General features: G+C 68.3%; 48 protein-coding genes. 28 read left to right on the top strand and 20 right to left on the bottom strand.

Annotated features, from left to right (window positions below; translation table 11 throughout):
* Positions 1-61 precede the first annotated feature (61 nt).
* The 5 genes from AB7M35_RS21110 (at position 62) to AB7M35_RS21130 (ending at position 4,718) form a co-directional block, all read left to right on the top strand.
* Complete coding sequence (locus AB7M35_RS21110) at positions 62-1,000, top strand: ABC transporter permease (protein WP_453962466.1); 939 nt, start codon at positions 62-64, stop codon at positions 998-1,000.
* A complete protein-coding gene (locus AB7M35_RS21115) occupies positions 1,000-1,881 on the top strand; it encodes an ABC transporter permease (protein WP_453962467.1) in 882 nt (293 codons plus the stop codon). The genes AB7M35_RS21110 and AB7M35_RS21115 overlap by 1 nt, the downstream gene beginning before the upstream one ends.
* Positions 1,878-3,419, top strand: a complete 1,542-nt coding sequence (locus tag AB7M35_RS21120) for an ABC transporter substrate-binding protein (RefSeq protein ID WP_453962468.1) — start codon at positions 1,878-1,880, stop codon at positions 3,417-3,419. Before AB7M35_RS21115 ends, AB7M35_RS21120 begins: the two co-directional genes overlap by 4 nt.
* A gap of 64 nt (positions 3,420-3,483) precedes the next feature.
* On the top strand, positions 3,484-4,101 hold the full coding sequence (locus tag AB7M35_RS21125) for a hypothetical protein (RefSeq protein ID WP_453962469.1): 618 nt from the start codon (positions 3,484-3,486) through the stop codon (positions 4,099-4,101).
* The gene (locus AB7M35_RS21130; protein ID WP_453962470.1) at positions 4,098-4,718 is read left to right on the top strand and encodes a hypothetical protein; all 621 of its coding nucleotides are present in this window, start codon (positions 4,098-4,100) and stop codon (positions 4,716-4,718) included. Before AB7M35_RS21125 ends, AB7M35_RS21130 begins: the two co-directional genes overlap by 4 nt.
* Here the strand turns inward: AB7M35_RS21130 and AB7M35_RS21135 are convergent.
* Positions 4,715-5,503, bottom strand: a complete 789-nt coding sequence (locus tag AB7M35_RS21135) for an SDR family NAD(P)-dependent oxidoreductase (RefSeq protein ID WP_453962471.1) — start codon at positions 5,501-5,503, stop codon at positions 4,715-4,717. The two genes, AB7M35_RS21130 and AB7M35_RS21135, sit on opposite strands and share 4 nt — an antisense overlap.
* 320 nt (positions 5,504-5,823) lie before the next feature.
* Here AB7M35_RS21135 and AB7M35_RS21140 point away from each other — a divergent pair, with 320 nt between their 5' ends.
* Both AB7M35_RS21140 and AB7M35_RS21145 read left to right on the top strand, forming a co-directional pair.
* Positions 5,824-7,050 carry a multidrug effflux MFS transporter gene (locus tag AB7M35_RS21140; RefSeq protein WP_453962472.1) on the top strand — a complete coding sequence of 409 codons (1,227 nt, stop codon included), beginning with the start codon at positions 5,824-5,826 and terminating at the stop codon, positions 7,048-7,050.
* A 176-nt stretch (positions 7,051-7,226) separates the two neighbouring features.
* Positions 7,227-8,240 (top strand): hypothetical protein, encoded by a 1,014-nt coding sequence (locus tag AB7M35_RS21145; protein ID WP_453962473.1) that lies wholly within the window; start codon positions 7,227-7,229, stop codon positions 8,238-8,240.
* Positions 8,241-8,315: 75 nt separating this feature from the next.
* Here AB7M35_RS21145 and AB7M35_RS21150 read toward each other — a convergent pair whose 3' ends face one another.
* The 7 genes from AB7M35_RS21150 to AB7M35_RS21180 form a co-directional block, all read right to left on the bottom strand.
* Positions 8,316-9,119 (bottom strand): alpha/beta fold hydrolase, encoded by an 804-nt coding sequence (locus AB7M35_RS21150; RefSeq protein WP_453962474.1) that lies wholly within the window; start codon positions 9,117-9,119, stop codon positions 8,316-8,318.
* 10 nt (positions 9,120-9,129) lie between these two features.
* On the bottom strand, positions 9,130-10,020 hold the full coding sequence (locus tag AB7M35_RS21155) for an ABC transporter permease subunit (RefSeq protein ID WP_453962475.1): 891 nt from the start codon (positions 10,018-10,020) through the stop codon (positions 9,130-9,132).
* Positions 10,017-10,802, bottom strand: a complete 786-nt coding sequence (locus AB7M35_RS21160) for a taurine ABC transporter ATP-binding protein (RefSeq protein ID WP_453962476.1) — start codon at positions 10,800-10,802, stop codon at positions 10,017-10,019. The genes AB7M35_RS21155 and AB7M35_RS21160 overlap by 4 nt, the downstream gene beginning before the upstream one ends.
* Before the next feature lie 67 nt (positions 10,803-10,869).
* Complete coding sequence (tauA, locus tag AB7M35_RS21165; protein ID WP_453962477.1) at positions 10,870-11,868, bottom strand: taurine ABC transporter substrate-binding protein; 999 nt, start codon at positions 11,866-11,868, stop codon at positions 10,870-10,872.
* A 117-nt stretch (positions 11,869-11,985) separates the two neighbouring features.
* Positions 11,986-12,708 carry an aspartate/glutamate racemase family protein gene (locus tag AB7M35_RS21170; protein ID WP_453962478.1) on the bottom strand — a complete coding sequence of 241 codons (723 nt, stop codon included), beginning with the start codon at positions 12,706-12,708 and terminating at the stop codon, positions 11,986-11,988.
* Positions 12,708-13,913, bottom strand: a complete 1,206-nt coding sequence (locus AB7M35_RS21175; RefSeq protein WP_453962479.1) for a DegT/DnrJ/EryC1/StrS family aminotransferase — start codon at positions 13,911-13,913, stop codon at positions 12,708-12,710. The genes AB7M35_RS21170 and AB7M35_RS21175 overlap by 1 nt, the downstream gene beginning before the upstream one ends.
* Before the next feature lie 26 nt (positions 13,914-13,939).
* Positions 13,940-14,962 carry a D-cysteine desulfhydrase gene (locus tag AB7M35_RS21180; RefSeq protein WP_453962480.1) on the bottom strand — a complete coding sequence of 341 codons (1,023 nt, stop codon included), beginning with the start codon at positions 14,960-14,962 and terminating at the stop codon, positions 13,940-13,942.
* Between the two features lie 94 nt (positions 14,963-15,056).
* Between AB7M35_RS21180 and AB7M35_RS21185 the strand changes: the two genes are divergently transcribed.
* From AB7M35_RS21185 to AB7M35_RS21245, 13 genes are all read left to right on the top strand, one after another.
* Positions 15,057-16,004 (top strand): LysR family transcriptional regulator, encoded by a 948-nt coding sequence (locus AB7M35_RS21185; RefSeq protein WP_453962481.1) that lies wholly within the window; start codon positions 15,057-15,059, stop codon positions 16,002-16,004.
* A 157-nt stretch (positions 16,005-16,161) separates the two neighbouring features.
* Positions 16,162-17,169, top strand: a complete 1,008-nt coding sequence (locus tag AB7M35_RS21190) for a Gfo/Idh/MocA family protein (protein WP_453962482.1) — start codon at positions 16,162-16,164, stop codon at positions 17,167-17,169.
* Between the two features lie 76 nt (positions 17,170-17,245).
* On the top strand, positions 17,246-18,502 hold the full coding sequence (locus AB7M35_RS21195) for a M24 family metallopeptidase (protein WP_453962483.1): 1,257 nt from the start codon (positions 17,246-17,248) through the stop codon (positions 18,500-18,502).
* A 16-nt stretch (positions 18,503-18,518) separates the two neighbouring features.
* Positions 18,519-19,634 (top strand): CobW family GTP-binding protein, encoded by a 1,116-nt coding sequence (locus AB7M35_RS21200; RefSeq protein WP_453962484.1) that lies wholly within the window; start codon positions 18,519-18,521, stop codon positions 19,632-19,634.
* A 111-nt stretch (positions 19,635-19,745) separates the two neighbouring features.
* Entirely contained in the window at positions 19,746-21,464 is a 1,719-nt protein-coding gene (locus AB7M35_RS21205) for an extracellular solute-binding protein (protein ID WP_453962485.1), read from the top strand.
* 158 nt (positions 21,465-21,622) lie between these two features.
* Positions 21,623-22,378, top strand: coding sequence for an IclR family transcriptional regulator (locus AB7M35_RS21210; RefSeq protein WP_453962486.1), 756 nt, complete (start codon positions 21,623-21,625; stop codon positions 22,376-22,378).
* Positions 22,379-23,203 (top strand): IclR family transcriptional regulator, encoded by an 825-nt coding sequence (locus AB7M35_RS21215; RefSeq protein ID WP_453962487.1) that lies wholly within the window; start codon positions 22,379-22,381, stop codon positions 23,201-23,203.
* 263 nt (positions 23,204-23,466) lie between these two features.
* A complete protein-coding gene (locus AB7M35_RS21220; protein WP_453962488.1) occupies positions 23,467-24,219 on the top strand; it encodes an SDR family NAD(P)-dependent oxidoreductase in 753 nt (250 codons plus the stop codon).
* A 29-nt stretch (positions 24,220-24,248) separates the two neighbouring features.
* Entirely contained in the window at positions 24,249-25,949 is a 1,701-nt protein-coding gene (locus AB7M35_RS21225; protein ID WP_453962489.1) for an FAD-dependent oxidoreductase, read from the top strand.
* Positions 25,946-26,896 (top strand): DMT family transporter, encoded by a 951-nt coding sequence (locus AB7M35_RS21230; protein ID WP_453962490.1) that lies wholly within the window; start codon positions 25,946-25,948, stop codon positions 26,894-26,896. The genes AB7M35_RS21225 and AB7M35_RS21230 overlap by 4 nt, the downstream gene beginning before the upstream one ends.
* Positions 26,897-27,016: 120 nt before the next feature.
* Entirely contained in the window at positions 27,017-28,051 is a 1,035-nt protein-coding gene (locus tag AB7M35_RS21235; RefSeq protein WP_453962491.1) for a TRAP transporter substrate-binding protein, read from the top strand.
* Between the two features lie 88 nt (positions 28,052-28,139).
* Positions 28,140-28,712: a TRAP transporter small permease subunit gene (locus AB7M35_RS21240; protein WP_453962492.1), complete on the top strand. Its 573-nt coding sequence runs from the start codon at positions 28,140-28,142 to the stop codon at positions 28,710-28,712.
* The gene (locus tag AB7M35_RS21245; protein ID WP_453962493.1) at positions 28,709-30,049 is read left to right on the top strand and encodes a TRAP transporter large permease; all 1,341 of its coding nucleotides are present in this window, start codon (positions 28,709-28,711) and stop codon (positions 30,047-30,049) included. The genes AB7M35_RS21240 and AB7M35_RS21245 overlap by 4 nt, the downstream gene beginning before the upstream one ends.
* Before the next feature lie 7 nt (positions 30,050-30,056).
* On the opposite strand, the gene AB7M35_RS21250 is transcribed toward AB7M35_RS21245, so the two are convergent.
* Entirely contained in the window at positions 30,057-30,917 is an 861-nt protein-coding gene (locus tag AB7M35_RS21250; RefSeq protein WP_453962494.1) for a class I SAM-dependent methyltransferase, read from the bottom strand.
* Between the two features lie 120 nt (positions 30,918-31,037).
* On the opposite strand from AB7M35_RS21250, the gene AB7M35_RS21255 reads away from it, so the two are divergent.
* Entirely contained in the window at positions 31,038-31,466 is a 429-nt protein-coding gene (locus AB7M35_RS21255; RefSeq protein WP_453962495.1) for a helix-turn-helix domain-containing protein, read from the top strand.
* Positions 31,467-31,509: 43 nt separating this feature from the next.
* Here the strand turns inward: AB7M35_RS21255 and AB7M35_RS21260 are convergent, their stop codons facing one another.
* Positions 31,510-32,385 carry an aldo/keto reductase family oxidoreductase gene (locus AB7M35_RS21260; protein ID WP_453962496.1) on the bottom strand — a complete coding sequence of 292 codons (876 nt, stop codon included), beginning with the start codon at positions 32,383-32,385 and terminating at the stop codon, positions 31,510-31,512.
* Between the two features lie 98 nt (positions 32,386-32,483).
* On the opposite strand from AB7M35_RS21260, the gene AB7M35_RS21265 reads away from it, so the two are divergent.
* Positions 32,484-33,380: a LysR family transcriptional regulator gene (locus tag AB7M35_RS21265; RefSeq protein WP_453962497.1), complete on the top strand. Its 897-nt coding sequence runs from the start codon at positions 32,484-32,486 to the stop codon at positions 33,378-33,380.
* A 153-nt stretch (positions 33,381-33,533) separates the two neighbouring features.
* A complete protein-coding gene (locus tag AB7M35_RS21270; protein WP_453962498.1) occupies positions 33,534-34,193 on the top strand; it encodes an Eco29kI family restriction endonuclease in 660 nt (219 codons plus the stop codon).
* Here AB7M35_RS21270 and AB7M35_RS21275 read toward each other — a convergent pair.
* From AB7M35_RS21275 to AB7M35_RS21290, 4 genes are all read right to left on the bottom strand, one after another.
* Entirely contained in the window at positions 34,177-35,340 is a 1,164-nt protein-coding gene (locus tag AB7M35_RS21275) for a DNA cytosine methyltransferase (protein WP_453962499.1), read from the bottom strand. The two genes, AB7M35_RS21270 and AB7M35_RS21275, sit on opposite strands and share 17 nt — an antisense overlap.
* Positions 35,337-35,780, bottom strand: a complete 444-nt coding sequence (locus AB7M35_RS21280) for a very short patch repair endonuclease (RefSeq protein WP_453962500.1) — start codon at positions 35,778-35,780, stop codon at positions 35,337-35,339. Before AB7M35_RS21280 ends, AB7M35_RS21275 begins: the two co-directional genes overlap by 4 nt.
* Before the next feature lie 78 nt (positions 35,781-35,858).
* Complete coding sequence (locus tag AB7M35_RS21285) at positions 35,859-36,317, bottom strand: N-acetyltransferase family protein (protein ID WP_453962501.1); 459 nt, start codon at positions 36,315-36,317, stop codon at positions 35,859-35,861.
* A 217-nt stretch (positions 36,318-36,534) separates the two neighbouring features.
* Positions 36,535-36,996: an Lrp/AsnC family transcriptional regulator gene (locus AB7M35_RS21290; RefSeq protein ID WP_453962502.1), complete on the bottom strand. Its 462-nt coding sequence runs from the start codon at positions 36,994-36,996 to the stop codon at positions 36,535-36,537.
* A gap of 154 nt (positions 36,997-37,150) precedes the next feature.
* Here AB7M35_RS21290 and AB7M35_RS21295 point away from each other — a divergent pair, with 154 nt between their 5' ends.
* Both AB7M35_RS21295 and AB7M35_RS21300 read left to right on the top strand, forming a co-directional pair.
* Positions 37,151-38,170, top strand: a complete 1,020-nt coding sequence (locus AB7M35_RS21295) for a 1-aminocyclopropane-1-carboxylate deaminase (RefSeq protein ID WP_453962503.1) — start codon at positions 37,151-37,153, stop codon at positions 38,168-38,170.
* Between the two features lie 129 nt (positions 38,171-38,299).
* Positions 38,300-40,627, top strand: coding sequence for a transketolase-like TK C-terminal-containing protein (locus AB7M35_RS21300; protein ID WP_453962577.1), 2,328 nt, complete (start codon positions 38,300-38,302; stop codon positions 40,625-40,627).
* 213 nt (positions 40,628-40,840) lie between these two features.
* Here the strand turns inward: AB7M35_RS21300 and AB7M35_RS21305 are convergent, their stop codons facing one another.
* Positions 40,841-41,083, bottom strand: coding sequence for a putative hemolysin (locus tag AB7M35_RS21305; protein WP_453962504.1), 243 nt, complete (start codon positions 41,081-41,083; stop codon positions 40,841-40,843).
* A 562-nt stretch (positions 41,084-41,645) separates the two neighbouring features.
* On the opposite strand from AB7M35_RS21305, the gene AB7M35_RS21310 reads away from it, so the two are divergent.
* Complete coding sequence (locus AB7M35_RS21310) at positions 41,646-43,907, top strand: xanthine dehydrogenase family protein molybdopterin-binding subunit (protein ID WP_453962505.1); 2,262 nt, start codon at positions 41,646-41,648, stop codon at positions 43,905-43,907.
* Between the two features lie 93 nt (positions 43,908-44,000).
* On the opposite strand, the gene AB7M35_RS21315 is transcribed toward AB7M35_RS21310, so the two are convergent.
* Positions 44,001-46,370 (bottom strand): hypothetical protein, encoded by a 2,370-nt coding sequence (locus AB7M35_RS21315; protein WP_453962506.1) that lies wholly within the window; start codon positions 46,368-46,370, stop codon positions 44,001-44,003.
* A gap of 804 nt (positions 46,371-47,174) precedes the next feature.
* Between AB7M35_RS21315 and AB7M35_RS21320 the strand changes: the two genes are divergently transcribed.
* Together AB7M35_RS21320 and AB7M35_RS21325 are read left to right on the top strand one after the other, a co-directional pair.
* Positions 47,175-47,543 (top strand): hypothetical protein, encoded by a 369-nt coding sequence (locus tag AB7M35_RS21320; RefSeq protein ID WP_453962507.1) that lies wholly within the window; start codon positions 47,175-47,177, stop codon positions 47,541-47,543.
* Between the two features lie 279 nt (positions 47,544-47,822).
* Entirely contained in the window at positions 47,823-52,829 is a 5,007-nt protein-coding gene (locus AB7M35_RS21325) for an autotransporter domain-containing protein (RefSeq protein WP_453962508.1), read from the top strand.
* Positions 52,830-52,963: 134 nt separating this feature from the next.
* On the opposite strand, the gene AB7M35_RS21330 is transcribed toward AB7M35_RS21325, so the two are convergent.
* The 4 genes from AB7M35_RS21330 to AB7M35_RS21345 are packed head-to-tail and all read right to left on the bottom strand — an operon-like array spanning position 52,964 to position 56,705.
* Positions 52,964-53,857 (bottom strand): VOC family protein, encoded by an 894-nt coding sequence (locus AB7M35_RS21330; RefSeq protein ID WP_453962509.1) that lies wholly within the window; start codon positions 53,855-53,857, stop codon positions 52,964-52,966.
* Between the two features lie 20 nt (positions 53,858-53,877).
* The gene (locus AB7M35_RS21335; protein ID WP_453962510.1) at positions 53,878-55,185 is read right to left on the bottom strand and encodes a TRAP transporter large permease; all 1,308 of its coding nucleotides are present in this window, start codon (positions 55,183-55,185) and stop codon (positions 53,878-53,880) included.
* A complete protein-coding gene (locus AB7M35_RS21340; protein WP_453962511.1) occupies positions 55,182-55,673 on the bottom strand; it encodes a TRAP transporter small permease in 492 nt (163 codons plus the stop codon). The genes AB7M35_RS21335 and AB7M35_RS21340 overlap by 4 nt, the downstream gene beginning before the upstream one ends.
* Before the next feature lie 3 nt (positions 55,674-55,676).
* Positions 55,677-56,705: a TRAP transporter substrate-binding protein gene (locus tag AB7M35_RS21345; RefSeq protein WP_453962512.1), complete on the bottom strand. Its 1,029-nt coding sequence runs from the start codon at positions 56,703-56,705 to the stop codon at positions 55,677-55,679.
* Positions 56,706-56,721: the final 16 nt, after the last annotated feature.

Genomic DNA, 56,721 nt, shown 5'->3' on the forward strand with positions numbered 1-56,721 from the left:
TCATGACAATGGAAGTCAGGATTTATCATCGGCCGATGCGTCGTACGGGGTGGACGTCACTGTGGCTGGATCAATCGGCAGACGGCTGGGTTTCGCCATCGGGTTGCTGCTGGCGGTATCGGTCTTCGGGTTCGCGCTGCTGCGGCTGATGCCCGGCGACTTCGCCGAGGTGCTGCTGATGGCACAGATGGATGGGGAGATCCCGTCGGCCGAGGCGCTGGAGAGCTTCGAGGCCGAGCACCATTTCGACGACCCGCTGCCGCTGCAGTACGTGCGCTGGCTGGGCGGCGTGCTGACCGGCGATCTCGGCACGTCCCTGGTCACCGGCGAGCCGGTCGGCCGCGAGATCGTGCTGCGGCTCGGCAACTCGCTGAAGCTCGCGGTGGCGGCGCTCGTCCTGTCGCTGGCGATCGCGATCCCCATCGCCTTCCTCGCCGCGCGCCACCGGAACGGGACGTTCGACCGCGTCAGCGCCGTGGTGGCGGTGCTGGGCATGTCGATCCCGAACTTCTGGTACGCGCTGCTCCTGGCGCTGTTCTTCTCCCTCACCCTCGGCTGGCTGCCCTCTTCGGGCTACGGGACGTGGCAGCACGGTGTGCTGCCGACGATCGTCATCGGCACCTCGGTGTGCGGCGTGAGCGCGCGCTATGTGCGCAGCCTGCTGATCGACGAGGCGGGCCGGCCCTACATGCGGACCGCCGCGATGAAGGGGCTGGGGCCCGTCTCGGTGCTGGTGCGGCACGCGGGGCCGAACGTGCTGCCGGCCGTCCTCACGCTCGCCGGGCTTCAGTTCGCGCGGATCTTCGACGGCGTCATCATCGTCGAGACGCTGTTCGGCTGGCCGGGCATCGGACGGCTTCTGGTGGACTCCCTCCTCAACCGCGACTTCCCGCTGATTCAGGCCTGCTTCCTCGCCATCGCGGTCGCCTACATCGCCACGAACCTGATCGTCGACCTGGCGATCTCCGCCATCGATCCGCGCGTGCGGGAGGTCGTCTGATGGCGATGGCGTATGGCGACGGGATCGGCGTTGCGCGCCGCCGGCCAATCCTGCCGCGGCCGACGCTGCTGGCGACCGTGCTCGGCGTGATCGCGCTCGTCATCGTCGCCGCGCCGCTGCTGGCGCCGCACGACCCGGTCCGCACCGACATCCTGAACCGTCTGGCCGCGCCGGGCTGGGACTATCCGCTCGGCACCGACGCCATGGGCCGCTGCCTGCTGAGCCGGCTGCTCTACGGCGCGCGGCTGACGGTCTCGGCGGCCGCGCTGGTGGTCGCCGCCGCGGCGACGCTCGGGACGCTCGTCGGCCTCGCGGCGGGCCACGCCGGCGGCTGGCTCGACCGGATCGCCATGCGCTTCGTCGAGGGCGTCTCGATCCTGCCCGCGCTGGCGGTCAGCCTGGTGATCGCCGGCACGCTCGGACTGAGCCTCGCATCGGTGCTGATCGCGCTGACGGCCGTGCACTGGACCGAATACGCCCGCGTGGTGCGCAACATGACGGTGGTCGAGCGCGCCAAGCCCTACGTCATGGCCGCCCAGGCGATGGGCGCGCCGGGGCGCGTGATCATGTTCCGCCACCTCCTCCCGAACGTCGCGGGCCCGCTGCTGGTGCTCGGCGCCTACTCGCTGTCGTGGGTGATCCTCGCCTTCGCCGGGCTGAGCTTCCTCGGCCTCGGCGTCGAGCCCGGCACCGCCGAATGGGGGCGGATGGTCGCCGAGGCGCGCAGCCACATGCGGGCCTATCCGCGGCTGGTCCTCGCCCCCGGCCTCTCGATCATGGCGCTCGTCATCGTCGTCAATCTGCTGGGAGACGCGCTGGCCGACCGCTGGCGCGTCGACCAGGTCCTCGGCCGAAGCATCAAGAAAGGAAGACCCGAATGACCCCACTGAGACGCATGCTGGTTGCCGTCGCGGGACTGGCGACGCTGATCGCCACGCCGGCGACGGCCCAGGAGGACGTGGCCCGCGCCGACACGCTGATCGTCGGCACCATGTGGGAATCCCTGCCGCTCGCCATGGCGCCGCGCCGCAGCCGCTTCTTCAACGAGAGCGAGATCCTCGACACGCTGATCAAGCTCGACTTCGACATGACGCTGGTTCCGGGGCTCGCGACCTCCTGGGAGCGGGTGTCGCCCAAGGTCTGGCGCTTCCAGATCCGGGAGGGCGTCGTCTTCCACGACGGCACGGAGCTGACCGCCGACGCGGTGAGGAACTCGCTGCAGCAGGTGGTCGATCATCTCGCCTATGCGGGCGATCTCCTCAACATCGCGCGCATGGAGGCGACGGGGCCGCTGACGCTGGAGATCGAGACGACGGAGCCGTTCGCGGCGCTGCCGAACCAGCTCACCGACGCCATCACCGTCATTTACGCGCCGTCGTCGTTCGACGAGACCGGCAAGTTCGTGAAGCCGGTCGGCACCGGGCCGTGGAAGTTCGTCGACTACGTCAAGCAGGACCGCACCATCGTCGACCGGTTCGACGGCTACTGGGGCGAGAAGCCGGCGCTTGAGCGGATCGTCTACCGCTACATTCCCGACCACAACATGCGCACGCTGGCGCTGGAGGCCGGCGAGATCGACTTCGCCACCAACGTGCTGCCCTCCGACGTGGCGCGGCTCGAGGCGGATCCCGCCTTCACCGTCTACGCCGAGCCGACGGCGGGGCTCTATTACGGCGCCTTCAACACGGCCGGCGACACGCCGCTCGCCGATGTGCGCGTGCGGCGGGCGATCAACCATCTCGTCGACCGCGAGGCGCTGGTCATGGGCGCGCTCGACGGGGTCGGGAAGCCCGCCTGGAGCTTCTTCGCGCCGCAGTTCGACTGGGTGCCGGAGGGCGTGGTGCCCTACGCGGTGAACGAGGAGGAGGCGGCGGCGCTGCTGGAAGAGGCCGGCTATAGCAACGTTGACGGCCAGTGGCAGAAGGACGGCAAGCCGCTCAGCCTGCGCATCCTGTCCTATTCGAGCCGGGCGGAAATGTCCGCGATCACCGAGGCGCTGGCGGCGCTGCTCGCCAACCAGGGCATCGCCAGCGAGGTGCAGCTGTTCACCTGGGAGGGCATGCTCGACCTTGTGCGGCAGGGCGCCTACGACGTCTCCGTGGTGTTCTGGACGCCGGAGATGACCGGCCACCCGGACCTGCACCTGAAGTCGCAGTTCCACTCCAAGGCGGAGATGAACTACCAGGGCTGGGCGAACCCGCGCTTCGACGATCTCGTCGACACGGGCCGCACGCTCGACCGTGGCGAGGCGTGGGACGACACCTACCGGGAGGCGCTGCAGACCCTGCAGGACGACGCGCCGATCATCCCGCTGGTGCACAAGGTGTTCGTCGCAGCCTCGGCGAGCGACGTGCACGGCTACCGCATCCACCCCTCGGGCTTCTTCTTCGACTTCAAGAGCGTCTCGAAGGGCGATTGACCCATGCGGGGCGGGGGCAGGCGGCCCCCGCCCCGTCTCACGCGGACAAGAGGAGCCTTCGGCCATGGCCCGGTGCCTGTTCCTGAAGCCCATCAAGGGCGCCGGCGGCGACCTGCCGAGCGTCATGGGCTTCGTCGACGACGCCGACGAGATCGACCACTACGCGCTGCACGAGACCGAGCTGGCGCGCTACGCGGCGCTGCTCCTGCCGGCGCACCTGGACCAGCGCTACCTGGGCGAGATCGCCCCGGTGGTCGAGGCCTACCTCGACCAGGGCGGGACGCTCGTCTTCAACGGCCACGTGGCCTGGCCGATGCTGCCGGAATTCAACCCTTTCGTGCCGCTGCCGAAGATCGATCTGGACCATCTGCAGCTCCATCGCCTCACCGCGCATCCCGTGTTCGAGGGCGTCGAGATGGCGGACCTCACCTACCGCAGGGGCGTCGCCGGGTTCTACGCGCGCGGCCACAATCCGCCGCCCGACGGCGCGGTACCGGTGCTCGGGCTGGGGCCCGACCGCAGCCCGTGCGACTGGGTGTACGAGCGGCCGGGCGGCGGGCGCATCTTCATGCACGCCGGCAACGATCTGTGGATGTACGCGGGCGACGGCACCACGGCGGGGCGGATCGTGCCGCAGCTCTGCGCCTGGGCGGTCGGCCACGACAACGAGGTGCCCGCATGAACCGGATCGCGGCGCTGGACAGCGGCACCTACTACCACCACCGGACGCTCTACGAGGCGCGCTACCGCGACGCCTTCGACGAGATCATCTATGCCCGCCGGCTCGGCGAGGCCGATCTCTCCGCCGTCGACGTGCTGATCGTCTCCTGCCGGACCGATCCGTCGCTGCTGGTGCCGCACCGCGAGACGTTCCAGCGCTTTCTCGACGGCGGCGGGACGCTGGTGGCGATGGGCTCGACAGGGCCGCACCAGTGGCTCGACCGCGTGGTCTGGACCGACACGCCGACGAATTTCTGGTGGTGGAAGGAAGGCGGCAGCCTCGGCCTCGCGTGCGTGGCGCCCGACCATCCGCTGTTCGGGCACATCACGCTCGACGACGCGACCTGGCACCACCACGGCCACTTCGCGCCGCCGCCGGGCGCCCGCTCGCTCATCGACGTCCGGGGCGGCGGCTCGATCCTCTACGAGGACCGGGCGACGACGAACGGCACGCTGATCGTCACCGCGCTCGACCCGATGTACCACCACGGCAGCCACTTCATGCCGGCGACGACGCGCTTCCTCGACGGCTTCCTGCCCTTCCTGAAGGGGCGGGGCGGGCGCCGCCAGGCGGTCTAGATCCCCGGCGTGGCGCCGCCGTCGATGGCGAAGCCGACGCCCTGGACGTGGCGCGCGGCGGGGCTGCAGAGGAACGCCACCATCTCGGCGATGTCGTCGGTGGTGCCGAGGCGGCGGATGCCGGCCTTTGTCACGTTGCGCTGGCGGATCTCGTCCTCCGGCACGCCCTCGGCGGCCGCCTGCTGCTGGACGAGCTGCTCCAGCCGGTCGGTCTCCACCATGCCGGGATGCACGATGTTGACGTTCACGTCGTCGACGAGCCCCTGCTTTGAGAGCGACTTGCTGAAGTGGGCGAGCGCGGCGTTGACGGCGCCGCCGACCATGAAGGTCGGGCCCGGCGTGTAGGCCGCCGCGCCGCCGATGTTGATGACGGTGCCGTGCCGCGCCGCCAGCGCCGGCCAGAGCGCGCGGGTGAGCCGCACGGCGCCGAAGAACTTCAGGGCGAAGCCGTCGGTCCACTCGGCGTCCGGCTGGGCCGGGAAGGCGCCGGCCCGGGTGGCACCGGCGCAGTTGACCAGGATGTCGAGGTGGCCGAAGGCGGCGAGCGCCCGCGCGGCGGCGTCCGCGCAGCCGGCCTCGCTGGTGAGATCGGCCGGGATCGCGACCGCCCGGACGCCGTGCGTGGCCTCGATCTCGCGGGCGGCTTCCTCGAGGGCGTCGCCGGAACGGGCGACCAGCGCGACGTCGGCGCCGTCGGCGGCGAGCCGGCGGGCGATGGCAGCCCCGATTCCCTTGCTGGCGCCGGTCACGAGCGCGGTCTTTCCGGCAAGCCTCTGGTCCGACATGGCGTCTCCTCCAACGTCCTGTGCCTCGGGCCGCGGGACGCGACCGCCGGAAGGCTTACACCTCCGGGGCGGGAAGGAGAAAGTCCGCAACGAGCGCCTCGAACAACGCCGGCTTCTCCGGGCGGACGCTGTGGGCTGAACCGGGGGACGACGGCGTCGGCGCGGCGATGCGGGTGGTGGAGAAGCCCGCGCGGAGACTTCGTTCGCGAGAGAGTCGCAGCAAAAAACATTGACAAAAGGAAACTGAAGCGTTTCCAAATATATAGGAAACGAAACCGTTTCCAAAATAGCTTGCTAGCACTCTTCCATAGGAACAAGGCATGAACACCGGCTCAAAGCCCAACACTGTCGCGATTGCAATCGCGCTCGGTTCGCTCTGCGCGCTGGGCCCATTTGCCACCGACATGCATATTTCGGCCTTGCCGAGGATGGCAGACGATCTCTCGAGCTCGGCTGCGACCATCCAGATGACGATGATGACCTATTTCTGGGGCTTCACCGTCGGCCAGCTGTTTTATGGCCCGGCTTCCGACAAGCTCGGCCGGAAGCCCGTGATCTTCTTCGCGCTTACCGTCTTTCTGGTCGGCACGGTCGGTTGCGTCTTGTCGGGAACCGCCAACCAGATGCTCGCCTTCCGGTTTCTCCAGGGCTTTGGAGGCTCGATCGGGATGGTCATCGCGACCGCCGCCATTCGCGATCTCTTCAGCGGCGCCAGTGCTGCCAAGCTGATGTCGTCGGTGGTTCTGGTCCTCGGCCTTGCGCCCGTCATCGCGCCGTTGGCGGGCAGCCTGCTTCTCACCTTCTTTTCGTGGCGCGCGATCTTCATCGTGATGGGCCTGCTGGGGATCGCCGTGGCGGTAATCGTTGCGCTGCTGTTGCCGGAAACCCGCACGCTGTCGCAGCGCGCCGCAAGCCAACCGGCAAAGGCCGTTTATTGGTACGGCAAGTTGCTCTTCACACGTACCTTCATCCCCTATGCAGGCACGCTCGCGTTTGCGTTGGGTGGCTTCTTTGCCTATGTCGCCGGCTCTTCGTTCATGCTGATCAGCGTTTATGGCCTCAGCCCGGTCACCTACTCGATGATCTTTGCGTTCAATGCGATCGGCATCGGTATCAGCGCCCAGATCTCGTCGCGTCTGGGCGAAAGGATCGGGCTGAAGAATGTGGTGAAATGCGCCACCCTCATCTATGCGGGTGCGGCAGTCCTGCTGGTCCTCGCGGAACTGACCGGCGTCGGCACCGTCTATTCCGTCTGCATCCTGCTCTTCGTACTGGTGTCAGCCGGTGTGGGCGGCATCATGCCGTCGTGCAACGTTCTGGCCATGGAAAGCCACGGCCAGATTGCCGGCACGGCAGCTGCCCTTTGTGGTGCGCTGGGCTTCGGCGCCGGAGCACTCTCCAGCGCCGCTATCGGCATATGGGACGATGGCACTGCGCTGCCCCTGCTGGCGATCATCGCCAGCTGCGCCGTCGGCTCCGGCCTCGTTGCCCATCTGACCTTCGGTGACAGCCGGGCCGGTGCGGCGGCTGCAACTGCCGGCTCATGAGCCGGCAGCACCCCGGGGTTTCGGTCATCGCCGCCCGATCAGTCCCTCGGGCCCGGCAGGTCCACTGGCGCCGGTCGCGATACTCTCCGTATCAACGGCTGTACCCGGCTTCGGCTTGCCCCGCCTCGGGCCGCGCTCTAGACTTTTTGTCCGATCCCAGCGGCGCCACGGATTGTATGATCGACGAACTGACGGCCGTTTCTTCGGTGTTCGGCGTAACCATCATCGGAGCCGTCTCCTTTCTCTGGAAACTCTGGCGATCGCGCCGGGCGCTTGGCGAGTCGAACATTGCGCTCCAGAACAGGCTGGACGAAGCCCAGACGTCCGGACGCAGGCTTCAGAAGGTGGTGGACGCGCATGCGATGCAGTCGCGGCGCCTGAACGCCGCCCTTCCCAGCGATGTCGAAGGCAAGCACCAGCTTTTCCATGAGCTGCTGTCGCTCTCCGACGCTGCCCAGAAGGTCAAGCCGCACGGGGAGGACTACCCGGGGCCGACGCTTTCCAGGGAGTTCTGCCTGACGATGGCGAACTTCATCGCCAAGAACCACCTCATCGGCGACGAACGATATTCATGCGCGCTGCTCTCGGTGACGAGCGAGCTTCTGGATCGCGTCATGCAGTCGCTGCTGATCAAAATGGATCGCGAGGAGGGTCAGGATCGGATCGACTTCAGCGGCGACGACATTCTTCTGATCATCCGGGAAGTGAACGATCTCTTTGACGCATCCTGCGCGCGCAGGGTTCTGGAAGCGATCGACTGCTGTCTCTCGGCCAAGCTGATCGTCGCGCACACCACCGCCGAGAAGATCGGCAAGGATGCGTTTGACAGAGAAATCGCGGAATCGAACGCGGATCTGAACGAGGCGCTCAAGGTGGCGCGCAATGTCCATGCCGCGGATCCGTTGCCGTCGTGGGTGTATTTTCCGAACTACGCGATTTCCTCCGCCATCCTTCAGAAGGAGGCCTATGGCGACGGCACCTATCTGGCTTATCTGAAGGAGCGCGGCATCGATGACTTCGTCCGGCAATCCAGTGCGGTGAAGATGGCGCTCAAGCGATGGCTGCTGGAGGGCGACGAAGGCCGCCACGAAACGACGGGTCGGGACCCGACGTTCGTCAGGACCTGGTACGTGAACATCAAGCAGAGCGGACTTTCCGGGCAGTCTCTCTTCGCTCCGCACGAAGCCTGACGGCCTGAAGCCTGGACAAGGTGCGATGGACCGCCGCGCCGTGCGCCCGGCTCGGGCGCCGGTCCGGCGCATCTTCTATCCGCGGTCACGCGCCTGGGCGGGAGCCAGGAAATCGGCAACGAGCGCCTCGAAGAGCGCTGGCTTCTCCTGGTGGACGTTGTGGGCGCAGCCTGGAACGACGGCGAGGCTGGCGCCGGCGATGCCGCGCCACAGGGCTTCGGGCTGGGGCCAGGCGTAGGAGCGGTCGCAATCGCCCCACAGCACCAGCGTCGGCGCGGCGATGCGGGCAAGCCCGGGCCGGCCGTCCCAGCCCTCCATGGCATCGAGGCCGGCGAGCGCCGTCTGCGCGCCGACCAGTTCTCCCAGCGCGCGGCAGAGCGGGAAGGCGGCGGCGTTCTCGCCGTCGACGAACCAGGTGGCGGCGATCCGCCGGGCGGTGGCCGGCACGCCGTCGGCGCGGAGGCGCCGGCGCGATGTCTCGATGGGCTCGAAGCGGTCGGGCAGGACGCCGCGCGGCCCGGTGCCGTAGAGCACCAGCCGGTCGATCCGGTCCGGGACCAGGGCGGCGATCTCCTGGGCGATCATGCCGCCCATGGAATGGCCGAGGAGATGGAAGCGGCCGATGCCGAGGCGGTCGAGGCCGGCGATCACGTCGCGCGCGTGGCCGGCGATGGTGTCGGGGCTCGCCTCCGCCGCGCGGGCGCCGTAGCCGGCGAGGTCGGGCGCGACGACGTCGAAGCGGTCGGAGAACCGCTCGACCTCGCGCCGCCACATCCCGGAGCCGCCGAGATAGCCGTGCACCAGCACCAGCGGCGCGCCGCTGCCCCGGCGCAGGCCGGGGATGCCGGCCGGCGGGTCGTCGGTCGCGTCGGCGGCCATCGGTGGCGGCCTACATCTTGCCCTTCCAGGGCACGACCTTGCGCTCGATGAAGCGCATCAGGAGGTCGAAGGCGTAGGCGATCGCGGCGATCACCATGATGCCCATGATGACGGTGGAGGTCTGCAGGAACTGCGAGGCCGACAGCACCATGTAGCCGATGCCGGAGGTGGCGGCGACCATCTCGGCGGCCACCAGGGTGGTCCAGCCGAAGCCGATGCCGATGCGCATGGCGGTGAGGATTTCCGGCAGCGCCGAGGGCAGGATGATGTGGCGCATGACCTGCCAGCGCGACGCGCCGAAGGAATAGGCCGCGTGGATCTGCTCGATGGCGGCGGAGCGCACGCCGGCCTTGGCGCCGAGCGCCACCGGGGCGAACACGGACAGGAAGATCAGCAGAACCTTGGAGACCTCGCCGATGCCGAACCAGATGATCATCAGCGGCAGGTAGGCGAGCGGCGGGATCGGCCGGTAGAACTCGATCGGCGGATCGAAGATGCCGCGCATGGTCGGGCTCATGCCCATGGCGAGGCCGAGCGGCACGCCGACCGCGCAGGCGAGCAGGAAGGCGCCGAACACCCGGGCCGCCGAGATGGCGATGTGCTCCCACAGCGGCGTGCCGGTGAAGCCATTCTGCCAAACGGTGACGAACTTCTGCACGATCGCCTGGGGCGAGGGCACGAACAGCGGCTTGACGAGGCCGAGCTCGGTGACCAGCCACCACAGGAAGATGAGCAGGCCGATGGTGACCAGGCTGAGCACGACGGTGTCGCCGCTGCCCGGCACGCCGTAGGTCTCGCCGGGCTGGGTCGGCTTGCCGCGCGCCAGCCGCGCGAAGCCGGCGGCGATGGCGGATTTCCGCTGCGGCGGGCTGTCGGTTGCCTGCTCGACCTGCTCGCTCATGCGGCCTCCTCGTCGGCGAAGATGATGCTGAGAACCTGCTCGCGGATCTCGATGAAATCCGGGGACGCCTTGATCTTGCGGGCCGGCTGGCCGTCGCAGAAGCGGCGCGAGAAGGGCAGGTCGAAGCGATGGGCGATGCGGCCCGGCCGCGGCGACATCACCACCAGCTTGGTGCCCATGAACAGGGCCTCCTCGACGCTGTGGGTGATGAAGAACATGGACTTCTTTGTATCGTTCCAGATCTGGAGGATCAGCTCCTGGGCCTTTTCGCGGGTCAGCGCGTCGAGGGCGCCCAGCGGCTCGTCCATGAGCAGCACCTTCGGCTCGCAGGTGAGCGCGCGGGCGATGCCGACCCGCTGCTGCATGCCGCCGGAGAGCGAATAGACGGGCGACTGCTCGAAGCCGGCGAGACCGAGCAGGCCGATGAACTTCTCGGCGATGGCGTTGCGGTTCTGCTGGGAGATGCCCTGCAGCTTCAGCCCGAAGGCGACGTTGTCGAGGACGTTGAGCCACGGCAGCAGCGCGTGCTTCTGGAACACCACCGACCGGTCGGCGCCGGGCCCCGCGACGGGCTCGCCGTCCAGCGTGATCGATCCCGACGAGGGCGACAGGAAGCCGGCGATCAGGTTGAGCAGCGTGGACTTGCCGCAGCCCGAGGCGCCGAGGGCGACGACGAAATCGCCGGGCTCGATGGTGAGGTCGATCTTGCGCAGCGCCTCGACCGGCGGGCGGCCGTTCGCCGCCGGGTAGACGACGGAGGTGTCTTCGATGCGTAGCGCCATGCTTTCTCCCCGGAAAGACGACCGCGGCGGACGGATCCGCCGCGGCCGGAACGGTCGGTCGAAGAGCCTACTTGCCGATGGCCGCCTTGGCGAACTCGTCGGTCACGTAGTCGGAGTAGTCGTCGGCGAGCTGGTCGATGCGGCCGGCCGACTTCAGGAACTCCGCGGTCTCCTTCAGCGCCTTGGCCGCGCCGCCGCCGAGCCACTTCTCGCCGACCTGCTCGGAGAGCGGCAGGTAGGTGAAGCCCTCGATGATTTCCGGAACCTGGTCCGGCTCGGCGCCGGTGCGCTCGGCGATCGCCTTCACGGCGGCGCTGTCCGGGGTCCAGGCCGACGGGTCCTTCAGGTAGGCCTCGTTGGCGTCGTTCATCGCCTTGGTGAAGGCGACCACGGCGTCATGGTTGGCCGCGGCGAACTCCTTGTTGACCACCCAGGCGTCGAAGGTCGGGTAACCCCACTCGGCGGTCTGGTTGGCGCTGACGAGGCGGGTGCCCGTCTGCAGGATCTTCGCCTGCACCGGCTGCCAGATCCAGGCGCCGTCGATGGCCCCCTGTTCCCAGGCGGCGGCGATCTGGTCCGGCGGCATGGAGATGATGGTGAGCTCGTTCTCCTTGATGCCGGCGTGCTTCAGCGCGCCCATCAGCGAGAAGTGGGCGGTGGAGCCGACGGGCACGGCGACGCGCTTGCCCTTCAGGTCCTCGATGGTCTTCACGCCGGAGCTTTCGCTCACGATCAGCGATTCCGCGTCGCCGATGACCATGGCGAACATGAACATCTCGATCGGCACGCCCTGGCTGGCGGCGATCGCCATCGGCGACGAGCCGAGGTCCGACAGGACGACGTCGCCCGAGGCCATGGCGGCGATGACGTCGGTGCCGGAGGCGAACTTGCGCCACTCGATGTCCCAGCCGGTCGCATCCTCGAATTTCTTCTCGGCGGCGGCGTACTGGTCCGGCGTCGGGTTGCCGAAGTGTCCGATGATGACGGTTTCCGCCTGGGCCGAGGCGACGAAGGCGGCAGATGCCGTCACGCCGGCCAGGAGGAGTGCTGCAAGGGTGGTCTTCATGCTGACTTTTCCTTCTCTCTTCTGATGATCCGTCCCCTTTTCCGGGGATCTGGTGTGGAAGACGGGAACGACCTTGTCCGGCAGGCCCTTCAGCTTGCCCTCTGGACGTTCCGCGTCTCAAGCGTTCCTTGCAAAGCCTCGCACAATTTCTGCGGGCGCGCAGGAGACGGCGACGACCTCCCCAGCCAGCACGTCGATGGTGTCGGCAAGGGGAAGCACATTGCGTGCCGCTTCGGCGACGATGGAGAATTCCGAGCAGGCGATCAGCAGGCAATCCGCCCCGGCGCGGGCGAGCTCGGCGGCGGCATCGGCGAGCGTGCGGCGGGCGGTGGCGTAGTCGCGGACCTTCACGGCGCGGATCGCCGCCAGGAGGGCCGCCTCCTCGCCGCAATAAAGCGGCGCCAGGCCGTGGTCGGCGAACGGCCGCTCGAAGATGCCGGTGATCCGGACCGCCGGGGAGGCGAGGATGCCGACGCGGCCGGCGCCGAGGCCGGCCATGTGGCGGGACGACAGCGCGACCATGTCGAGGAAGGGGATGTCCACCGCCGCGACGATCGACGGGGCGAAATGGTGGGCGGTGTTGCACGGCATCGCCAGCGCCTCGGCGCCGGCCGCCTGCAGGCGGCGCGCCATGGCGACCAGCACCGGGGCGGGGCTCGGGCCGCTGCCCTCGACGAGCGCCTTCACCCGCGAGGGCACCTGGGGATTGCTGTCGACCAGCAGCGGCACGTGGTCCTGGTCGTCGGTGACCTCGGTCCGCTCGATGACGCGCTGCATGAACAGCACGGTGGCCTCGGGCCCCATGCCACCGAGCACGCCGATGCAGCGCCGCGCCGCCATCACGCGGCTCCCCGGGCGAGGCGGGCGGCACAGTGCGCGATGATCTCGGCGATGTGCCGGCAATCCTCGACGGAAAAGGTCAGCGGGACGCGGAGGTCGAACAGGCCGGAGAGCACGCGGTCGGTCTGCGGCAGCGACTGGGGCTCCAGATAGGCCCAGCTGTGGTGGCTGCTGGTGAAGGCATGCGGCTCGGCGGCGCCGAACCATTTGAGCTCCACCCCGAGCGCGAGGGCGTCGGCCACGAAGCGGCGGGCGTCGTCGGCGCCGATGGCCGGGATCAGGAACTGGAACGAGCTGCCGACGTAGCGCTCCTCCGGCGGGCGGACCGTCAGGCGCAGCGCCGGCGCGCCGCGCAGGCCGTCCTCGAGCGCGCGGTAGCGCGCGTTCCAGCGCTCCACGCTGGCATCGAGCGTGCCGAGCTGGGGCAGCAGGATCGCCGCCCGAAGATTGTCCATGCGGCCGGAATTGTTGGGCGTTTCCAGCCGGATGCGCTCGAACACCGCGGCATCCGGGGCGGCGCCGTGGCGCTCGTAGAGCATGTAGGAGCCGGACAGGATGATGGCGCGGGCCATCAGGTCGGGGTCGTCGGTGGTCAGCAGGCCGCCTTCGCCGGAGTTGATGTGCTTGTAGGTCTGGGTGCTGAAGCAGGCGACCCGGCCGAAGCTGCCGCTCTTCCGGCCGCGCCAGGCTGCGCCCATGGTGTGGGCGCAGTCCTCCACGACGATCAGTCCGTGGCGGTCGGCGATCGCCATCAGCGCGTCCATGTCGGCGAGGTGGCCGCGCATGTGGGAGAGGAGCAGGAAGCGGGCGCCGGTTGCCTCGGCCTTCGCGTTGAGATCGTCGAGGTCGATGACGAGGTTGTCCGTCGTCTCCACCAGCACCGGCTTTCCGCCGGCGGCGACGATCGCGCCGGGGACGGGGGCGAGGGTGAAGGCGTTGGTGAGCACCGGTTCGCCCGGCTCCAGGCCCGATGCGCGCAGCGCCAGCTGCATGGCGTAGCCGCCGGAGGCGCAGGCCAGGCAGTAGCGGCTGCCCTGGTAGGCGGCGAAGGCGCGCTCCAGCTCGGCGGCGGCCGAGGGCTCGCCGGCGACTGTGTTGTAGCGGTGGAGCCGGCCGGAGCGCAGCACGGCCACCGCCGCCTCGATGGCGGCCTCGCCGATCGGCTCCTGCTGGGTGAAGCTGCGGGTGAAGGGGCGCACGGTCATCGCGGGGTCTTCGTTTGCCGGTCCGCTCACGCCGCGCTCTTGAGGGCGGAGGGGGATCCGAACGCCGAGGTGTAGCCGAACAGGGCGGCCGAGCCGCCGGTGTGCAGGAAGACGATGCGCTGGCCGCGGGTGAAGTGCCCCTTGCGCACGAGGTCGATGAGGCCGGCGGCGCCTTTTCCCGAATAGACGGGGTCGAGGAGGATGCCCTCCAGCTGCGCGAACATCTCGATCGCCTCGATGGTGCTCTCGGCGGGGATGCCGTAGCCGGGGCCGACATAGTCGGTGTTGGCGACGACGTCCTCGCGGGCGACGATCCCGGCGCAGCCGAGCTTCTCGGCGGTGCGGCAGGCCAGCGCGAAGACGCTCTCCTCCTGCTTCGGCCGCGGCGCGCGCACCCCGATGCCGAGCAGCGGTACGCCGGCGTTCATCGCCTTCAGCCCGACGACGAGGCCGGCCTGGGTGCCGGCGCTGCCGGTGGCGTGGACGAGGGCGTCGATGACCAGGCCGGCGTCGTTGGCCTGGCCGACGAGCTCGAAGGCGCAGTTGACGTAGCCGAGCGCCCCGGTCGGGTTGGAGCCGCCGCCGGGGATCGTGTAGACGCGCTTGCCGCCGGCGCGAACCGTCTCGGCGACCGTCTCCAGCTCGGCGTTCATGTCGAGGCCCGGGCCGCGCTTCTCGCTGGTGGCGCCGTGCAGGATGTCGAGGAAGACGTTGCCGTTGCCGGTGTAGTTGGCGTCGGTGGAGCCGGTCCGGTCTTCCAGCAGGAGATGGCAGGCCATGCCGAGGCGCGCGGCGGCGGCGGCGGTCTGCCGGGCGTGGTTCGACTGGGTCGCGCCCTGGGTCATCACCACGTCCGCCGACTGCTCGGCGGCCTCCGCCATCAGGAACTCCAGCTTGCGCGTCTTGTTGCCGCCGGTCGACAGCCCGGTGCAGTCGTCGCGCTTGATCCAGATCTCCGGGCCGCCCAGTTCGCGGGTCAGCCGGTCCAGCCGCTCCAGCGGCGTGGGGAGATGGGCGAGGCGCAGCCTGGGGAACTTCGCAATATGCATAAGCAATGATCATGACCAAGAAATGCGCGGGTGCAAATGCAAAATTTACGTCCTAACTTGCGCTTTCGGCATAATGTTCGAGGATTATTGAGACATGCGGCTGGACTGGCTGGAGGACATCCTGGCGGTGCTGGAGGCCGGTTCGCTGGCCGCCGCGGCCGAGCGCCGCTTCGTCACGCAGCCCGCCTTCTCGCGGCGGATCATGGCGATCGAGGCCCATCTCGGGGTCGAGCTTCTCGACCGCAGCCGCAAGCCGGCGCAGATGAAGGCGGCGGTGCGCAATGAGCGCGAGCGCATCCAGGACCTCGCCACCCGGCTGCGCGAGCTGGAGAACCACCTGCGCCGCCAGGACCGCGAGGTGCAGAACCGCATCGTCATCTCGTGCCAGCACGCCATCACGACGTCGATCGCGCCGGCGCTGGTCCAGCAGCTGTCGGGCGACCGCAACCTGAGCACCCGGCTGCGCTCGGCGAACCGGGAGGAATGCTACGCCCAGCTGATGACCAAGCAGGCGGACATCGCGCTGCTCTACCAGTCGGAGACGGAACCGCTGCCGGCCGGCGACGCCTATCTGGAGCGCATCGAGATGGGGCCGGAGCCGCTGATCCCGGTGTTTCCGACGCGCCTGCTGGAGCGGCTGAACGAGGACTACGCGCGGGGCGTCATCCCCATCGTCGCCTATCCGGCCGAGGTGTTCCTGGGGAAGGTGATGAACCAGGAGATCCTGCCGGGGTTTGCCAGCGCCGCGTTCCTGAGCAAGCGCGCCGAGACCGCGCTGACGCTGGCGATGAAGCAGCTCGTGTCGGCGGGCGTCGGGGTGGCGTGGCTGCCCGCCAGCCTGGTGGCCGACGAGGTGGCGTCGGGCGCGCTCAGCGATCTCACCGCCGAGTTCGGCGCCGGGCGGCTGCAGATCGTCGCCATGCGCCTCCGGCTGGAGGGCGCGCCGGTGGTCGACCGGGTGTGGCGCGAGATCGAGCTGATGTACCGGCCGCCGACGCCCGAGCCGTCCGACGATGCGGCGGGACGCGCCGACCCGGCGTGAGCCTGGCGGGGAGCGGGTCGGGCTGACCCGCCGGCCGGCGACCGGCCGGGGAATGTTCAGATCGGGCAAAAAACTCCCGACGCCGCGGCCAAAACTCACGGATCCTGTCGCCCATAACCGCCTCCCGTGGAGGGGCGGAGCGAAGGGCGGAGACGACATGAAACAGGTGAAGGCGGCGCTGGTCGGCTACGGCTGGTGGGGACGCAAGATCGCATCGCTGGTGGCGGGCGCGGGCGAGGGCATCGCGATCGAGGTGATCGTCGAGCCCGGCGACCAGGCGCGCGCCGAGGCCGAAGGCGCCGGCTTCCGGACGGTCGCGACGCTGGACGAGGCGCTGGCCATGGCCTCCGTCGAGGCGGTGATCCTGGCGACGCCGCACCGCTTCCACACCGACCAGGTGCGCGCCGCGGCGGAAGCCGGCAAGCACGTGTTCTGCGAAAAGCCGCTGGCGCTGACCGGCGACGAGGCGGCGGCCTCGGCCGACCTGTGCGCGGCGCGCGGGCTGGTGCTGGCGATCGGCCACGAGCGGCGCTTCGAGCCGGCGGTGGCGGCGCTGCTCGCCGATGCCGCGGCCGGCCGGCTGGGGCGGCTCATGCAGATCGAGGCGAACTTCAGCCACGACAAGTTCGTGGGGCTCGCTGCCGACAACTGGCGGCTGGACAAGGCGAGCGCGCCGCTCGCCGGCATGACGGCCACCGGCATCCACCTGACGGACCTGGCGATCGCGCTCTTCGGCGCGCCGGCCTCGGTCCACGCCTACTGCGCGCAGCTCGCATCCGGCATTCCGCAGGGCGACACCCTCGGCGCCCACATCACCTTCCGGGACGGCGGCACCGCCTATGTGGCGGCCTCGCTCGGCTATCCGTTCGTCTCGCGCTTCGCGCTCTACGGCTCGAAGGGCTGGGTGGAGATTCGCGACAAGTCGCACGTGGAGGCGCCGACGGGCTGGCTGATCCTGCGCAGCGGCGAGGGCGGCGCGACCGTGATGGAGGAGGTGCCGCCGGCGGAAGCCGTGATCGCCAACCTGGAGGCCTTCGCCGCCGCCATCCGCGGCGAGCGGACCTATCCGATCCCGACGGCCGACATGGTGGCGAACACCCGCCTGCTGGAGGCGATGATGCGGTCGGTGGAAACCGGCGACGCGGTTCGCATCGGCGCGCGCTGACCCGCGCCTCCCGACATCGCGCGCCGGCCAGCCGGCGCGTCCTTTCCTCGTCCTCCCAAGCAGAGAGTGACCCGCAATGAAATACAACCAACCCCATTCGACCGCCGCCTGGGGCGCGATGGCGAAGGACTGGGAACAGGGCATCGACTACCACCGCCTGTCCAAGGAGCGGCTCGGCCGCGCCCAGCGCGCCATCCGCGATGCCGGGCTCGGCGCGGTGCTGTGCTTCAACTTCGACAACATCCGCTACGTGACGGCGACCCACATCGGCGAGTGGGCGCGCGACAAGTTCATGCGCTACGCGCTCTGCCCGGCGGAGGGTTCGCCCTACCTCTGGGACCCCGCGCCGCCGGCCAAGCGGATCTCCTCGCCGTGGATCGCCGACAACGTCGCCGCGCCGATTACCACCATGCAGGGCGCGCTGCCGCCGCACCTGAACGCGGCCGGCGATTTCGCCCGGCAGATCCGCAAGGCGATGGTGGAGTACGGCATCGAGAAGGAGCCGCTCGGCATCGACATCATGGAGCTCGGCATGATCCGGGCGCTGGAGGCGGAAGGGATCGAGGTGGTCGACGGCCAGCAGGCGCTGCTCGACGCCCGCGAGATCAAGACCGTCGACGAGATCGAGCTCCTGAAGATGGCCTCGGCGATGGTCGACGCGACCTATGTCGACATCGTGCGGGCGATCCGGCCCGGCACCCGCGAGAACGAGCTGGTGGCGATCGCCAACGACCGGCTGTTCCGGATGGGATCGGAGCGGGTGGAGTGCGTGAACTCGGTGTCCGGTTCGCGCGGGCGACCGCATTCGCACACCTTCTCCGACCGCCTGATCCAGCCGGGCGACATGGTGTTCCTCGACATCATGCACTCCTTCAACGGCTACCGGACCTGCTACTACCGCACCTTCATCTGCGGCGAGCCGAACAAGCACCAGATCGACGCCTACGAGACGGCGTCGAAGTGGATCAGCGCCTCCATCGACATGATCAAGCCCGGCGTGACGCCTGACGAGGTGGCCTCGGTCTGGCCCGACGCCCAGGAGTTCGGCTACCGCGACGAGGCGGAGGCCTTCCTGCTGCAGTACGGCCACGGCGTCGGGCTGTCGCTGTGGGAGCGGCCGATCTTCTCCAAGCGCTTCCGCGGCCAGAACACGCCGCTGAAGGAGGGCATGGTGTTCGCGCTGGAGACCTGGAAGGGCGCCGAGGACGGCTCCGGCGCGGCGCGCATCGAGGAGGAGGTCGTGGTGACGAAGGACGGCTGCGAGATCATCACCAACTTCCCGTCGGACCGGCTGATCTCCTGCGGCCTGCCCGGCTGCGAAGTCTTTTCGTGAGGGCGTGGGGGTCGCGATGACCGGCCGTCCGGCCTCGGGCGCTCCCGTCCGGACGCCGGTGACCATCGTCACCGGCTTCCTCGGAAGCGGCAAGACGACGCTGCTCAACCGGGCGCTGAAGGCGCCGGAGCTCGCCGGCACGCTGGTGGTGATCAACGAGTTCGGCGAGATCGGCCTCGACCACCAGCTCGCCGCCGCCAGCGACGACACGGTGGTGGTGCTGGAGAACGGCTGCCTCTGCTGCACCGTGCGCAGCGACCTGGTGGGGACCCTCAACGCGCTCCACCACGACCGGCAGGCCGGGCGGGTGCGGGCGTTCGACAACGTGGTCATCGAGACGTCGGGCGTCGCCGAGCCGGGGCCGGTGCTGCAGGCCTTCCTCTCCGAGCCGACGCTGGACGGCCTCTACCGGGTTGCCGGCGTCGTGGCGGTGGTGGATGCGGTGAATGCCCGCGACACTTGGGAGCGCCATGAGGAGGCGGTGCGCCAGGTGGCGCTGGCCGACACGGTGCTGATCAGCAAGCTGGACCTGGCCGGTGAGGGCGCGGAAGCGGACCTGCGCGCCGCGATTGCCGGCATGAACCCGGTGGCGGAGATCCGCCGCATCGACGATCCGGCGCTGTCGGTGGCGGCGCTGCTCACCCGCGCGGGCTTCGATCCCGCCGACCCGCGCGCCGACCCGCGGCCCTGGCTCGGCGTCGACGGTCACGAGGCGGCTCAGCACGGACACGCCGGACACGACCATGACCATGACCACGACGGATCCCACGGCCTGCACGGCCACGGCATCGAGAGCTTCGTGCTGGTGCGCGACGAGCCGTTCACGCGCGCCGCGCTGCAGTTCCTGCTCGACGGCATCCAGCAGAATCTCGGCACCGGCCTGCTGCGGGTGAAGGGGCTGGTGAACGTCGCCGAGGAGCCCGGCCGGCCCGCCGTGATCCAGGGCGCCCAGCACCTGCTGCACACGATGACGTGGCTGGAGCGCTGGCCGGACGCCGACGAGCGCACACGCGTGGTGTTCATCACGCAAGGCGTCGCGCGCGAGGCGCTGTCGCAGATGATCGAGCTGCTCGACCGGGTCGCGGCGCGCACCTCGCGGGCCCGGCTGCGCGCCCGGACCGAGCCCGACTAGGCGCGCGCGCAGGGAAAGGATCGGGGCGAGGTGCTTGAAAGCGGCCGGTCTGGCCCGTCTATATGCCGGAACGAACGTTCCGGAATCGGACGGGTCCAGGGGGAAGCGGTCTTGAACGACTACGAGTTGCTGCGCGTCATCGACTTCATGGAGAAGGTCCGCGCGCCGTTCCTGAAACGGATCCCGGGCGCGACCGACGATCCGTACTGGAACATCGTGGTGTCGCTGGTGCGCGAGCACGTGCTGGGGCGGATGGTGACGGTGTCGTCGCTGGCGCAGATGTCTGGCGCGCCCTACGCGACGGCGCTGCGCCGGATCAACGCGCTCATCGACAACGGGCTGATCGTCACCCGCGCCAAGTCGCCGACCTCCACCAAGTTCGCGCTGCTGCCGAGCGAGGAACTGCTGGCCGCCTTCATCGAGCAGGCAACCGACGTGAAGGTGCTGGTCGCCCAGACCATCGGCCTCCGGCCCGGCGTGGAGAGCGAGGGGGAATACTATTTCGGTGGCTCGGCCGGCTCGCGGCTGATCCCGCCGCTGCGGCTGGTGGAGCGCCGCCGCAACGAAGACTGGGACGTCCGCTTCCTGCTGCACAACGACAACTACTTCGTGTCGATGCAGAACATGTGGACCGACATGCGCAACAATCTGGCCTCGCGCTCCGACTTCGAGCTGCAGCCGCTGCCGCTCCTGCACACCCGCGCGCTGGAGAACGCCCGTTCGGCCGACCCCGTGTTCGACGTGGTCAGCCTCAACATGCCGTGGCTGGGCGAGTTCGCCGAAGCCGGGCTGCTGCGGCCTCTCGACGATTTCATCAGCCGCGGTAACATCCAGGCCCTCGACTTCCATCCCTCGGTCTGGTCGACGGGCACGTGGAACGGCCGCCAGTACGGCATCCCGATCTACTGCACGGCGGAGGCGCTGCTCGCCCGGCGCGACCTGTTCGAGGAGGCGGGGCTCGCCTATCCCAAGCGCTTCGCCGACGTGCTGGAGGCCGGCCGCGCGCTGCACCGGCCGGCAAAGGGCCTCTACGGCATCAGCTGGAATGGCGCCAGGGGCATGCCGGTCGCCTCGACGTTCATGTTCCTGATGGGCTGCTGCGGCAAGCCGATCATCGGCGCCGCCGGGCGCGCGGAGAGCTTCTCGCCGCAGGCCGGCACCGACGTCGCCGAGACGGTGAACATCGACACGCCGAGCGGCGGGGCGGTGCTCGACTATCTGCACCAGCTCATCGAGATCTCGCCGCCGGGGGTGCTGGAAGCCGACTGGAACGCGGCGCTGCGCACCTTCCTCACCGGCGCGGCGGCGATGAGCTACTGCTGGACGATGCGCGCCGCGCGGTGTGAGTACGATCTTCAGTCGGCGGTGAAGCGGAAGGTGGAATACCTGCCGCAGCCGGCCGGGCCGAACGGCCAGCAGGTGACGCCGCTCGGCGGCTTCGTGCTGACGCTGCCGGCGAGCCTGTCGCCGGACCGCGCGGCGCTCGCCTTCGAGGCGATCGAATGGATGGCGTCGCGGGAGGCGATGAAGGAGCACGTGAAGAACGGCTATCCGGTATCGCCGCGCTTCTCCGTCAGCGCCGATCCGGAGGCGGCCGCGACGTCGCCCATCGTCCGCTTCGTCGACAAGCTCGCCCGCCGGGACATGCTGCATTCCTGGCAGCGGCCGCCGATCCCGGCCTACCGCGCCATCGAGGAGAGCATCGGCGAACACGTCCACCGGGCCCTCTGCGGCGAGATCGCCGACAAGGCGGCGCTGAGCCTGATCCAGGAGACGGTCGAGCGGCTGCTCAGGCAGAGCGCCAGGGAGGCCCAGGGCGTCCCGGGCTGACGGCCATGCGCGGTCGATCGGGCCGGCCAGGCGCACACGCGACCTTGGCCAAGCCGCCCGCAATTGGCTAGACCAGAGCAAACCGGACGCGATCCGGATCCGTGCGATGAGGGTGAACGTGACGCGTGCTGCGCCTGACAAGCGGAAGATCGACGCCGGTGGGTAAGCAGCCGCGCGGCATCCAGTCGATCGAGGTGGGCGGCCGGCTGCTGGACGCGCTCGTCGCCCATGCGACGCCGATGTCGCTGAAGGATCTTGCCGGCGCGGCCGGGATGGCGCCCGCCCAGGCGCACGGCTATCTGGCGAGCTATCGCCGCTGCGGCATGGTCGAGCAGGACGCCGCCACCGGCCGCTACCAGCTCGGGCCGTTCGCCATGCGGCTGGCGACGGCGCGGCTGCGCACGGTCCCGGAACTGGTCGCGGCCACCCAGGCCACCATCGATCTTGCCCGCGAGCTCGGCATCATGGCGACGCTGGCGGTCTGGGGCCCGCACGGCGCCACCGTCGTCCACCGCCAGGACGGCGACGAGGTGCTCAACGTCAACATCCGCGTCGGCACGATGTTCGCCATGGAGGCCACCGCCACCGGCTATCTCTTCGCGGCGTTCGCCCCGAAGGCACGCAGGGCGCCGATCAAGGATCCGGCCGCCGCCGCGCGGATCGCGGACGCTAGGGCGAGCGGCTACGCGATCACCCGCGAGGCGCCGGTGCCGGGCGTCAACGCGCTCGCCGCGCCGATCCTCGACGCCGACGGCGACATCGCCGCCGCCATCACGCTGATCGGATCGGTGGGCCGCCTCTCGGTGGCGACGAAGGACAACCCGGCGCTCGACCGGCTTCTCGAGGTGAGCCGCGGGCTGTCGGCCGCCGGGCGGCGGATGGCGGCCGCGTCGGCCGGCGGGAAGGGGCGCTAGATGCCGACCGGGCAGGAAGGACGCGGCGTCCGCTCGATCGAGGTCGGGGCGCATCTCCTGGAGGTGCTGGCGGCGAGCGCCGAGCCGCTGATGCTGCGCGATCTCTCGCAGCGCGCCGGCGTGGCCCCGGCGCAGGCGCACGCCTACCTCACGAGCCTGCGCAAGCTGGGGCTGGTCGAGCAGGAGCCGCAGACGACCCGCTACCGGCTCGGCCCCGCCAGCCTCGACCTCGGCATCGTGCGCACGCGCAACGTCGACCCGATCCGGCTCGCCCAGGAGGCGGCCATCGCGCTGTCGGCGGAAACCGGCCTATCCGTGGCGCTGGTCGTCTGGGGCTCGTTCGGGCCGACGGTGATCCAGGTCGAGGAAGGCCCGGACCAGATCCACATCAACACCAAGGCCGGCACCGTCTACTCGATCACCGGCACGGCGAGCGGGCGGGTGTTCGCGGCCTTCCATTCGCCGGCCATCGTCGAGCGGGCGCTGGCGGAGGAGCGCGGCGAGAACGGCTCGACCGGCCGCGTCGGCTCGGTGGCGACGCTGGGCGACGCGGACATCGCGGCGATCCGCGGCACCGGCTACGCGACGGTGTCGCCGCCGCCGGTGCCGGGGGTGAACGCGCTGTCGGCGCCGATCTTCGATCATTCCGGGCAGATCCAGATCGCGATCACCCTGATCGGAGCGGAAAGCGTGCTCGACACCTCGCCCGAAAGCCCGTTCCTGCCGGTGCTGCTGCGGTCCGCCCGCGACGTGTCGCGCAAGCTCGGCGCCGAGGTGGTCGTGCCGGATCCGGCGCGCGAAGGGGTCTCGCCGGACGGCGACTGACGCCGATCGTCTGGGGAAATGTCGCCTCCGTCCGCGGGCCGGCGGAGCTTCCCCTTCAGGCCGGTGGATTCGCGTGGAATCGCAAGAATTCCACCTAAGCGCCCTTAGATAAATGCTTTTCTCGATGAATGACTGGCCGCGCGGATCCGCGTGACGGCCGCCGTTTGCCCGGCCCTTGCCGTGCGGGAGAGGTTTGCGCCGGCGGATGATTTGTTATAAGCGAATGAATTAGATAATCACAAAATCAGGGACGAGCGTTCGCTATGGAAGGCGTGAAGGACAGGGTGGCCGTGGTGACCGGCGCCGGACAGGGCAACGGACGCGCCATCGCGCTGGGTCTGGCCCGGCAGGGCGCGCACGTGGCGCTGTGCGACATCAACGGCCAGAACGCGCTGGATGTCGCCGCCGAGATCGAGGCGCTGGGCGTGCGCGCCTACGCCGCCGCCGTCGACGTGTCCGACAAGGTCGCCTGCGCGGGCTTCGCGGACGCCTGCCGCGAGCGGCTGGGCGAGGTCGAGATCCTGGTCAACAACGCCGGCATCATCCGCCGCCAGCCGATCGCCGAGGCGGACTTCGACGACGGCTGGGACGCGCTGTTCCGGGTCAACGTCGACGGCACCCGCAACATGCTGAAGGCGCTGCTGCCGCAGCTCAGGGCGCGCCGGGGCCGGGTGGTCAACCTCGGTTCGATCATGTCGGTGACGGCCGGCGCCGGGATTTCCGCCTACGCCGCGACCAAGGGCGCGATCCTGCAGTTCACCAAGGCGATGGCGAACGAGCTCGCCGCCGACGGCATCCGCGTCAACGCCATCGCGCCCGGCGTGATCGCCACGCCGATGACCGAGGCCACCCGGGCGAACAGCGCCGCCATCGCAAAGTTCATGGGCCACACGCCGCTCGGCCGGGTCGGCGAGCCGGACGAACTGGTCGGACCGGTGCTGTTCCTGGTGTCGGACATGTCGAGCTACGTGACGGGCGTCCTGCTGCCTGTCGACGGCGGCTACCTCACCGCCTGATTGCCGCCCCATCGGAAGAGACAACAGTGATGAAACAGCACTTCTGCGACGTTCTCGTCGTCGGCTCCGGCGCCGGCGGGCTGTCGGCCGCGGTGACCGCCGCCCACCGCAACCTCAATGTCCTGGTCGTGGAGAAGGAGCCGGTGTTCGGCGGCACCACCGCGCGCTCCGGCGGCTGGATGTGGATCCCCGGCAACGCCCCCGCCAAGCGCGAGGGCGTCGTCGACAGCGCCGAGAAGGCCCGCACCTACCTGGAGCACGAGGCAGGCGCGCATTTCGACGCCGCCCGGGTGGACGCGTTCCTGGAAAACGGCCCGAAGGCGGTCGACTTCTTCGAGACAGACACCGCGCTGCAGTTCGATCTCGGCCCGACCTTCGCCGACTATCACCCGGATGCGCCCGGCGGCATGCCCGGCGGCCGGTCGATCGTGGCGCGGCCGTTCGACGGCCGCGAGCTGGGCAAGGAGATCAGCCGGCTGCGCCCGCCGCTCGCCGAGATCACCTTCCTCGGCATGATGATCGGCTCGGGCAAGGAGCTGCTGCACTTCTTCAAGGTGACGCGCTCGCCGATCTCGGCCTTCTTCGTCGCCAAGCTGTTCTCGAAGTTCGTACGCGACAAGGCGTTCCACGGCCGCGCCATGCGGCTGATGAACGGCAACGCGCTGGTCGCCCGGCTCGCGAAATCCTGCTTCGACAAGGGCGTGCAGATCTGGACCCGCGCGCCGGTGCGCACGCTGGTGAAGGACGAGAAGGGGCGGGTGACCGGCGCGATCGTCGACACCGCAACCGGCCCCATCGAGGTGATCGCCGCGAAGGGCGTCGTGCTCGCGGCGGGCGGATTTCCGCAGGACATCACCCGCCGCAAGGCGCTGTTTCCGCATGCACCGACCGGCAACGAGCATGCCTCGCCGGCGCCCCCCGGCAACACCGGCGACGGGCTGCGGCTCGGCGAGGGCGTGGGCGCGACGGTCGACGACACGCTGCCCAACGCCGCCGCCTGGGTGCCGATCTCGCGGCCGGTGCGGCCGGACGGGACGCTCGGCACCTTCCCGCATTTCGTCGACCGGTCGAAGCCGGGCGTCATCGCGGTGACGCGGTCGGGCCGGCGCTTCGTCAACGAGGCCGATTCCTACCACGACTTCTGCCAGGCGATGGTGAAGCGGTGCCGGGAGGAGGGCGGCGAGATCTGCGCCTACTTCATCGCCGACCACCCGACGTTCCGGAAGTACGGCCTCGGCTACGCCAAGCCGGCGCCGGTGCCCTACGAGGGGCAGATCAAGTCGGGCTACCTGATCCGCGGCGCGACGCTTGCCGAACTGGCGGAGAAGATCGGGGCCGATCCGCGCCAGCTGGAGCAGACGGTGGAGCGCTTCAACGGGCCGGCGCGCAAGGGCGAGGACCCGGAATTCCACAAGGGCTCGACCGCCTACAACCTGTCGCTCGGCGATCCCGAGCACGGGCCGAACCCGTGCCTCGCGCCGATCGAGAAGGGGCCGTTCTACGCAGTGAAGCTGGTGGTCGGCGATCTCGGCACCTTCGCCGGGCTGCGCTGCGACGCCAACGCCCGCGTCCTCGACGGCGCGCGCCAGCCGATCCCCGGCCTCTATGCGGCGGGCAACGACGCCGCCAGCATCATGGGCGGCAACTATCCGGGCGGCGGCATCACGCTCGGCCCGGCGATCACCTTCGGCTACATCGCCGCGCGGCACATGGCCGGAGCGAACGATTGAGCCCGCTTTCGCCGCCGGCCGGACCGGCGGCGGAGCTGTCGACGGCCATCCTGCTGAAGGGAATCGGCTTCGGGCTTGCGGCGGCGCTCGGCTGGGCGATCTACAACGTCGGCGTGGAGGTCGGCCGGCGCCAGGGCTTCTCCAGCGCCGACCTGACGCTGCTGCGCTACATCGTGCCGGCGGTGGTCCTGCTGCCGCTGCTGATCGCCCGCCGGCGCCAGGTCGCGGCCCGTCTCGGCCTTGCCAAGGCCCTGGCGCTGACGGTGGCGATCGGCCCGCTGTTCGCGTTCGTCTTCAACACCGGCTACGGCATCGCGCCGCTCGCCCATGCGGTGGTCATCAGCCCCGGCATGACGATGATCACCGCCAACGCGCTGTCGGTCCTCATCGACCGCCGGCCGCTGCCGCTGCATCGCCAGGTCGGCATCCTGATCCTGATCGGCGGCCTCGCCGCCATCGCCGTCGACCAGCCGATGCCGAAGGATCCGACCACCGCCACCTGGCTCGGCGATCTGTGCTTCGTCTGCTCGGGCTTCCTGTGGGGCCTGTTCACCTACCTGCTGGGCCGCTGGCGGCTCGACCCCATCGACACCACCGCGGCCGTCGGGCTGCTCGCCACGCTCACCTTCCTGCCGGTCTACCTGATCTGGTTCGGCGCGACCGACCTGCCGCTGAGCGACTGGGCGCTGCAGGTGGTCTACCAGGGCGGCCTCGGCGGATGCCTGGCGATCATCCTCTACGCCGCGGCGATCGCCACCATCGGACCGGGACTCGGGGGCCTGTTTCCGGCGCTGGTGCCGCCGCTCGCGGTGCTGTTGGCGATCCCGCTCGCCGGCAGCCTGCCGACCACGGCGCAGTGGGTCGGGATCGGGCTCGCAACTCTGGGGCTGCTGACGTCGCTCGACCTTGCACGCAGGTTGCTGGGGCGGGCGAAAAGACCAAGCTGAGCGTGGATTTCCGCCCCTTTTCGGGGGTGGCGGAGGTTGATGCTCCGATGCAATTCGTATATGCCGAATAAATTAGTCCATCGAGAATGAATAAGCGTCCGAGCAAGGACGGGAGGAAACATGAAGAAGTATCTCTTGGCGGCCGGAGTGGTCGCGCTGGTGGCCAGCGTGCAGACCGCGTCGGCTGAAAAATTCGACCTGCAGAGCGTGTTCGGTCTCCAGGTCCCGTCGATCGGACCGAGCCCGCAGAAGTGGGCCAAGCGGGTCGAGCTGATGACCGGCGGCGACGTCGAGATCGACGTGCACGGCGCCGGCGAGTTCGTGCCGCCGTTCGAGGTGTTCGACGCGGTCTCCTCCGGGGCGATCCCGATGGGCTTCGACTGGATCGGCTACTGGGCGGAGAAGATCCCGGTGGCGAACCTGGTCGGCTCGATGCCGTTCGGCCCGACCCCGGACGTGGCGCTCGCCTGGATGTTCAAGGGCGGCGGCCTGGAGATCATCCAGAAGGCCTACGATCCGTTCGGCGTGAAGGTGATCCCGTGCCACCTGGTGGTGCCGGAGGCCGGCGGCTGGTTCAACAAGGAAATCACCTCGCCGGACGACTTCAAGGGCCTCAACATGCGCATCGCCGGTCTCGGCGGAAAGGCGCTGGCCAAGCTCGGCGCCAACACCCAGCTGGTGCCGGCCGGCGAGATCTTCGTGTCGCTGGAAACCGGCCGCATCGACGCCACCGAGTTCTCCGCGCCGCAGCTCGACCTCGGCTTCGGCTTCCAGAAGGTCGCCAAGCACTACTACTTCCCGGGCTGGCACCAGCCGTCGAGCTGGGATTCCATCATCATCAACATGGATGTCTGGAAGGCGTTCTCCGAGGACCAGCAGTCGAAGATGGTCGAGGCCTGCATGGCCAACATCTCCGACAACCTGGCCGACCAGATCAACGCCCAGGCCGAGGCGATCGCCACCATCCGCGAAGCGGGCGTGACGGTCGAGCGGTTCCCGGAGCCGGTGCTCGACGCGCTGCGCTCCGCCTCCAAGGACGTGCTCGACGAGGAAGCGGCGAAGGATCCGATCTTCAAGGAAGCCTACGAGTCGCTGACGGCCTATATCGACCGCGTCGGCGAGTGGGATACCCTCCAGGCGCTGCCCCGCAACTAGCCAGCCGCGCTCCTTCAGGCGCATCCCGCATGCAACAGGACCGGCCCGTCATCGACGCGCCGGTCCTTCCCATTCCGGACGGACGACGATGCGACGCCTGCTCCAGTTTCTCATCGATGCCTGCTGCGTGATCGGCAGCCACATCGGCTGGCTGATCCTGCCGCTGGTGGTGTTCGTCTGCGGCGCGGTGGTGGCCGCCCACTTCGGCATCAACCAGATCGCCAGCTGGAGCCAGCCGCTGCCGCTGCTCGGCGACGCGCTGACGGTGAACACGCTGCTCGACCTGCAGTGGTCGATCTTCGCGCTGGTGGTGCTGTTCGGCGGCGTCTATGCGCTGCGCGACGACCAGCACGTCAGCGTCGATTTTCTCTCCTCCGGGTTCTCCCCGCGCACCCGCCTGATCATCCGCACCATCGGCGATCTGTTCCTGCTGGTGCCGTTCGCGGCGATCATCGTCTGGTTCGGCTACAAGTTCGCCCTGTCGTCGTTCAACAGCGGCGAGAGCTCGACCTACGGCGGGCTGATGGACCGGTGGATGGTCAAGGCGTGCGTGCCTTTCGCCTTCGCCCTGCTTGGCCTCTGCGGCCTTTCCCGCGCCCTGCTGACAATCATCGAGCTGGTCAGCCCAACTCCCCGTGACGAAAGGGCGACCGACCGATGAGCGAGGTTCTCTGGCCGAGCCTGATGCTGCTGGCGCTGATGGCCGGCATCTTCGCGGGCTACCCGGTGGCGTTCGTGCTGGCCGGCGTCGGCATCCTGACGGCGTTCGTGGCCGGCGTGCCGATCCTGTTCCTGTCCACGTCGGTCTCGCGCATCTATTCCGGCATCCTGACCAACTGGCTGCTGATCGCGATCCCGCTGTTCGTCTTCATGGGGCTGATGCTGGAGCGCTCCGGCATCGCCGAACGCCTGCTGCGCTCGCTGGCGGCGATCTTCCGCGGCATGCCGGGCGGCTACGCCTTCGCGGTGGCCATCATCGGCGTGGTGATGGCGGCCTCGACGGGCATCATCGGCGCCTCGGTGGTGCTGATGGGCATGATGGCGCTGCCGACCATGCTGAAGAACAACTACGACCCGAAGGTCTCCAGCGGGCTGATCGCCGCCAGCGGGACCCTGGGCATCCTGATCCCGCCGTCGATCATGCTGATCGTGCTGGGCGACCAGATGCGGATCTCGGTCGGCGACCTGTTCATGGGCGCCGTCGGGCCGGGGCTGTTCCTCGGCATCCTCTACATCCTCTACATCGCCGCGATCGCGATCTTCCAGCCCCACAAGATGCCGCCCGCGGAGATCGAGTCGGCCGGCAGCTTCGGCGCCAGCCTGGGCCGGCTGCTGCTCGACCTCCTGGCGCCGGTGATCCTGATCGCCGCCGTGCTCGGCACCATCGTCGCCGGCATCGCCACGCCGACGGAATCCGCCGCCATCGGCGCGCTCGGAGCGACGCTGCTGGCGCTGGTCTCCGGGCGGCTGGATCTGAAGACGATCGGCACGGCGCTGCGCGACACCACCAAGACGACCGCCATGATCATTTTCGTGATGATCGGCGCGACGGTGTTCTCCGTCATCTTCCGCAAGCTCGGTGGCGACGACATGATCGAGGACGCCTTCGCCGTCCACGAGGGCAACCCCTACCTGGTCCTCGCGATGATCATGGGGCTGGTGTTCATCCTCGGCTTCTTCCTGGAGTGGGTCGAGATCACGCTGGTGGTGGTGCCGATCGTGGCGCCGGTGGTGGCCGGGCTCGACTTCGGGCTCAACCACGACCAGACGCTGATCTGGTTCGCCATCGCGCTGTCGGTGAACCTGCAGACGTCGTTCCTGACGCCGCCGTTCGGCTATGCGCTGTTCTACCTGCGCGGCATCGCGCCGCCCGAGATCTCGATCTCGACCATCTACAAGGGCGTGATCCCGTTCGTGCTGCTGCAGCTCTTGGCGCTCATTTCGGTGATCGTCTTCCCGGAACTGACCCTCTGGCTGCCGGAATATCTGTCGCGCTGACGGGAAGTCATGCCCGGGCGCGCAGGCGCCAGCAGGCGGCGACGTAGCGGACCTCGTCGCCCTCCACGAACGGATCGAAGGCGGCGCGCACCGTGTCGACGACGCGGAAGCGGGTGGCCTCGTCGGCGTCCTTCAGGGCGAGGCCGACCGGCCCGAGCCGGGTGAGGTAGCCCACGAGTCCGGCCCCCGGGAACCGGCACGCCACGTCGACGGGCTCAAGGTCGATCCCGCTCCAGCCGCTTTCCGACAGGATGCCGGCGACCCGGTCAGGGTCGGCGAAGGCGAACTGGCCGGGCGCGCGCGGGTCGCGGGGCGGCATCGCAGCCAGGAACGGGGCCGCGGCGCGCTCCGCCGTGGTCATGAACGGGTTGTCGGCCGGCGCGCGCCAGGCGAACGCGTCCAGCGCGGCGCCGGGCCGGGCGGCGGCGCGGAGATTGGCGAAGGCCGCCACCGGGTCGGCGAAGAACATCACCCCGAAGCGCGAGACGATCCGGTCGAAGCGGGCCGGCGGGAAGGCGTGGGTCCCGGCATCGGCCTGCTCGAAGGTCGCCGGCAGGCCGGCCGCGGCGGCGCGCTCACGGGCGCGGGCGAGCATGGGGGCGGACAGATCGACGCCCACGGCAGCTCCTCGGCCGCCCACCCGGCGCGCGACGGCGAGCGTGGTCGCGCCGGTGCCGCAGCCGACATCCAGCACATGCGCGCCGCTTCCCTCCCGAACCGCATCGGCGATCCGGGTCTCGAAGCCCTGGAACATGCGGTCGAGGGTGTCCTGGGCGTCCACCCAGGCGTGCCCGGCCGGGCCGTTCCAAAGCGCCGCCTGGTCGACGGCGGCGGGTGCGGCGGGGGCGGGGTCTGGTGCGGTGGTCATCGTCTTGGGTCTCCATGGGCCCGCCGCAAGGCGATCGGGCGCTTGCCCGAACCGGGCGAAACGCGCACTCTGCCACTTCAAGCCGACTTGAGGTCAAGGGCAGAGGAGAACCGCCGCCACATGGATATCGCCGAGGCGGCGAAGCGGTCGGGCGTTCCGGCCTCGACGCTGCGATACTACGAGGAGAAGGGGCTGATCGCCTCCGTCGGGCGCCGGGGCCTGAGGCGCGTCTTCGACGAGGACGTGCTGGAGCGGCTGGCGATGATCGCGCTCGGGCGCGCCGCCGGCTTCTCGCTCGACGAGATCGCCGGCATGTTCGGCGCCGACGGCCGCCCGAGCCTCGACCGGACGATGCTGGCGGCCAAAGCCGACGATCTCGACCGGACGATCCGCCGCCTGGCCGCCATGCGCGACGGCCTGCGCCACGCGGCCGCCTGCGGCGCGCCGAGCCACATGGAATGCCCCACCTTCCGCCGCATCCTGAAGAAGGCTGCCTCAGGCGGGTTCGGGGCGCCGGAGCGCAAGGCCCCGGCGCGGCCGGGCGGGTGACCGGGCCGGCTGCCCGCGCCGGCCGCGATCCGATCCCTTTCTGTCAGGCCTCCGCCGACGCGATGGTGTCGAGGCGGGCGATGGCCTCGGGCGGCAGCTCGAGGTCGGCGACCGCGAGGTTTTCGCGCAGGTGCGCCGTCGACGACGTGCCGGGGATCAGCAGGACGTTGGGGCTGCGCTGGAGCAGCCAGGCGAGGGCGACCTGCATGGGCGTTGCGCCCAGCTCCGCCGCCACGTCGGACAGCGTGGACGACTGCAGCGGCGAGAAGCCGCCGAGCGGGAAATAGGGCACGTAGGCGATGCCCTTCGCCGCCAGATCGTCGATCATCGCGTCGTCGCCGCGGTGGGCGAGGTTGTAGTGGTTCTGCACGCAGACGATCTCGGCCATCGAGCGACCTTCCTCGATCTGGGCGGGCGTCACCGTGCTGAGGCCGATGTGGCGGACCAAGCCCTCGCGCTGCAGGTCGACCAGCACGGACAGCGGCTCGGCGATGGGGTCGGAACTGAAACCGTGGTTCTCGCCCATGATCCGGAGGTTCACCACGTCCATGGCCTCCAGGCCGAGGTTGCGGAGGTTGTCGTGAACGGCGCTGCGCAGGTCAGCCGCCGAGTAGGCCGGGTTCCAGGAGCCGTCGGCGCCGCGCACTGCGCCGATCTTGGTGACGATGACGAGGTCGTCCGGATAGGGGTGCAGCGCCTCGCGGATGATCTCGTTGGTCACGTGCGGGCCGTAGAAGTCGCTGGTGTCGATGTGGTTGACGCCGGCGGCGACGGCCTCGCGCAGCACGGCGACGGCGGCGGCCCTGTCCTTCGGCGGGCCGAAGACGCCCGGGCCGGCGAGCTGCATGGCGCCGTAACCGAGGCGCTTCACGGGGCGGGTGCCGAGCTGGAAGGTCCCGGCGCGGGAAAGATCTGTCATGTCCAAGTCTCCTCTGGGTGCCGGACCGGGAGATAGGGGCACTCGCGGTGCACGATAATCCGTGACGCGGCGCACGGGATTGTGCAGGATTGCGCACAATGAGCACGCCCGACCTTCAGGATCTTTCAGCCTTCGTCGCCGTCGTGAAGGCCGGCGGCTTTCGCGAGGCCGCGCGCGCCGGCGACGGCTCGGCCTCCAGCCTCAGCGCGGCGGTGCGCCGGCTGGAAACGCGGCTGGGCGTGCGGCTCCTCAACCGGACGACGCGCAGCGTTGCGCCGACGGAGGCGGGGCTTCAACTGGCCGAGCGCCTCGCGCCATCATTGGGCGAGATCGACGCAGCCCTGGATCTGGTGAACGCCTTTCGCGATCGGCCCCGCGGTACCCTGAAGCTGAACGTGCCCGGCAGCGCCGTCCGGCTGGTGCTGCCGAAGATCGTGCCCGCCTTCCTGAAAGCCTACCCGGACATCCGGCTGGAACTGGTGGTCGACGAGGGTTTCGTCGACGTTCTGGCGGCCGGCTGCGACGCGGGCATCCGCTACGAGGAACGGCTGGAGCAGGACATGATCGCGGTGCCGATCGGGCCGCGGGTGCAGCGCTTCGCCGCGGGCGCGTCCCCGGCCTATCTCGATGCCCGCGGACGGCCCGAGCATCCCCGTGACCTGCTGCATCACGCCTGCTTGCGAAGCCGCTTTCCAAGCGGCGCGAACCCCGCCTGGGAGTTCGAGCGCAACGGCGAGACCGTGTTGGTCGATCCGAAGGGGCCGCTGGTCGTCAGCGCCGGCATGGGGACGGACTTCGCCATCGAGGCCGCCCGCGCGGGCCTCGGTGTCGTCGCGCTGTTCGAGGACTGGCTTCGCCCGGATTTCGAAAGCGGCGCGCTGGAGCGGGTGCTTGAGCCCTGGTGGCTGTCGTTCTCCGGGCCGTTCCTCTATTTCCCCGGCCGCCGACACCTGCCGGCAGCCCTGCGCGCCTTCGTGGATTTCGTGCGGGGGTGAGGGGCAAGCGGCAACCGTTTCTCAGAACTCAATCTCATGTCAAAGCCAATGTTCTTGCAACCGAGCTCTCTTGATCCTTTGCTTAGGGTCTACGGAGAATTGTGTAAGGGTAGGCACCGATAGAAAGTTCGTTTCTGTGGCGCGCGGGGAAGTATGAGTGATACAATAGATGTTCCAGAGTTCAATCCATTGGCGGTGGAGAATGTCGGCGTAACCTTGGCTGTAGAATTGCTCGAGCAGCCGCTTTCGAAGATGCCTCCGCCGGTGCGATTTGATGGGGCTGGAATATATGCTCTTTACTACTCAGGAGGGCATCCGGCTTACTCGGATCTTACAAAAATTGATGCGGGGCGTTGTAAATTTCCAATATACATAGGGAAGTCAACCCAGGAGAGTTCTAAGGTCGGCTTCAGAAGTGCAGGAAATTCAAAGAAATCGGTTATGTTCAATCGATTGATACAGCATGCAAAATCAATAGAAGAGGCAGGAAATCTCGATATAGAGGATTTTAGTTGCAGATTCCTCATCGTGAATGATGCCTATATTGCGCTTGGAGAGTCGGTCCTGATACGTCTTTTTAGGCCGGCCTGGAACGGTATGTCATTTGGAAGCAAAGTTGTCGGGAAGCACCGCATGGAAGGCAAAGTAGGCCTTTGGGACGCGCTGCATCCTGGACGAAGCGGGCGTCCCGAGGGTGAAAGTCGTGCCGAAGAGGCTGCAAAAATTGTGGCCAAGAGAGTCTCTGAGATCGGCCAACAAAACAAAGACATTGTAGTTCAGCGAATGTACGATCGCGTCATGAAGTTTGTATAAGGCGGTCTCGCACGCTCGATAAAACGGAGAATGCGAGGTCGCTAGGTACAGCGTTACCGAGCTGACGCATAGTTTCCGTCCACGATCCGTGGAAGATCATCTCATCGGGAAATGTCTGCAGTCTAGCGCTTTCTCGTATGGTGAAGTAACGTAGCGTGCCATCGGGGCGCCGCAGCATATTCTCTCCGCCCGGAACACCGTGAACACCAGCTTTCAGGGTTTTTGCTGGCTCATCAAGCGGACTACCTGTGTGGCCGGGATAACTGCGAGCGCCAGGCATGTACCGGTGATCATGATACCTAACGGCTAACTCGGGCTGGATCTCGGGGTCAGGGAGGTCGGAAATTGCCTCGCGCACAGTGACCCACGCATCTTTGGATGGAGGGCCATCAAGACGCATCGCGCGAGACGCTCCCGAGCCTGCAGCCGGCCGATCACGGGTCGCAACGCAGTTCAAATCCCAATATTCGCCCGAACGCCATTGGCTCCACAGCAACGCGTCTTGGCTGTGGGTTTCAGGCGGAAAGTGCCAGTCAAATGCAAGGTCTGATCGAAATCCAACAATGAAAATTCGCTCGCGTCGTTGTGGGACGCCGTAGTTTGCCGCATTAAGGACGCGCATTACGATGTTGTACTCGATGTCGCCTGAGATGCCGGCGGTTTCGTAATCTTCAAGGCGCGAAAGGTGGTCTAGCCAAGTTTCTTGTTTGTGAGATTCAAGATGCGGGTGCCTAAGTTGAAGGCGAATGTACTCGAGGTAGCTGGAAAAAGTCGACCGGGTAAGGCCTTTTACATTCTCAAATACAAAGGCCCTTGGTTGCAAAGTTCTTACTGCACGGACGGCCTGCGGAAACATATCACGATCGTCAAGATATGCTTTATGGCGGCCTCCGAGCGAAAACGGTTGGCAGGGCGGGCCTCCTGTAACGAGATCGATAGGACCCGAGACATTTCCGAATTCAAACTCTCGAACATCGCACTGTACAACGTCCCAGTGAGTGAACGGCTCTAGGCCCCGCGCCTGGTTCATTCGGATAGTGTCGCAGGCCCACTTGTCCCAATCGATTACAGCTGCGGGCTCGAAACCGGCGCGGCTCGCGGCGATTCCGAGCCCGCCTGCTCCAACAAAGAGTTCGATCGACTTCATTGTCCCAAGAACTCCCTCAACCTTGTTGCCAGCGAAGCGCGGTCTGCCGTCTCGCACTCCCAGACCACTAGGTATTCCCAACCTTTGGCCTCCAATGCGGCTAGCTGTCTGACGTCCCGCTCACGATTGCCTTTGAGTTTGGGCCCCCAGAATTCCAGTCGCGACTTCGGCATTCGCGCGAGCTTGCAATTTGGATCAGGATGCCGGTGCCAAAAGCAGCCGTGGACAAAAATGACCTTCTTCCTGGGCCCGAACACCAGATCTGGTTTGCCGGGTAGATCGCGCCGGTGTAGCCGGTATCGGTAGCCTAGACCGTGAGCTAACCGACGAACCGCCATCTCGGGTTTTGTATTGCGCCCGCGCACCTGTTTCATGCGTTCGCTGCGCTGACTAGGAGATAGGGTATCCAAGTTTTCTAACCAAGAACAAAGTGGGAACACTCTAAACGGGCCCTAGCGTGGACTCAAGCCCTAAGCACAGCATTTAAGTGATTATACCTTTTTGCGCTAACTGCCGCGTCAGGCGACATCCTTGCGCATGGTGGCCATGCCGCGGCGGCGGCCGAGCTCCTCGTAGCCGGCGCCATCGTAGAGCCGCATGGCCGCCTCGTTGTCGGTCTCGGCCTTCAGCGTGATCGACAGGGCGCCGAGGTCGCGGGCGGCAGCCTCGGCCATCTCGGTCAGCTGCCTGCCGGCGCCGCCGCGCGCCGCCTCCTCGATGAACACGTAGACGAGGTGGCGCACTTCCGGGCCGATGCCGACCCTAAGCGCGAAGAAGCCGACTTCCCGGCCGTCCCCGTCGATCAGGTAGAAGGACTCGTCGTCGGGCTCGTTCAGCCATTTTTCCCGCCACTCGAGCGGATCGAAGGGGAACTTGGCGCTGGGATTGACGAGGGCGAGGTCGTCTTCCTCGGTGAGGAGGCGCGCCAGCGGCGCGAGGTCGGACGGCGCGTTGGGCCGGACGCTGAGGTCGGACATGGAATGCAGTTCCGGTGGTTTGCTTGTTGCCGGTGCCGGGACGAGGGGGCACGGCCGGACGGGCAGGCCCCGTCGTCGGCGCGGCGCGGATCGCGGCCTGCATGGCCGGCTGTCCCGGGGCGCGGGGAACCCCTAACAAGCGAGACGGGCGCTTGGCCACCCCCGGCGGCGGGAAAAGCCCGACATGTCGCGCGGCCGGCGCTGCCCCGCCGCCCGGTCAGAAAGGCAGGGGGGCGGCGTCCTTGACCTCCTTCAGCACGAAGAAGGTCCGGATCTGTCGGACGCCCGGAAGCGCGATCAGCATCTTGCCGTGCAGGGCGTTGAAGTCGCGCATGTCGCGGACGCGGATCTTCAGCAGGTAGTCGAAGTCGCCGGCCACGAGCTGGCATTCCAGAAGCTCCTTCATGCCGGCGACGGCGGCCTCCAGCTCGGCGAAGCTTTCCGGCGTCGAGCGGTCGAGGACCACGCCGACCATGACGAGCGTGCCGAGCCCGACGGAGTCCGGATTGACCCGCGCGTGCACCCCGGCGATGTGGCCCTCGTCGAAGAGCCTCTGGGTCCGGCGGTGGCAGGTGGCGGGACTGACGTTCACCGCCTTGGCGATCTCCGCGTTGGTGAGGCGTCCGTCGGCCTGCAGGTGGCGCAGGATGCTCCTGTCGATGCGGTCGAGGTCGGCCATGAAAGAATCTTCCGTTTCGATGGCATCGGATGCGGAGAACAGTGTTCCAGATCCCGATCTTCTGTCCAGAACGCATGAAACGGCGGCGAACTTCGAGAGCACCTTTCCGGGCCCGTCGGCTAGCCTGATCGACAGGACAACGAGGAGAAAGCCGATGTCGCTACTGGAGAAATTCGACCGCTACCCGCTCACCTTCGGCCCCACGCCCATCGAGCATCTGCCACGGCTCTCAGAGGCGCTCGGGGGCAAGGTGGAGATCTACGCCAAGCGCGAGGACTGCAATTCCGGCCTCGCCATGGGCGGCAACAAGCTGCGCAAGCTGGAATACATCGTGCCGGACGCCATCGCCTCGGGCGCCGACACGCTGGTCTCCATCGGCGGCGTGCAGTCCAACCACACGCGGATGGTGGCGGCGACGGCGGCCAAGATCGGCATGAAGTGCGTCGTCGTCCAGGAAAAGTGGGTGCCGCACTACGACGCGGTCTACGACCGCGTGGGCAACATCCTGATGACCCGGCTGATGGGGGCGGATTCCCGCCTCGTCGACGACGGCTTCGACATCGGCATCCGCAAGAGCTGGGAAAACGCGATCGAGTCGGTGCGCCAGGCCGGCGGCACGCCCTATCCGATCCCGGCCGGCGCCTCGGTGCACAAGTACGGGGCGCTCGGCTACATCGGCTTCGCGGAGGAAGTCGCCGCGCAGGAGGCCGACCTGGGCTTCAGCTTCGACTACATCGTCGTCTGCGTGGTGACCGGCTCGACCCAGGCCGGCATGGTCGTCGGGTTCGCCGCCCAGGACCGCGCCGACCGGGTGATCGGCATCGACGCGTCGGGGACGCTCGATCAAACCCGTGCCCAGGTGCGCGCCATCGTCGACGGCGCGGCGGACCTCGTCGGCCTCGGGCGCGCCGTCCGCGAGGACGAGATCGTCATCAATCCGGACTATGCCTATCCCGCCTACGGTGTACCTTCGGAGGAAACCAACGCGGCGATCCGTCTTGCCGCCCGGACCGAGGCGATGATCACCGATCCGGTCTACGAGGGGAAATCGATGCAGGGCATGATCTACCTGACGAAGAACGGCTTCTTCCCCGAAGGGTCGCGGGTGCTCTATGCGCATCTGGGCGGCGCGCCCGCGCTCAACGGCTACAGCTACTATTACAAGGACGGCTGAGCGCCGCTCCGGCACCGAAGGGGCCACCCGGCGGTGGCCCCGCGCTCTCCCAACTCTTGCGGGGTGATCCTGTTGTCCAACGCCCACCTGAAGACCATCGAGCAGCGCCTCCTGTGGCTGTCGCACTGGATGATCCATCACGCCAACCACATCCGCCCGAAGGTGGATGGCATCAAGGTCGGCGGGCATCAGGCGAGTTCGGCCTCGATGGTGTCGATCATGACGGCGCTCTATTTCCAGGCGCTGAGGCCCGAGGACCGGGTGGCGGTGAAGCCGCACGCCTCGCCGATCTTCCACGCGATCCAGTACCTGATGGGCAACCAGACGCGCGAGAAGATGGAGGCGTTCCGCGGCTTCGGCGGCGTGCAGAGCTATCCGAGCCGCACCAAGGACGTGGACGACGTCGACTTCTCGACCGGCTCGGTGGGGCTCGGCGTCGCCATCACCTCGTTCGCCTCGATCGTCCAGGACTACATCCACGCCAAGGCATGGGGCGGCGACGCGCCGCTCGGCCGCATGGTGGCGCTGGTGGGCGATGCGGAGCTGGACGAGGGCAACGTCTACGAATGCTTGCAGGAGGGCTGGAAGAACGATCTCCGCAACACCTGGTGGGTGATCGACTACAACCGCCAGTCCCTCGACGGGATCGTGCGCGAGGGCCTGTTCGGGCGCATCGAGAAGATCTTCGACGCGTTCGGCTGGGACGTGGTGCGGGTGAAGTACGGGGCGCTGCAGCGCGCTGCCTTCGAGGAGCCGGGCGGAGCCAAGCTGCGCGACTGGATCGACGGCTGCTCCAACCAGGAATACGCCGCGCTGACGTTCATGGGCGGCGCCGTGTGGCGCAAGCGGCTGATGGACGATCTCGGCGACCAGGGCGACGTCTCGGCGCTGATCGACCGGCGCAGCGACGCGGAGCTGGCGGCGCTGATGGAGAACCTCGGCGGCAACTGCGTGGCGACCATGGCAGAGACCTTCGCGGCCATCGACCACGATCGGCCGACCTGTTTCCTCGCCTACACCATCAAGGGGTGGGGCACCCCGATCGCCGGGCACAAGGACAACCACGGCGGCCTGATGAACAAGACCCAGATGGCCGCCTGGCAGCGCCATATGGGGGTGCCCGAGGGCGCCGAGTGGGACCCGTTCGCCACCGTTCAGGACGTGGCCGGGCTGCAGGCCTTCCTCGGCCGGGTGCCGTTCTTCCAGACCGGGCCGCGGCGCTTCGCCGACGCCCGGCTGCAGGTGCCGGCGATCGCGCCGCCGGCTGAGCGCGAGATCTCCACCCAGACGGCGTTCGGCAAGATCCTCGACGAGCTTGCCAAGGGCGACAGCACGCTCGCCGCGCGCATCGTCACCACCTCGCCGGACGTGACCGGCACGACGAGCCTGGGCCCCTGGGTGAACCGGCGGAAGCTGTTCGCCCGCGCCGCCCAGTCCGACGCCTTCATCAGCCACCGCATCCCGTCGACCGCCAAGTGGGAGTTCGATCCCGAGGGCCAGCACATCGAGCTGGGCATCGCGGAGATGAACCTGTTCCTGCTGCTGGGCGCGGCCGGGCTGTCGCACAGCCTATTCGGCAAGCGCCTGATCCCCATCGGCACGGTCTACGACCCGTTCGTGAACCGCGGCCTCGATGCGCTCAACTACGCCTGCTACCAGGACGCCCGCTTCCTCATCGTCGGCACGCCGTCGGGCGTCACGCTGGCGCCGGAGGGCGGCGCCCACCAGTCGATCGGCACGCCGCTCATCGGCATGTCCCAGGACGGGCTGGCGGCCTTCGAGCCGGCGTTCGCCGACGAGCTGGCGGTGATCATGGAGTGGGCCTTCGACTACCTGCAGCGCGACGGCGAGGCGGACCCGGACGAGCGCACCTGGCTGCGCGACGAGACCGGCGGCTCGGTCTATCTGCGGCTCACCACCAACCCCATCGAGCAGCCCGGCAAGCGCTCCGACGACGCCTTCCGCCAGGGCGCCATCGACGGCGGCTACTGGCTGCGCCGGCCGGGGCCGAACGCGGAGGTCGTCATCGCCTACCAGGGCGCGGTGGCGCCGGAGGCGATCCGGGCGGCCGGCATGCTGGCGGAAAGCCGGCGCGACATCGGCGTGCTGGCGGTGACCTCGGCCGACCGGCTGAACGCCGGCTGGACGGCGGCGCAGCGGGCGCGCTCGCGCGGCAACGGCGGTGCCGAGGCGCACGTGGAGCATCTGATGCGCGGCCTGCCGCGCCACTGCACCATTGTCACCGTGGTCGACGGCCATCCGGCGACGCTCTCGTGGCTGGGCGGCGTCGCCGGGCACCAGACCATTCCGCTGGGCGTCGAGCACTTCGGCCAGACAGGCACCATCGGCGACCTCTACGCCCACTACGGCATCGACGCGGCGGCGATCGTTGAGACCGTCGGCGGGCTGACGGCGGGCCGGCACGCGAGCCGGGGCATTCTCGCCGCACGCGCCTGACGTTTAGCCGGCTCAGAATCTTGTTGGGGTGGTGAGGATCCGGACCGGGGTGGGACTGGCCTCCTGGCCGGGCGGTGCCGGCCTTCGCCTTGGGGAGGCGCGGGGTTTCCGGCGCGGTGCGTCGGGTCCGGCCCGCGGTCCGGCCTAACCCCTTCTATCCCGATTGAAGCGCGGGCGGTTTCGGCTGACGGCGGAACGGGTTGGCCTGGATCGCTACGAATTGTGATCGCGGCGGTAGAGGGCCCATTCGTCGATGCGTTCGCCGCCTGGCAGCACGCAGTCGTTGGAGACGCCGGCCGCCGTCTTCACCGCCTCAAGGCGGCCGCCCTTTTCGCCGCAGTAGACCGAGGCGGGGTTGGCGAGGCCGACGCCGGCGGCCGGCCCGGGCGCCTCCTGCGTGGGGCTGCAGGCCGCGAGGGCAAGGGCGGTGAGGGCGGCGAGCGCGGGAATCTTCATGGGGCGGGGGTCCTCCGGATGGCGGTGGCTGCGCGCGGCCGGGCGAGGGGCCGGCCGCGCGCGCGTTATGCCGATCTAAAGCCTTTTCGCGCATCGTGGCGAGGCTCGATCTTCCCCGCAGCCGGCCGACCCGCCGCGCCGGGACCGTCGCCTAGGGCGGCGCAAGGGCTTTATATTTCGAGTCCGCAATCCCGGCTAAGCTGATTTAGATATGGCTTTAACCTGAGGCCTAAAATTTATGATTAACAATATTTTATTGATAAAATTTGATGTAATTCATGAGACCGAATTTTCCCTGCGTTGATGTGATTTCGCAGGGCGGATTCCGCGCCGCTGGCTGCTGCGGAAGTGTCGGCTGTACACGCCGTCCCCCCTGCTGCGGTGAGTGGGAAGGGCGGGCAGCGAACGCCCTTTGGGGGTTTACGTGCAGGTGTCGGACGTGGTCGCATCTGCTTGCGCGAATGTGCGCGATCTTGCGCTTTCCCGCGCGCCGCGACCCGCGCGCGGTCGGGTGCGCGCGGCGGACCCCGCAACAGTCGAACCGGAGGCGGGCGAGCGCCGCATGAGTGTCGAAGATCTCCTTCTCGGACGCGGAACCTTTGTCGCCGACCTCGCCCACGCGGGGGCCCTGCACGCCGCCTTCGTCCGCGCCCCGCTCGCCCACGCCCGCATCCGCGCCATCGATACCCTAGATGCACTGGGTGCTCCCGGCGTGGCCGCGGTGCTGACGGCCGCCGATCTCGGCGAGGTGGCCCCGCTGGTCTCGCCGGTGACGGTGAGCGGCGCGGGCAACCGGCTCGCCACCATCGGCCGGCCGATCCTCTGCGCCGAGACGGTGCGGCACGTGGGCGATCCGGTGGCGCTGGTGCTGGCGGCCTCCGAGGCCGAGGCGATCGACGCCGCCGAGCTGGTCTCGGTCGACTACGATCCGCTGCCGGGCGTCGCCTCGGTGACGGCGGTGCCGGCCTCCGCCGACCGCTCCGGCGACGCCGAGATCGACCCCCGGGCGCCCGGCAACGTCGCGCTCGACTGGGCGAGCGGCCCGCGCGGCCGCACCGATGCGGCGTTCGCGAGCGCCCACCGGATCGTCCGCATCACCCTCGACCAGGCCCGCGTGGCGCCGACGCCGCTGGAGACCCGCGGCGCGCTGGTCGCCCACGACCCCGCCACCGACCGGCTGACGCTGGAGCTGCCGACGCAGGGCGCGGCGGCGGTGGCGGGCGCGATCGCCGCCTCGCTCGGGCGCGATCCGGCCAGCGTCCGGGTGATCACCCGCGACGTCGGCGGCTCGTTCGGCATGAAGATCTACCCCTATCCGGAACACGTGGCGCTGGCGGTGGCGGCGATCCGCACCGGCCGCGCGGTCCGCTGGGTCGCCAGCCGCGCCGAGGCGCTGCAGAGCGACACCCAGGGCCGCGAGATGCGCTCGGAGGCGGAGATGGCGCTCGACGCCGACGGCCGCTTCCTCGCCGTGCGGGTGCGCCACCAGGCCGACTTCGGCGCCTACGTCTCCACCTACGCGCCGCACACCATGACCTATGGCCCGACCAGCGTCGCCACCGGCCTCTACGCCATCCCGGCCGCCGACGTGGCGATGACCGGCCGGCTCTCCACCACCGCCTGGACCGATGCCTACCGCGGCGCCGGCAAGCCGGAGGGCATCCTGGTGCTGGAGGCGCTGGTGGACGCGGCGGCGCGGGCGATGGACCTCGACCCGGCCGAGATCCGCCGCCGCAACCTCATCGGCGCCGCCGCGCTGCCGCACGCGACGCCGGCCGGCGAGACCTACGACAGCGGCGACTTCCCGGCCCGGCTGGAGGCGGCGCTGGCCGAGCTGGAGGCGAGCGGCGCTTCCGCCCGCCGGGCGGCGGCGGCGCGGCGCGGCCGGCTGTTCGGGCGCGGCCTCTCGTGCTGGCTCGACACCACCAGCAGCGGCCCGGTCGACACGGCGCGGCTCACCGTCGACGCCGACGGCCGGGCGCGGCTTGCCGCCGGCAGCCAGGACACCGGCCAGGGCCACGCCGCCGCCTTCGCCCGCATCGTCGGCGACCGGCTGGGGCTGGCGCTCGCCGGCCTCGACCAGGGCGATTCCGATACCGCCCCCGACGGCGGCGGCAGCTACGGCGCGAAGACCATGGCGGTGATGGGCTCGGCGGTGGCCAACGCCTGCGACGCGCTGGTGGCGGCAGCGAAGGGGCTGGCTGCGGAGCGCTTCCAGGTGGCGCCGGCCGACGTCCGGTTCGAGCGGGGCGACCTCGCGGTGCCCGGCACCAACCACCGCATCGAGCTTGCCGCGCTGGCGCGCGCGGCCGGCGGGCTCGGGGCCGAGGCGCAGGGCGGCGGCGCCACCACCTATCCCAACGGCTGCCACGCCTGCGAGGTGGAGATCGACCCGGAGACGGGGGAGGTGGCCGTGGTCGCCTATGTGGCGGCCGACGACTACGGCACCGTGCTGGACCGCGCCGGGCTCGCCGGCCAGCTCCTCGGCGGCATCGCCCAGGGGCTGGGGCAGGCGGTGCACGAGCGCGTCGTCTTCGACGCGGCCGACGCCCAGCTGATCACCGGCAGCCTGATGGACTACGGTCTGCCGCGCGCCGCCGACATGGCGGCGCCGACGCTGCTGATCGCCGGCGACCAGCCCTGCCGCACCACGCCGCTGGGCACCAAGGGGGTGGGCCAGGCCGGCGCCATCGCGGCGCCGGCAGCCATCCTCAACGCCATCAACGACGCCCTTGCGGGCGCGGGGGCAGGGCCGATCACGCGGCTACCCGCGACGCCGCTGGCGGTTTGGGGGGCGTTGAGTGGCGAGCGACGTCGCAAATGACCGCTTAGCGCCCATCCCGGTCGCTCACGGCGGCAACTTCGGCTCCCCGAAATCGGACTTTCGGGTCCACAAACTTCAGGCGAGAAGCGAGCGTCACTCAAGAAGCAATCCATGGGCGTAGATCTGAGGCCGCAGCTTATCGGTGAGTGTGGCGTAAGCGTCCCTGAAGGGCCCAAAGTCGGTAGTTATGTTGTCCGAGTTGGCAATTAAGGCGCGGCGGACCTGGTACCATCCAACGTCAGTGCAGTTAAGCTTAAATTCTTCACGGATCGAGCGACCGAACTCTGTTCGGTTGTACGCCGCCCATATCTCCCGCCCTGCCTGCAGAACAGCAGTCGCTTCCGGCGTGAGCTTTCTTTTGGCAATGTATGCAGACATAAAGTCTGATCGAAATCGCTTCGGAGCATTTACCTCAGCTTCTGTGAAGGGGATGAAGTGATTTATCAAACTCCATTCTTTCCCTTTCCATTTTAAGCCATCAGCACCCGCGGTAAGATTACTAGTACTGAAAAGCATCCAGATCAGACAATCGGTCTGGAATCCTTCTTCAAGCTCTTTTGGCGGTTGGAGAAACTGATCACGGTCATTCAACCAAGTGGGCGTGATTAGGCGCCTCGCTGAGAACATTACCGAGATCTGAGGCAAATTTTCCTTTGTCACGTAGAAACCGTTGCCAGCGCTGTAGACAGACGAAAATATCGATGTCAGCGGTGCTGCATTCTGCAGATCGTTACTGTTGGCCAGCATGTAGCCGATAAAATCGTGGCGCCAGCTTGTCACCTTGGCATGGCCATCCTGTGGGGTGATCGCATTCTTAAGCGGTATTGTCGTGGTGTCCGTCTTTAGACGGGGTAGCCATCCGCTTAAAAAGCGGGATTTCGGCAGATTGTGAAATGACTTAATGCCGACCACGGTGCCGGACTTGTCCAGCGCGGTTGCGGAGATCGAGGAGAGCTCCTTTTTCTTTCCCAAATCCCAGATTAAGAAGCCAACTGGGAAGTTGCCCTTCAGCCCATCGAACGCTTTGCTGTGCACTAGAAAGCCGCTAAGATATTCTGCTTTCCAGTTCTCTCGGAATTTTTCGAAGTTCGGGGCTGAGACGTATTTCAGCTTGCTAAACATCGCCAGCGTAGCAGTCGGGAGCTCCTTCTGGATACGAACAAGGAACTGCACAAAGAGCTCTCGCGCCGAATAGCCCATGTCCATTCCGCCGCCGATCATGGTCGCCGCAATGTCCGTTTTCCCGGCGTTCCCTTTCGAGTTCGCTGCCTCTCCATAAGGCGGATTGATCAGCACCAAGATCTTCTTAGCACCCTTCTTCTTCGCCTTCGCGTCGGCGATTGCCTGTTGGAGCTCCTTCGGCATCTTATTTGTCAACGAGTAGTCAATATTTCCAAATTCATCAATGTCGTCATTCAGATAGTCGTACTGGAAGATCGTCGCACCAACACAAGTGTGGCTAGCCTTCATCACGTTGATGTCCGCGACATCAAGCGTGCTCATAAAAACATTTCGATAGTTGCTGTGTTTCACCTCAAGGTTGCCGACGCCGCAGCACATATCCCAGACTATGTAGCGCTTCTGCCAGTTTTTTCCCAATGTCGCTGCGAGCTCGATGTAGGCTTTGTCGACAATATGCAGCGGTGTGTAGTAAGCGCCCTTGAAGCTCCTCTCGTCGAGGGGAAGCAGGCTGTCTCGGCGCTCGAGTAAGTAGCGCCGGTACTCCTCCTCAGGCGGGCGGTGATATATCGCCCAGAAGTTTCGGTAGCCGCGATCGCTGTGAAGCCGGTAGTCCTTTCCAGCCAACAGGAATACAGGCTGATTATCGTCATGAAGTAGCTTGGCTGGAAGATCGCGAATGGCTGCCTTTTTACCATCGTGCATGATGTCGGCGAAGAATAACAGCGCGTAGTCTGATGGGTCGATATCGTCCAGCTCTCTCCCAATCATGTCGACCCACTGGTCAAAAACTTGGCGTAGGTTGTCCGGAGTGATCGGGGTCCGAATAATTCGGCCAGTCTTCAGAGCGCTTTTGACCGCCTGCACGAACTGCTTTTCGTGACTGTCGATCGAGTAAACCACGAAGTGAGATTCGATGTGGGGAGCAGCCTGTAGAACCAGCTCTTTGCTGACCTTCGAACCGGACTTAGGCCAGACGATTGACTTGTCGTCGAGGATCGGAAGTGCTTTTTCCGTCTCCATGATCGCGGCCTTCTCGCGATCGATCACAGCTAGGAAGGGCGGGATCTGCTCTCCCATTTTCCGGGCTGCGCGGACGTAGAACAGCAGCTGGGCGAACATGGCCGTAGCGGGTGTGCCGGTGCTTTTCGCCTCGAACCAAATCTCCTTGGTTTGGATGTCGACCAGGCCCTTGTTGTAGGATTTGAGGGCAAGCGCTTTGATGTAGGCGTCCTTGACATCCTCTTCGGTCTTGGTAGCAGCCAGACGGTCCTTGAGTCTCATTTCATCACGTCGATCTATTCGAGGCATCAGCGTCTCGTAACGGCAGGTACATCTTCGTGGTCGAGCGAATGCCACCTTCGATTATGGAGAACACATGCGCCGCTTCAAACGCCATAGCAATCCCGACGCCTACATAATAGGCGGCCGCCAGCTTGATGAATAAAATGCCTTCTGTGCGCACCTAAAACGAACCGTAGCGAGTGTCGGATGAACCGATCGCTTTGGATTGTAAGGCGAACGGCAGCCTTTCGCCTGATGCATTCGAGAGCAGACAGTCCGCCGTCGGCAAAAACCGGCCTAAAGGTCACCGTTGGTCGGGCATTGCCAATGCATCGGACGAGCTGCGTTGCTCCGTTTCAGCATCCGCTCATGGTGCCTTCCGAAGTCGCAGAGTCCCCGTGGTCCCGCCACCCCGGTCTTCCCCACTCAGGCATAGCGCCATAACCATCCCTCCATCTCGACGACCTTTCCGTCGGGCAGACGGTCACCAAGGCCAGCCATCGGGTCGACGCGGAGGAGATCAAGGCGTAGGCGCGCCAGGTCAGTCCGTGGCCGTTCCGTCTGGACGAGGCGGGGGCGGGGGAGGTGGTCTTCCGGGGGCTGGCGGCGGGCGGGGGGCATGTGGCGTCGATCGCCATGCGGCTCCTGGTGGCCGGCGGTGCGCCGTTCGCCGACGGCGTCATCGGGGCGGACCGTTCGCCCCGCGCGTGCGCTCACCGAACCCGTTGCGGACGGACCCGTTGCTGACGTTCGAACAGGTCCCGGGAGACCTTCGCCCTCGGGGAGGGGCAGCCTCTGTTTGCCTTGGCCGGCATGGGGTGCACCTGGACGGGCGGCCGCGGCACGACGGCCGATCCGGTCGAGGGCAAACGGCAGCTCTCTTCGGTCCTGACGTGTGAACCGGGCGCCGTCGTCGCGCAGATCCGCCCGAAGGCAATGCCGGTCATCCGGACGACGGCCGGGGAGATGGATGCCTGGATGCGGGCGGCGTGGGCGGAAGCGTCGGCACTGCAGAGGCCGCTGCCGGACAACGCGCTTCAGGTTGTCGCGCATGGCGAGCGGAGCGATCCCGCGCAACGACCGCTTCGCGCCCAAGTCGGCCGTTCCAAGTGGCTGCGCCGTGCGCTGTGCGCGGCGAACAGGTCAGTCGGCGAACGCCTTCGGGCGGCCTGAATATTAGCGCCTTCTAATTGTACGCGCGTCGTTGTTGCAACTCGGATACAGCCGGCCGGGATTCGAAGTTGTTCGGCGTGGACTCAAGCGCGATCAATCTTGCCCAACACCGCAGAGATGTGGTCGCGTTCACTTGAGCCGACCAACTGTCAGCCGACAGAGCATACCAGATACCGCCAAGTCGGCGACATGTGGGGAACGTTGATGCGACCGCAGAATTCGACCGTCGATCCGGTGTCCAGGCTCGAGGGGGGGACCCGCTCCGACGAAGCGAGTGGGATGAGCGGTCGCAAAATACCCATTCTTCGAACCCTCCCGACCCGTCTCGTCGGCACCGTTGCGCTTGTTGCGCTTGCCGCAGCGCCCGCCTTCGCCGACGGCGGCGCCGGCGGCAATTCCAGCAACGGGGCGACAGGCGGGGCAGGCGGGTCGTCGAACGCGACCGACCCCGGTGGCGCCGGCGGCGCCGCAGTTCAGATATTGACGGTCACCAGCGGCGGCGGCGGCGGCGGCGCGGGAGCGAGCGGCGGCGCAGGCGGCGCGGGATCTTCTGGCGGCGCCCCCGGCGGCAGCATTCCGGGGGATCCGGGGAGCGACGGTGTCCTCGCGAGCGGCGGCGGCGGCGGCGCACACGGCGCCGTGACGGGCGCGACGCCCTTCACCGCGACCGGCGGCCTCGGCGGCATCGCCGGCAACGGGTCCAGCGGTCCCAACGGCGGCGGCGGCGGCGGCGGCGGCGGCGCCGGCGGATACGGCGTCGTTTTTACAGGGATCGGTTTTACCACCATCGCGAATACGACGACCATCACCGGCGGGCAGGGCGGGTCCGCCGGCACCGGCGGCGGCAGCAACGTCGGCGGCGGCAATGGCGGCGGCGGCGGTGATGGCGGTCGCGGACTCGATCTCACGCAGCCGGTAGACCTGCTGACCATCGATGGAACAGCCGGCGGCGGAGCCGGCGGTTCGGGCGGTGCGGGTGGGCAAACCTCGGGCGCCATCTCTGCGGGATCGGGCGGTTCCGGCGGCGCCGGCGGTGCGGGTCTCTTCGCGGCTCAGGCCGTCGACCTGACCATGACCATTTCCGGCACGGTCAGCGGGGGCAATGGCGGCAACGCTGGTGCGGGCGGGATGACAACCGGGGCCGGCTCCGGGGGCGCGGGCGGCACTGGCGGAACCGGCGGGGCGGGCCTGCAGGCGACCCAGAACGCCGTTCTGTTGATTTCCGGCACGGTCACCGGCGGCACCGGCGGTATCGGCGGCAACGGCACGTCGTCCAGTGCAGCCGGTAACGGCGGCGCCGGCGGTGCCGGCCTGTCGTTCGATTCGACCGCGACGGTCAAGATTATCGGTTCCGGCAGTGTCGGCGGCGGCGCCGGCAACTTTGCCGGGACGCAGGTCAGCGGCGGATCGGCCGGCACGAACGGTGCGGGCGGCGTCGGCATCCGGGGCGCCGGACTGGACGTCACGGTGGAGACCGGCGGGTCTGTCTTGGGCGGGCTGAACGCCGGCTCGGGCCGGGCGAACGCGATCGAGTTCACCGGCGGCACCAACCGGCTGACGGTCCATGCCAACCCGGTCGTTACTGGCAACGTCGTCGGGGGCGGAACCTCCGATACGCTCGACCTTGGTGGCTCGACCAATGGCACGTTCAATGTCTCGTTCATCGGACCGGCCTCGCAGTTCCGCGGCTTCGAGGCGTTCGAGAAGACCGGCACGAGCACCTGGACGCTGAACGGAACCACGACCGAGACGACGCCCTGGACCATCAAGGGCGGGACGCTGTCCATTTCCACCGACGGTGCCCTCGGGGAAGGCACGGTCACGATCGATGGCGGAACGCTCGCCATCACCGCCGACACGACGGTCGACAACAGGGTTTCGCTTAGGCCGTCGAACGGAACGATCTCGGTTGGCACAGGTATCGCGGCAACGCTCAGCGGATCGACCACAGGCTCCGGCAACCTCACCAAAGCGGGGGCGGGCACGCTCACGCTGTCCGAGACGTCTTTGTTTTCCGGCTCGACGACGGTCTCGGCCGGCCGTCTTGTTGCTCCGCCGAACTATACGAGCCCGACATCGGTTGCTTCGGGGGCGGTCTTCGAGCTTCCGTTGTCGATGTCCGGGGTCATCTCCGGAACGGGAAGCCTCGAAAAGACCGGATCCTCCAGCGCCATCCTCAACAGCGACAGCTCGGCATTTGCCGGCTCGACATCCGTTCTGGCCGGCTCACTGTCGTTGATGAACGGTCAGCTCGGCGGGTCCGTTGCGATATCGCCCGGCGCCACCTTTGCGTTGAATCAGACGGTCGACAGGACGTTCTCGCTCGTCTTTTCCGGCGCAGGGGCCCTGACCAAGGCGCGGCAAGGCACGGTCGTGCTCACCGGCAACAGCGCGGCCTTCACCGGCGCAACGACGGTCAGGACCGGACCTCTCCTCGTCAACGGGACGCTTGGCTCGCCGGCGTCGACGCTCACCGTCAATTCCGGCGCGACGCTGGGCGGCACCGGCACGGTGGGCGGCGCGGTGACCGTGCAGTCCGGCGGCACGCTGTCGCCTGGGGCGAGCCCGGGCACGCTGACGATCGGCGGGGCGCTGACCCTCTCCGCAGGGTCCACGTCGGTGTTCGAGCTGAACACGCCGAACGTGTCGGCCGGCGCGACCAACGACTTCGTTTCCGTCGGCGGCAACCTGACGCTCGGCGGCACGCTGCAGGCATCCGTCGGTTCGGCCGGCTACTACAATCTCTTCGGCTATGGCGGCACGCTGTCGGGGGCGTTCGACACCACCTCGGTGACCGGGGTCACCGGCGCGACCTCGACCGTCGATACGGCGCGGGCCGGTCAGGTCAACCTGCAGGTCGTCGGTCCGGACCAGTCGATCCAGTTCTGGGATGGGGCGAACGCGACGGCGAACGGATCGGTTGATGGCGGATCCGGCACCTGGGACGGCACCACCACCAACTGGACCACCAGCAGCGGTTCGGTGAACTTCGCGTGGTCGAAGTCGGTCGGGGTGTTCTCCGGCACGGCGGGCACGGTGACGGTCTCGGGCACCCAGGCGTTCGACACGCTCCAGTTCAAGACCAGCGGCTATCAGCTCACCGGGGGCACGCTGGCGCTGTCGCCGGCGAGCGGAACCGCCGGCACGCTCAACGTCGATGGCGGCGTGACGGCGACGATCGGCTCGACGATCGCCGACGGCACCGGGACGACGCTCGCCAAGTCCGGTTCCGGCACGCTGACGCTGACGGGAGCGAACACCTACACGGGCGGGACGCAGGTGTCCGCCGGCCGGCTCGTCGGCAACACCGGGTCGATCAAGGGCAATATCGCCAACGCCGGCACGGTGGAGTTCGCGCAGGTCTCGGCCGGCACGTTCGCCGGCACCATCGGCGGGCTTTCCGGCACCAACGGGCAGATGGTGAAGTCCGGGGCAGGGACGCTGACGCTGACGGGGGCGAGTTCGCTGCCGTGGTCGATCCTCGCCGGCTCGGTGGTGTCGACGACGACGCTGTTCACCGGCGACGTGATGGTGGCGGGCGGCACCAACCTCACCTTCGACCAGGCCTTCGACGGAAGCTATGGCGGTGCGGTGACCGGCACCGGCAACATTCTCTACACCGGCGGCGGGCAGGTTTCGCTGACCGGCAACACCTCCGGCTACGCCGGCGAGACGACGGTGTCGAACTTCACGCTGACGCTCGGCGGCAACACCCTCGGCGGCACGCTCGCGCTCGGCTCCGGCGGGCGGCTGGCCGGCAACGGCACGGTGGGGGCGACGACGGTGCAGTCGGGCGGCACCATCGCGCCGGGCAACTCCATCGGCACGGTCAATGTTGCCGGCGACCTGACGTTCCTGGCCGGCTCCACCTACGAGGTGGAGACCCAGCCGGGCGGCACGGCGGCCGACCTGATCCACGCCACCGGCACGGCGACGCTCGCCGGCCGGGTCCTGCACATCGGTTTCGACGGCAATTACGCGCCGACGTCGACCTACACGATCCTGACCGCCGACGGCGGCGTGGTCGGCAGCTTCGACGGCGTCTCGTCGACGCTCGCCTTCCTCGACCCGACGCTGCTTTACGGGGCGAACGCCGTCACGCTGCAACTCGTGCGCAACGACACCGACTTCGCGGAACTGGCCCAGACGGCCAACCAGCGGGCGGCGGCAAACGGCATCGAGAGCCTCGGCATGGGCAACGCCGTCTACGACGCGGTGGTGGCGCTGGACGACGCGGCCGCGCCGGCGGCGTTCGACGCGCTGTCGGGCGAGATCCACGCCAGCCTGAAGACCGGGCTGGTGGAGGACTCCCGGATCGTGCGCGAGGCGGTGCTCTCGCGCATCCAGCAGGCGTTCTCGTCGCTCGGCGGCCGCGGCGCGGAGGGCATCGCCTACGCCGGCAACGGCGCGCTGGCCGCGCCCGCGCCGGCCCTCGCGGCCCCCGCCTTCGCCGCCTGGGGCGAGGCGTTCGGCTCGTGGGGGTCGTCGGACGGCACGTCCAACGCGGCGAAGCTCGACCGCGACACGGCGGGCTTCCTGGTGGGCGGCGACGCGGGCGTCGGCGGATATGGCCGGCTCGGCTTCGTGGCGGGCTACCAGTCGTCGGGCTACGACGCCGACGGGCGGTCGTCGTCGGCCGATGCCGACACCTACCAGCTCGGCCTCTACGGCGGCACCGCCTGGCGCGGCCTGAATCTCCGCGCCGGCGCGGCCTACGCGTGGTCGGACGTCGACACCTCGCGCATCGCGTCCTTCCCCGGCTTCTCCCAGTCGCTGACGGGCTCCACCAACGCCGGCACGGCGCAGGTGTTCGGCGAGGCAGGCTACGAGGTCGTCACCGGGCCAGTGGCGCTGGAGCCGTTCGCCGGTCTCGCCTACGTCTCCGTGTCGACCGACGGGTACACCGAGAGCGGCGGCGCGGCGGCGCTCACCGTCGACGGCGACACCACGGAAGTGACCTACACGACGCTGGGCATCCGGGCAGGCGCCGACCTGCCGCTCGGCTTCGTGCGGGCGCGGGCGACGGGGCTGCTCGGCTGGCGCCACGCCTTCGGATCGCTCGACCCGACGGCCACCAACGCGTTCGCCGGCGGCACGGCGTTCACCGAAGCGGGCGTTCCGATCGCCGAGGACGTGGCGGTCATCGGCGCGGGGCTGGAGTTCGACCTCGGACCGGTCAAGTCCATGGGCATCGCCTCGGCCACCCTCGGCGTCTCCTACGACGGCCAGTTCGGCGCCGACGCCCAGGACAACGCCGCGACGGGCAGGCTTACGCTCCGGTTCTGACGCGGGCGGGTCTCGCCCGACCGGAGCCTCCCGTCGACGTCCGGAAACCGACCGTCCGATCGAAAGATCCGACGGTCCGCTCCATCGTGCCCGGCGCAGCCGGCGCTGAAGGCCGCTGTTCTGCCGGCGACCTGTCAGAGGGCCTGAAAGCTCACGCCGGGCTCGAGGAAGTTTTCCGGCGGCGGGGTGCCCCACGTGTTGATCCAGCGGCCGCCCATGCCCTGGCTCATGTCCCAGATCCGCGGCTCGTACGCCAGGTCGTGGTCGATGCGGTCCATCTCGACCGAGTTCTCCACGATGCAGCCGACCGGGTCGATGTAGTAGGTGAAGATGTTGCCGCCGGCGCCGTGACGCCCGGGGCCCCAGAACAGGGTCCGCTCCCTGGCGACGAGCGTGTCGGCGAGGCGCGCCAGCTCCTCCTGGCTCTTCAGGTCGAAGGCGTAGTGGTGGAGCCGGCCTTCGCCAGGACCCAGCGCCAGCGAATGGTGGTAGCCGTCCTCGGCGCGGAACCAGCGCAGCGCGCCGCCATCGGTCTGGTCGGAGAGCTTCATGCCCAGGATGTCGGTGATGCAGTCGGCGGTCTCGGCCGTGTCGGGCACGAAGAGGTTCACGTGCTCCAGCCGGCGGGGCCGCGCGCCGGGCATCGCGTGATAGGCCGACGCGCTGCGGGCCACGGGCGAGTGGACTTCCATCCGGGCGCCGCCGGGCATGACGAACGTCACCGCCCGCTCGATGCCGGGGAGGGTGGGCGTGTCGGACACGATTTCCAGGCCGTCGGAGAGGGCGCGGCGCTTCACCTCGTCGATCGCCTCCAGCGAGACGGCTTCCATGCCCATGGAGATCATGCACGCAGCGTCGGTGCGCGAGTACACCATCTCGAACTGGCGGGTGTTCGACGACATGAAGACGGTGCCGTCGTCGGTTCCGGTGACCCGGAGCCCCACGATGTCGGTGAGATCGGCGGCGTTTTCGGCCGGGTCCGGAACGCCCAGGTGGACGTATCCGATTTGCTTGACGAGATAGGTCACGGCGGTTTCCTCCGTACGCGTTATTGCAGCATCGACGGCAACCAGAGCACCAGCCCCGGCCAGGCGATCATGAGGGCGATGAGAACCATCGGCGCGGCCAGGAACGGCAGCGAGCCGCGGTAGATGTCGGTGATCGAAAGCCCCGGCGAGACGGCCTTGATGACGAACAGGTTCATGCCGACCGGCGGGGTGATGAGGCCGATCTCGATGAGGATGACGAGCAGGACGCCGAACCAGATCGGGTCGTAGCCGAACGACAGCACCAGAGGCAGCGTGATCGGCACGGTGATGAGGATCATCGCGATGCCTTCCAGGAAGCATCCCATCAGGATGTAGATCACGCACAGCACGATGATCACCGCGGTGGCGCCGAGCCCCGCCTCGGCCATGCCGTCGGCGATCGTGGTGGAAAGGCCGGTCTGGACGATGAAGTAGGAGAACATCGTCGACGCCATCACGATGAAGATGACGCTGGCGACCAGCCGCACGGTCTCCAGGAAGGACGTCGTCGCGCCGCCGATCGACAGGCGACCGGTCGAGATCCCCAGCACCAGCGCCCCGAGCGCTCCGACGGCGGCCGCCTCGGTGGGGGTGAACCACCCGGTGTAGATGCCGCCGAGCGTGACGGCGAAGAGGAGCACGACGTGCCAGATGCGCCCGAGCGTCCGGACCGCCGGTTCGCGCTCGCCGGCCGGTCCGCCGCCCATTTCGACGCCGGATGCCATGCGACGGCTCAGGAAGATGGCCACGCAGCAGTAGAGCCCGGTGAGGATCAGGCCGGGGACCAGCGCGGCGGCGAACAGTTCGGCGACCGACTGCTGGGCGATGATGGCGTAGATCATCAGGATCAGCGACGGCGGGATCAGGATGCCGAGGGTGCCGCCGGCGGCGACCGAGCCGGCCGCGAGAGAGGGCCTGTAGCCGGCCGCCAGCATCTGCGGGATCGACACCTTGCTCATGGTCAGGGCGGTGGCGACCGACGATCCGCAGACCGCGCCGAACAGCGCCGAGGCAAAGATGGAGGCGATCGACAAAGAGCCGCGCGCGCCCCGCAACGCGACGTGGCTGGCGCGGAAGAGATCCGCCGACAGCCCCGAGACGGCGGCGACGGCGCCCATCAGCGTGAAGAGGGGCACGACGGAGAAGGTGTAGGCCGAGGCCATCTCGATGGGCAGCGCCCCGAGCATGAGGTTGGCGCGCATGAAGCCGTCGGTGGCGGCGTAGCCGAAGAAACCGACGAGGCCGAGGGCGACAGCCACCGGCACGCGCGCCAGGATGAGCAGCACAAGGACGGCGATGCCGGCGCACGCGAGGACGAGCGGCGTCATGTCCGCGCCTCCGGATTTCCGCCCCGGGCAAGCCGGACGATGGCGCCCGCGCAGGCGAGCACCGAGGCCGCGAACGAGAACAGGATCAGCGCGTAGAGCGGCCACACGGGCATGCCGAGATCCGGCTTCATGTCGCCGAACGTGCGGGCATCCATCATCGGAGCCGTCACGTTGCGGCAGAGGAGCGCGAGAAACACGATCGTCAGCAGGAGGGCGACCACCTTCACCCCCCGCAGGATGCCGGCCGGCAGGATGGTGTCGAAGAGATCCACCTGGATCTGCTCGCTGCGGAGGAACGCCTCGGGCAGGCCGAGCATCGCGGTTGCCAGCACCATGATCTCGACGATCTCGACCACGCCGTGCAGCGGCCGGTTGGCCGCCCAGCGCGCCGCGATGTCGTAGTCGGTCGCCAGCATCATGACGAGAAGCGAGACCGCGCCCAGGCCGGTGCACAGCCGGGCGAGTCCGGCCAGGGCGCGATCAAGCATCGCTCAGAGCTCCGCCTTGAGCTGGTTCACCCGGGCGACGATGGCATCGACGTCGATGCCCTTGGCCTCCAGATCGGCGATCTGCCGGTCGGCCACCGGCTTCAGCTTCTCGGCGAACGGGATCTTCCTGTCGCCGGTGAGCTCGATGACCTCGACGCCCTTTTCGACCATGAACCGCCGGCCGGCGGCCTCGGCCTTGTCGTAGAGCGCGCCGACGCGGCGCCCGGCTTCCGGGCCGGTGCTGTCGTGAATGACCTTGCGCATCTCGGCCGGCAGCCCGTCGAGGGCGTTCTGGTTCATCACCAGCGAGAAGAACCCGACCGAGCTCGCGAGCTGGCTCACCTTGGTGACCGCCTGCTGCAGCTGGAACGCCTTGCCGCCCTCGAAGTTGAAGACGGCTCCGTCGACGACGCCCTTGGCGATGGCATCGGCCAGTTCGGTCGGCGCGATGGTCGCGGGCGATGCACCGAGCGCCTCCAGCTGCGTGGAGACGATGGCGCTCGTCGGCCGGATCCGCAGGCCCTTCATGTCGGCGGGCGTCTCGATCAGCCGGTCCTTCATGAAGAAGCCGAGGGACGTCGACACCACGTCGTAGAGGATCTCGGTGCCGGTATACTCGGGCTGGAGAAGGTCCTTCATGGACGTGGCGATCCATGAGGCGTCGGCGGTGCTGACCGGAACGCCCGCGTCATCGGCGAACAGGAACGGCAGCGACAGCGCGTCCGTCCGCGGGAAGCGGCCGGGCGACAGCGCGATGTAGACGAAGGCGAGATCGGCGACCCCGGTGCGGGCCAGGTCGTACTGGCGGGGCGGCGGGCCCATCTGGCCGGCCGGAAACACCTGGATGTCCAGGCCACCGCCCGTCGTCTCGCGCAGCTCGTCGGCCCAGCGGTTCAGCTCGGCGTTGATCTGGTGCTGCGGCGGCAGATAGTGGGACAGCTTCAGCTGATGGGTTGTCTGGGCACGGGCGATCGCCGGAAGCGCCAGGCATGCGGATGCGGTGGCCAAAAAGGTCCGTCGGGACAGTGACATCGTGTTCCTCCCAGGT

The organism is Amorphus suaedae, from assembly GCF_053629675.1.

What these genes read in the sequence shown, in the direction of transcription:
- AB7M35_RS21115 (WP_453962467.1), top strand. Translation starts at nt 1,000, where the DNA reads ATGGCGATGGCGTATGGCGACGGGATCGGCGTTGCGCGCCGCCGGCCA.
- AB7M35_RS21120 (WP_453962468.1), top strand. Translation starts at nt 1,878, where the DNA reads ATGACCCCACTGAGACGCATGCTGGTTGCCGTCGCGGGACTGGCGACG.
- AB7M35_RS21125 (WP_453962469.1), top strand. Translation starts at nt 3,484, where the DNA reads ATGGCCCGGTGCCTGTTCCTGAAGCCCATCAAGGGCGCCGGCGGCGAC.
- AB7M35_RS21130 (WP_453962470.1), top strand. Translation starts at nt 4,098, where the DNA reads ATGAACCGGATCGCGGCGCTGGACAGCGGCACCTACTACCACCACCGG.
- AB7M35_RS21135 (WP_453962471.1), bottom strand. Translation starts at nt 5,503, where the DNA reads ATGTCGGACCAGAGGCTTGCCGGAAAGACCGCGCTCGTGACCGGCGCC.
- AB7M35_RS21140 (WP_453962472.1), top strand. Translation starts at nt 5,824, where the DNA reads ATGAACACCGGCTCAAAGCCCAACACTGTCGCGATTGCAATCGCGCTC.
- AB7M35_RS21145 (WP_453962473.1), top strand. Translation starts at nt 7,227, where the DNA reads ATGATCGACGAACTGACGGCCGTTTCTTCGGTGTTCGGCGTAACCATC.
- AB7M35_RS21150 (WP_453962474.1), bottom strand. Translation starts at nt 9,119, where the DNA reads ATGGCCGCCGACGCGACCGACGACCCGCCGGCCGGCATCCCCGGCCTG.
- AB7M35_RS21155 (WP_453962475.1), bottom strand. Translation starts at nt 10,020, where the DNA reads ATGAGCGAGCAGGTCGAGCAGGCAACCGACAGCCCGCCGCAGCGGAAA.
- AB7M35_RS21160 (WP_453962476.1), bottom strand. Translation starts at nt 10,802, where the DNA reads ATGGCGCTACGCATCGAAGACACCTCCGTCGTCTACCCGGCGGCGAAC.
- tauA (WP_453962477.1), bottom strand. Translation starts at nt 11,868, where the DNA reads ATGAAGACCACCCTTGCAGCACTCCTCCTGGCCGGCGTGACGGCATCT.
- AB7M35_RS21170 (WP_453962478.1), bottom strand. Translation starts at nt 12,708, where the DNA reads ATGGCGGCGCGGCGCTGCATCGGCGTGCTCGGTGGCATGGGGCCCGAG.
- AB7M35_RS21175 (WP_453962479.1), bottom strand. Translation starts at nt 13,913, where the DNA reads ATGACCGTGCGCCCCTTCACCCGCAGCTTCACCCAGCAGGAGCCGATC.
- AB7M35_RS21180 (WP_453962480.1), bottom strand. Translation starts at nt 14,962, where the DNA reads ATGCATATTGCGAAGTTCCCCAGGCTGCGCCTCGCCCATCTCCCCACG.
- AB7M35_RS21185 (WP_453962481.1), top strand. Translation starts at nt 15,057, where the DNA reads ATGCGGCTGGACTGGCTGGAGGACATCCTGGCGGTGCTGGAGGCCGGT.
- AB7M35_RS21190 (WP_453962482.1), top strand. Translation starts at nt 16,162, where the DNA reads ATGAAACAGGTGAAGGCGGCGCTGGTCGGCTACGGCTGGTGGGGACGC.
- AB7M35_RS21195 (WP_453962483.1), top strand. Translation starts at nt 17,246, where the DNA reads ATGAAATACAACCAACCCCATTCGACCGCCGCCTGGGGCGCGATGGCG.
- AB7M35_RS21200 (WP_453962484.1), top strand. Translation starts at nt 18,519, where the DNA reads ATGACCGGCCGTCCGGCCTCGGGCGCTCCCGTCCGGACGCCGGTGACC.
- AB7M35_RS21215 (WP_453962487.1), top strand. Translation starts at nt 22,379, where the DNA reads ATGCCGACCGGGCAGGAAGGACGCGGCGTCCGCTCGATCGAGGTCGGG.
- AB7M35_RS21220 (WP_453962488.1), top strand. Translation starts at nt 23,467, where the DNA reads ATGGAAGGCGTGAAGGACAGGGTGGCCGTGGTGACCGGCGCCGGACAG.
- AB7M35_RS21225 (WP_453962489.1), top strand. Translation starts at nt 24,249, where the DNA reads ATGAAACAGCACTTCTGCGACGTTCTCGTCGTCGGCTCCGGCGCCGGC.
- AB7M35_RS21235 (WP_453962491.1), top strand. Translation starts at nt 27,017, where the DNA reads ATGAAGAAGTATCTCTTGGCGGCCGGAGTGGTCGCGCTGGTGGCCAGC.
- AB7M35_RS21240 (WP_453962492.1), top strand. Translation starts at nt 28,140, where the DNA reads ATGCGACGCCTGCTCCAGTTTCTCATCGATGCCTGCTGCGTGATCGGC.
- AB7M35_RS21245 (WP_453962493.1), top strand. Translation starts at nt 28,709, where the DNA reads ATGAGCGAGGTTCTCTGGCCGAGCCTGATGCTGCTGGCGCTGATGGCC.
- AB7M35_RS21250 (WP_453962494.1), bottom strand. Translation starts at nt 30,917, where the DNA reads ATGACCACCGCACCAGACCCCGCCCCCGCCGCACCCGCCGCCGTCGAC.
- AB7M35_RS21255 (WP_453962495.1), top strand. Translation starts at nt 31,038, where the DNA reads ATGGATATCGCCGAGGCGGCGAAGCGGTCGGGCGTTCCGGCCTCGACG.
- AB7M35_RS21260 (WP_453962496.1), bottom strand. Translation starts at nt 32,385, where the DNA reads ATGACAGATCTTTCCCGCGCCGGGACCTTCCAGCTCGGCACCCGCCCC.
- AB7M35_RS21265 (WP_453962497.1), top strand. Translation starts at nt 32,484, where the DNA reads ATGAGCACGCCCGACCTTCAGGATCTTTCAGCCTTCGTCGCCGTCGTG.
- AB7M35_RS21270 (WP_453962498.1), top strand. Translation starts at nt 33,534, where the DNA reads ATGAGTGATACAATAGATGTTCCAGAGTTCAATCCATTGGCGGTGGAG.
- AB7M35_RS21275 (WP_453962499.1), bottom strand. Translation starts at nt 35,340, where the DNA reads ATGAAGTCGATCGAACTCTTTGTTGGAGCAGGCGGGCTCGGAATCGCC.
- AB7M35_RS21285 (WP_453962501.1), bottom strand. Translation starts at nt 36,317, where the DNA reads ATGTCCGACCTCAGCGTCCGGCCCAACGCGCCGTCCGACCTCGCGCCG.
- AB7M35_RS21290 (WP_453962502.1), bottom strand. Translation starts at nt 36,996, where the DNA reads ATGGCCGACCTCGACCGCATCGACAGGAGCATCCTGCGCCACCTGCAG.
- AB7M35_RS21295 (WP_453962503.1), top strand. Translation starts at nt 37,151, where the DNA reads ATGTCGCTACTGGAGAAATTCGACCGCTACCCGCTCACCTTCGGCCCC.
- AB7M35_RS21300 (WP_453962577.1), top strand. Translation starts at nt 38,300, where the DNA reads ATGATCCATCACGCCAACCACATCCGCCCGAAGGTGGATGGCATCAAG.
- AB7M35_RS21305 (WP_453962504.1), bottom strand. Translation starts at nt 41,083, where the DNA reads ATGAAGATTCCCGCGCTCGCCGCCCTCACCGCCCTTGCCCTCGCGGCC.
- AB7M35_RS21310 (WP_453962505.1), top strand. Translation starts at nt 41,646, where the DNA reads ATGAGTGTCGAAGATCTCCTTCTCGGACGCGGAACCTTTGTCGCCGAC.
- AB7M35_RS21315 (WP_453962506.1), bottom strand. Translation starts at nt 46,370, where the DNA reads ATGAGACTCAAGGACCGTCTGGCTGCTACCAAGACCGAAGAGGATGTC.
- AB7M35_RS21325 (WP_453962508.1), top strand. Translation starts at nt 47,823, where the DNA reads ATGAGCGGTCGCAAAATACCCATTCTTCGAACCCTCCCGACCCGTCTC.
- AB7M35_RS21335 (WP_453962510.1), bottom strand. Translation starts at nt 55,185, where the DNA reads ATGACGCCGCTCGTCCTCGCGTGCGCCGGCATCGCCGTCCTTGTGCTG.
- AB7M35_RS21340 (WP_453962511.1), bottom strand. Translation starts at nt 55,673, where the DNA reads ATGCTTGATCGCGCCCTGGCCGGACTCGCCCGGCTGTGCACCGGCCTG.
- AB7M35_RS21345 (WP_453962512.1), bottom strand. Translation starts at nt 56,705, where the DNA reads ATGTCACTGTCCCGACGGACCTTTTTGGCCACCGCATCCGCATGCCTG.